We start from the raw sequence: 54,720 nt of genomic DNA on the forward strand, positions 1-54,720 counted from the left end.
CGGCACCAGCACCCTCGGCGTCTACAACGCCAACCCGAACGGCGAGCTGCACTTCGTCTCGACGTCGATCGACTTCTGCGTGCAGGCCGTGAAGGTCGACGCGGGTCGGGTGATCCTGCACCAGCCGCATATCGAGATCAACGAGAGCGGCGCGAACTCCACGCTCTCGCAGTTCGTCACCGGGTCGAGTACAGCTGCGCAGATCTCGATCTCAGGCGGACACCTCTTCTTCCATCAGGTCCCGGTGGCCAACTACCTCTTCGAGACCACTGCAGGAGGGTGGGGCGGCGGAATCCAGGTCCATCAACTGTCGATGTTCAATACGCAGATGAAATCGGGATATCTCGCCGGTGGCACTGCGAAGGTCCGCATCAGCCAGCACGTCACCTCGGACGGGAACGGCAGCGGTTCGGGGCAGGGGTCGATTCTGCATTCGAAGGCGGCGAACAAGCTCGTCGACGGGAACTTCTCTCTCGCAGCGCCCGTCGACGCGTTCCTCAACGGCGCCGACGCGACGAGCCGCACCACCAGCCCGTCCATGACGCTGACCACCAGCGGCAACCAGCTGCTGATGACCCGAGTGGCCGGCGGTCCCGGTCCGGCGGTCTCCATCGACGTCCCCGTCACAGCGGGGCTGCTGTACGGCGTCGACTTCACCATCGCGGGATCCACGTCGACGGGCACGATGTACGTGTCCGAATCCTTCGTCGCCGTGACCGGCGTGTCCTCGTCGGGGATCCCGATCGTCGCTCGGAGCAGCGCTCGCCCGGTGTCGAATCTCGACCTCGCCGGCGCGAACGCGCAGGCTCCCTTCCGCAAGACCTATCAGCAGACGACCTGGAACCGGGTCGCTCCTGCGTGGGCGACGCACTTCCGGCTGCGGTTCACCTTCGGATCGGTGACAGCAGGAGTGACTCGCTTCTCGGAGATCGTCATCACCGAACTCTGACGGGGGCGGCGGGTGACGGACCTCGAGAAACCCGACTGGTAGCGTCAGACCATCCCTCGCCGGCCGAGGTCGTCCGCTCCGTCGCCGAAGCGGGCGTGTCGCGGTCCGATCACAGGCCGTGGTGCCCTCTCCCAGGTCGTCTCGTGGTGCCCGGGGCGGTCCGCCGAAGAGACGAACGAAGGAGAAGCACGCGAATGATCCGGGCGCTCTTCTCCGTGAAGGACTTCTCCGGCTCGAGCAACCCCTACATCGGGCTGCTCGTCGGTTCGTTCCCGGCGTCGGTGGAACCGGTCGCGTTCACCTGGCGACGTGCCCTTCTCGGGCGCTACGACGTCTTCCACGTGCACTGGCCGGAGTACCTCTTCCGTGCCCCGCGCGGCCCGCGCCGCTGGCTGAAGTCCGCCCTCGCCTTCGGGCTCATCGCCCGGCTGCTCGCGTCGGGGACGCCGGTCGTCGTGACGATGCACAACCTCCGACCGCACGAATCGGGCAGTGCCGTCGAGACTCTCCTCGCGCGCTGGCTGGACCGGCTCACGGACGTCCGCATCTATCTGAACGAGTCCGACGAGAACGACCTGGACCGGGGAGTCGTCGTCCTGCACGGCGCCTATCCGGAGGCGGCCTCTGTCCCGGGCCCCCGTGAAGCGGGTCGGCGCATCCTGTTCTTCGGGCAGATCCGGCCCTACAAGGGACTCGAGGAGCTGATCGCGGCCTTCAGCGCACTCACCGACGGCGAACTCGTCATCGCCGGCGCGGCCGCTGTCCCCGAGTACGCCGACGAGGTGCGCAGAGCGGTCGGAGCCGACGGTCGCGTCCACCTGCGGCTCGGCCACATCGACGACGCCGAGCTGGACGAGCTCCTGGCAGGCGCGGACCTCGTCACCCTGCCGTACAAGTACCTCTACAACTCCGGAGCCGCGCTGCTCGCCCTCGGCGCGCGGAAGACGATCCTGGTCCCGGCGACCGGATCGACGCGGGCCCTCGCCGCGGAGGTCGGGAGCGGCTGGGTGGAGCTGTTCGACGGCCTCGTGTCGCCGGCGGCGTTGGAGGCGGGCCTCGAGCGAGCGCGCCGGCACGGAGAGAGGGAGCGACCCGACCTGTCCAAGCGCGAGCGTTCCCTCGTGGGAGCGCTGCACGGCGCCGTGTACGAGGCGCTCGTCGCTGCAGGCCGAGGTCGAGGACGAGGCGGGAAGGGGAGGAGAGCGGCGACGCTCGCTCGCCTCCGCGCAGACCCCCGCTTCCTCCGGCATTCCGAGCTGAATCGATGAACGAGCCGCAGGGAGTCGAATGAGGCGTTCAGCGCCGAGCCGCGGTTCACGTACCAGGACTACTTCGAGGGGACAGGACGGACCGGGTCGGAGTACACCCTCTTCGATGATCTCGACTCCGCCGTGGCTCACGCGACGCGGATCCGGCTGCACTCCTAGACGCCCGCTGGCTGCGTGGGATCCGGCGCCCCTGCTGGACGCCTTCCCGATCGACCGCTGGCGGCGCTGAGGACGGGCCGTCAGCGCCGCACTCGGCGCGGTGCCGCCAGCACCGCGTCGAGCAGCTGTGCGAGGTCGGCGGCGCGACGGTGCCAGCCGTACTGCTCCGCGTAGACCGAGCCCTCCCGGTTGGGTCCCGACGCCGCAGCCTCCAGCGCGGACCGCAGCCCGTTCTCTGCGCCCGCAGGGTCGTCGTAGAGCCAGACGCCGGGGGCGGAGCGGGCTCGCAGTGCAGGGGAGGCGGACGAGACGATCCTGAGGCCGGCGGCGAGGTACTCGAAGTACTTCATCGGGCTGCGACCCGCGTTGCCCGGGTCGTCCGAGAGCGGGAGCAGCCCGACGCGGGCGCTCTTCAGCAGCGCGGGCGCCCGGGAGTAGGGCACGGCGCCGAGCAGCTCCACGTTCGCGGGCAGCGTCTCCACGTTCTTCGGGAGCGGACCGGCGAGTCGGAAGGGGACGTCAGGGAACGCCGAGGCGAGCATCCGGACTCCTCCCCAGTCGAAGCGGCGGTCGAGCGCCCCGAGGTAGACGACTCCCGCACGCTCGGCACCGAGACCGTGGAACCGCTCGTACTCGACTCCGTTCTCGAGGACCAGCGTGCGCTCCGGCGCGGCCACTCCCTCGGAGACCGCGCGCAGCACCGGCTCCGACGTGGCGACGAGAGCGTCCGCCCGCTCGAGGAGCTCGATCTCCGCCGCCCGCATCCCCGGTTCGAAATGAGCGTCCGTGGGCCGGTAGACGACACGCTTCGGCTGCAGGAGCTCGAGGAGCGGCACGCCCATCAGGGGCTGGTCGACGATGAGGACATCAGGACGCATCGCCCCACTGGGCGCCCGCCAGGGCCGCAGCGGCACCCGCAGAGACTGCGTCCGCATCCGCGCCGGGAGCGATCCCAGTGGGGCGACGGTGAGCGGTTCGGCGTGCACGACGCCCGCCGCGTCCGTGCGTGGACCTCGCAGCGCAAGACCGAAGCGGGCCCGCACGGTGGCGTCCCGCAGGCGCCCCGCGTGCAGGAGCGAGGACGGCGTCGAGACGTGCGTCACCGTGTTCCCGAGGCGCGAGAGCTCGCGAGCCAGGTGGTGGCTCCCCACTCGGAAGACCCCGACCTCGGCGGTGTGGCTCGCGAAGACGATCTTCACGGGCGCCCGACCGGTCCGGAGGCGTCGACGAGGAGGTCGACGAGTCGTCCTCGCTGCATCCGCAGCGCCGACACGGAGTCTCCGACGCGCCTCCAGTAGTCGGACGGGTCCTCCCGCAGCTCAGCGATCTGGTCGCGGATGAGCGAGAGATCGGCGTCGAAGGCGTTGTGCACGAACCGGTCGATCCCGAGGTCGTCGTAGGCACCCCAGCCCTTCCGCTCGTAGCTCAGATGGACACTCGGAACGCCGCTGCGGATGGTCTGGATGCTGCCGTGCAGCCGGACCGAGACCACGACCGCCGGCCGATCCGCGACTCCGCTGCCGACCGCGTCGCGGAGCAGGCGGAATGGCCCTTCGTGGCCGAGCCGCTCGTAGAACTGCGGATCGTTGTTGCCGCGAGCGGTGGCTTGAGCGAGCAGCTCCGACTCCGGATCGCGCGCGAGGGCGTCGATCCGCGACTCGTAGGCGGCACGTCGCGACCGGCTCGAGGACAGCGCGCGGGCGACGATCCCGACGGGCCCGGGAGCTCCGGCCCGCACGACGGTCCTCGGATCGAACTCGTCGGGGAGGCCCAGAAGGGCCATGTCGGGAGCGCGGTGCACGTTCGCGAGGCCGGACAGCTCCTCGACGGAGCGGTCGTCCCGGGCGAAGACCCCGACGGCGCGGGCCAGTCGCGCCGCGATCACACGGCGGGTCCCGAGATTGAGCGGCCCGATGCTCTGCGGAAGGTAGACGAACGGAACGCGGTCGCCGCGCCGGGGCATCTGGACGAAGTTGGTGCACATCATCTTGACGACTTCGACGGGATTCTTGGTGCGGAGGTAGCCGCCCCCGACGCCGACGACGAGGTCGGACCCGGCGATCGCCCGCGCGTAGCCGGCGCTCCGGCGGCCGGAGAGCAGCGCGACCCCGCCGCGTCGCAGCGTCTCGAGGCTGCCGATGCTGCCGGCACGGCCGGTGAGGGGGTGCAGGACACGCTCGTAGAGCTCGTCGTCGAAGCTCGCGGGGTCGAGGGCGACGAGCGTGATCTCCGCCGTCGGCAGGGCCGACAGGACCAGCTCCCGCGCCTCCTCGACCAGCAGGCCGTCGCCGGAGTTGGTGGTGCTGTACGCGTGGACGATCGTGACCCTCATCGTGCGGCCTCCTCGAAGACGCGAGCATGCGCTGCGATGGAGTCCGACCACTGGAATCGTCGAGCGTTGATCAGACCCCGGCTCCGCAGGTCGTTGCGGAGGGACGGATCGGCGACGATCTCGCGCATGTGATCGGCGATCGCCGTCGCGCCGATGTCGGTGAGCGTCAGCGCCGCGCCGCCCGCCACCTCGGCGAGCGACCCGCGATCGCTGCAGATGACGGGAACGCCGCACGCCATGGCCTCGACGACCGGGAAGCCGAAGCCCTCGTAGGTGGAGGGGAAGCAGAAGGCGAGCGCTCCCCGGAGCAGCGGGACGAGCGCCTCATCCGGTACGCGGCCGAGGTAGCGCACGCCGCGGGTTCCGCGGACCGCCTCGAGGATCGCGTCGCTCTCCCACGCCGGAGCGCCGGACACCAGGAGCGGCACCCCCGTCTCGTCGAAGACCTTCGAGGCGGCTCGGCACAGCTCGATGATGTTCTTGCGGGGGTCGAGGTTGCCCGCGTAGAGGAAGTACGGGCCGTCGATCCCCAGCTCGTCGAGCGCGACGGAGTCCTGGTCGGTGGAGCGGGTGTTGAACGTGTCGTGGTCGATCCCGTGCGGGATGGTGACGATCTTCCCGGCGGCGTCGGGTGCGACAGTCGCGATGTCCCGGGCGGAGGAATCGGAGACCGTGATGATCGTGGTCGAGAGTGCTGCGAGACGCGCGACGCGCAGGCGCCACAACCGGTCGGAGCTCCGGCTGCGCACATCGTCCACGTGGAGTGTCGCCAGCCCGTGGATCGTGCCGACGATCGGGAGGCGGCTCGGAACCAGCGGCCCCGTGTCCGCGGGGAAGTGGAGGACGTCGATCCCGGAGGGGCGGAGCCTCGGCAGCACGAGTCCCTCATAGGCGCCGTAGACGGCGCTGCGGGCTCGGCCCCCCTCGATCGGAGGTCGGGACAGCACGTGCTGCACGCCGTGTCCGGCGAGCCCGCTGTAGACGGTGCGGGCGTATCGGGTGTTGCCGCCGACCTGTCTGTCGAGGACACGGGCGGAGACGAGCACTGTCGTCATGGCTTCCTCCTCCGAGGGGCGGTCGGCAGCAGGCCGAGGTAGAGCCGCTCGAGCATCTGCGACTGGTGCTGCACGGTGTTCAGGGCGAGGGCGTGCTCGGCGGCGGCGACGAGACGGGAACGGGCCGCCGGGTCCTCCAGATCGCCCCAGTACGACGCCACATCGTGGGGGGAGTGCGCGACCAGGGGCAGGCCGAGGCGATCGAAGGCGGGGATGTCCCGCACGACGAGGGCCAGCCCCATGCCGTGCGCCTCCAGAACGGCCATCGGCATCCCCTCCCACTGCGCGCTGTGCAGGTACACGTCGGCATCGCCCAGTCGGCGGAGCGCCTCGTCGCGGCTGAGCCAGCCGGTGACGTGGACGCCGGCCTGGTCGAGGGCGGTGCGGTGACGCCCCTCGCCTCCGCCGATCCACGTCGCGTCGACGGAATGGCCGGCGGCGCGCACGGCCTCCACGGCCTCGGCGAAGAATCGGGGATCCTTGTGCGTCGAGAGCCGACCGGCGCCGACGAGGCGGAGAGGCCTCGGCCCGCCGGGGCGAGTGGCGGGCGGGAGCGAGGCGGGCACCGAGTTGGGGACGTGCACGACCTCCGCCCGGCTGAACGGCCACCGGCTCAGACGGGCCTCGCGAGCTGAGCAGGCGGCGAACACGGTGGTGTTGAAGGCGAGGACGCCCTCGAAGACCCGGAACGCCGCCCGGGCGGGCAGCGGGAGGTCTCGGCGCTCGAAGCCGTAGCAGTGCGGCGTGTAGACGATCGGACGTCGCCGGCCCGCCCGGACCGCGAGGCGCGCGTACGCTCCGCCGAAGCTGGAGTGCGCGTGCACGACAGCGCCCGGCATTCCGGCCAGAACCGTTCGCAGAGCGCGGACTCGGGCGACGTGCCCTGTCGGCAGCGCCGTCACGCCTGCGAACGACGCGAAGGCGCTCTCCGGTACCGGAGAGTCCTCCCGCGGTGAATACACGAGCCTGTGCTGGAAGGCGGGCGTGGCCGCTACGTAGTCGCTGATCGCCGACGCGGTACCTGCGCCGAAGCTCTCCGTCACGTGCACGATCGTGCGCTCGCCTTCGCGCCAGTCCTCAGCGAGTGTGGATCCGCTTGTCAACCGTTCGCGCCCTTCCGGCTTGGCCGAGCCGTGGAAGGCTCCGGTCCCTGTCGATGTCCATCGGACAGGATCCCTCACCGACCACGCGGTCCGTCGGCATGACTCCGTGAGCGATCCTATGTGCTCCCGGCCGACGGTATGAGGTCGAAAGGGGACCACCTCCGGGGGACCGGGACCGTGGTTAGTCTGTAGTCCTACAGAGCTGAACGGAGCTGCTGCAGGAGACGATCGATGATCGATCACGTCGGAGATGAGGCGCGCGATGGCTCGAGGGGGCGCTGCGACCGCGACGACGCGAGAGGGCGCGGCGCGTCTGGATGTCGTCCAGCGGCTTCTGTTCCTCGCCATCGTCTTCATGCCGTTCCAGCAGGCGCTCACCATTCAGGTCGGCTCTCCGCTGAAGATCACCGAGATCGCCGTCATCCTGGCCATCGGCTTCTCCGTGATCACCGTCCAGAAGGACCGGTACACGCCGGTGGGACGGGAGATCGTGCTGGGGCTCGGTGCGCTGGTCGTTCTGGCGACGATCTGGGCATTCCTGTTCAAGCAACCCGAGGTTCCAGCCGCCTACGGCTATGACCTGGGCTTCACCAACGACATGATCCTCTACTGCGGATACGCTCTGCTGGCCCTCGTGGTCTGGTGGTACGTCGGCCACCGACTGGGATTCCAGGACATGGAGCGGGCTCTCTCGATCGCCGTCCGCCTCGCTTTCGTCTTCTGCGCGATCCAGCTGGCCCTCCACCTCGCCGGGGTCCCGCTGCCCGCTCTCCTCAACTCGACGATTCAGATGGGGGCGACCTTCGGCGTCAGCCTGCCGAGGAACGGCCCGTTCCTCGAGGGGAACTACCTCGGTTTCTTCGCCGGGATCGCGCTGTTCGCCTGCCTGCGCCGTCGCGACCGCATCGGAATCGCCGCCGCCGTCGCCTGCCTCGTCTACTCGCAGTCGACGTCGGCACTGATCGCGACCGTCTCTGCGGCGGTCCTCACGGCGACGCTCCGCCCCCAGCGGGGAGTGGGAGTGCAGATCTTCAGCGTCGGCGCGCTGGGCGCGGTGATCGTCCTGCTCGTTCCCGCCCTGCAGCGCTTCGTCCTCGCGCAGCTCTCGAAGCTCGGACTGGGCACAGGCGCCGTCGACGTCGGCACCCGCTCGCTGAACGTCCGATCCCAGTCGTCGAGCACGGGCTTCACCATGGCCGCGGACAATCCGCTGTTCGGAGTCGGACCCGGCCGGTTCGGCGTGTGGAGGACCGACTACTCCCAGGCGGTGGCGGGGCTCACCTCGAACGGCGCCTCTCGCGGTCTCGCGAACAACGTCTACGCCCAGCTCGCTGCCGAGACCGGAGTGATCGCCCTGGCCCTCTTCGCCGTCCTCCTCGTGATGCTGATCGTGCGGGGATATCGGCGCAACGGGACGGCACTGGGTCTGGGGGTCTTCCTCGCCGTCGCTCTGGCCTCCGCCCCCGCGTGGACCGCCTTGACCGTGTGGATCGCGCTGGCGTACGCCGCATCGCTCGCCTCCGAGCCGCTGCCGGCGACGACCTCGATCGCCCGGTCCGGCCTCGACTCGGAGCGACGGGCAGCGGCGGTGTCGCGATCCATGGCGGTGCGTCCGGCGCCGTCCACCGGTCGGCACCGGCAGTTGTCGGATCGACGGTGAGCTCCGCACCCGCGACGACCGAGCTCTCCCTCGATGATGCGGTACACCTCGCACACGCCCTCACCGCGCACCTCTCCTCCACGCACGGGCTCCGCACCCTGTTCATCAAGGGGCCCACCGCCCATGCACAGGGCATCCGCACGAGACGCGTGTCCAGCGATGTCGACGTGCTCGTCCACCCGGCGGACGTCCAGCGCCTCGTCGACCTGCTGGCCGAGCGCGGATGGATCCCCCGGCCCGACCGCCCGGCCCCGCGCGCGTACCCGGTGCACTCCGTGACCCTGTTCCATCCGCAGTGGACCTGCGACATCGACGTGCACGACCGCTACCCCGGATTCTTCGCAGAGCCGGAGGAGGTCCTCGACGTGCTGTGGACGTCGCACCGGACCGTGACGATCGCGCACAGGAGGGTCGCTGTGCCCTCCCCGGTCGCGGGCGCGGTCGTCGTCGCGCTCCACGCGCTGAAGGATCCCCTCCTTGCCCGGAGCACGTCCGAGCTCGAGTCGGTCATCGGGTTCCTCAGGGGCGCGAGCGAATCGGACCGGGAGGCGCTGCTCCTGCTCGTCGAGAGCACCCGCAGCGCCTACCCCCTCCGCCCGGTGCTCCACGCCCTCGGGCTGGACATGCCGGACGACCTGGCCGTGCACGAGCGCCGGTTGTGGGATCTGCGGGTGGCCGGAACGGGGCGGTCCAGCTATCACTGGGCGCTCGCCTTCGTCGAGGCCACAGGGAAGCGGCGCATCGTGCTGATCGTGTCCGCGCTGACGACCGTGATCGGTCTCACACGCCGGGCGCGCCGGAGGGCTGCGGAGACGGGGATGGTCCGCTTCGATCGGCCGTCGTTGTCAGATCTGCGGGCGTTCCTCGGGCTCGTGCGCTCGCTCGCCGCCGATCGTCGACGCCGTCGCCGAGAGAATGCGACCCACTCGTGACCACCGTCGATCCGGGAGCTCTGGATCACGCCGTGTGGGCGCGATCCGATCAGCTGGCCTTCGTCGAGGACGACGCGCAGGCGGTGCTGCTGAACCTGTTGTCGCCGTTTCCCGTGCCCCTCGTGCTGAAGGGCACGGCGCACGCGATCTGGAGAAGGCTCGAGCATCCGTCCACGACCGTCGAGATCCTCGCGGGGCTCGCCGACGAGTTCGGCGTCCCCCGAGAGGTCCTCGAGGAGGACGTGCTCAGTTTCCTCCTGGAGCTGAGCACAGCAGACGTGGTCCACCGGCTGCCCTCGCGCTGAAGGTGAGACATCGTGCAGCAGTGTGCGCCGTGCGGGGGGTGTGAACGGCGGTCGTGACGGCGGCCTTTCCTCCGTACTGTTCGGGAATGGGAGCATCATCGCGGGATCGAGGACGACGGGCGCTTCTGAGCCTGACGGCGGCAGCGGGCGCGGGCGCCGTGACGGCGGTGGCGACGGCCCCCCCGGCGACAGCGGCCAACGCCTTCCCGGACGCACGGCTGGACGGCTTCCGGGACTCGACCGAGTTCCCGGGAGCGACTGCTGAGCAGCGGCTCCGGGCCGCTCTCGACGCGGCTCACGCCCTCGCGACCGAGTCCTTCCTGGTCGTCTCCGAGCCCGTCGTGCTGACAGCACCCTTGACGATCGACCTCTCGCGTGTGTCGATGGAGTTCGCCGGAGGCGATGTCGATGCGACGGCGGTGTCGGGATCGGCGCTCGTCCTCACCGCCTCCGAGGCCTCCGATGATGCGCCGCACACGCGCGTGAGCCTGCGCGGACTGCGCCTCACGGGTCCCGGCCGAGCGGCTCCTGGATCCGTCGGCCTCGAGCTGTCCTCGGCGACAGGCGTCCGAGGCGCAGGACTGTACGGAGTGGAGATCATCGGATTCGAGACGGGTGTCCGGTTCGGTCCCGGCGCCGAGCATCTGCGCCTCTTCCACGTGGCCGTGGAGGAGTGCGGCACGGGCGTCCTGGTCGCCGGCACTGCCCCTGGGTCGAATCTCGCGATGGTCGGCGGTTCTGTGCGCTCGTGCACGACGGGACTGTCCTCCGCGTCGACCAGTGGCGAGCTGCACACGACGTCGCTGGCCATCAGCGGATGCGATCGCGCGGTCGAGGCTTCAGGGGGTGCCGTCACGCTGCACGCTGCGACCGTCCGCCTGACCCCGGCGAGCACGGTCAGCGCGTTCTCCACCGCTGCGACGACGACGGCCAGGATCAGCATCAACGGCGGCACGGTCTCCGCCGCCGCCCCGCTGGCGGCGGCCACAGTCTTCGAGACGGCTCACAGGAGCTGGGGAGGCGGGATCGTCGTGACGAGCACCTCCTTCCGCAACGTCGCTCCGGCATCGGGCTACCTCGTCGGAGGGACCGGACTCGTCCGGTTGGCGGACGTCTCGATCCTGGACGAGCCCTCCGTCGTGCCGACCTCGGTTCTCGTCCACCGCGCCGCGAACCGGCTCGTCGATGGAGCCTTCGATGTGGGCACGGTCGCGGACGCGTACCTGGACACTCCGGACGCCACCTCTCGGAGTGCGAGCCCGTCGGCCACGCTCGCCGTCGCGTCAGGGCGGCTCCTGGTCCGGAAGACAGGCACCGGACAGACGAGTCTCTCGTTCGATGTGCTCAGCAGACCCGGGCGGGTCTACGCCGCCGACCTCGTCATCGGACAGGCCGCTGCGAACGGGTCGATGATCGTCTCGGAGTCCTTCGTCACCGTCTCCGGTCGTGACGCCCGCGGCATCCCTGTCACCGTCCGCTCGGAGCCCGTCTCCTCGACGACGCAGTCGATGGCGGCGATGGCCGCGGCACTCCCGTTCCGGGTAAGACCCGCGACCGGCGTGGATCGCCAGGCGCCGTCCTGGGCGTCGCATTTCCGCGTGACCGTCGGCCTGAACGACCCCGCCGCGGGAACGGTCGGCATCGACGACGCGGTCGTCACCGAGATGTGAGGACCGGCCGCTCGCGCGGTGGCCCGATGCGTCAGTGGGCGCCGCCTCCGGGGGCGACGACGGCCTGCACGGTTCTCGCGAGCAGCGCGAGGTCCCCGGTGAACGACCAGTTCTCCACGTAGTAGAGATCCAGTCGGATGGCGTCCTCCCAGGAGAGCGTCGACCGCCCGCTGACCTGCCAGAGCCCGGTCATGCCCGGCTTGACGTTGAGGCGCCGGCGCGCGGCCTCGTCGTAGAGCTCGACTTCTCCCGCCACCTGCGGCCGCGGCCCGACGAGCGACATGTCGCCTCTCAGCACGTTGAAGAGCTGAGGGACCTCGTCGATCGAGTACTTGCGCATGAAGCGTCCGATCGGTGTGATGCGAGGGTCGTCGGTGATCTTGAACAGTGGTGTTCCGGACGTTCCCTGAGCGGCGAGCAGCTCGGCGAGCTGATCATGAGCGTTCACCACCATCGAGCGGAACTTGATCATGCCGAAGGGCTTGCCGTTGATGCCGATCCGCGTCTGGCGATAGAACAGGGGCCCCGAGCTCGTCAGCTTGACGGCCAGTGCGACCGAGGCGATGAGAGGCATCAGCACGGCGATGAGGCTCAGCGATCCGACGATGTCGAGGGCACGCTTGCGGGCCTGCTTGCTGCCCTCGAATCGAGGTGTCTCGATGTGCACGAGAGGAAGGCCCGCCACCGGGCGCATGTGGATCCTCGGTCCGCTGATGTCGGTGAGGCTCGGCGCCATGACCAGGTGCTGGCGCCTCGGCTCGAGACTCCAGCTCAACTGTCGGATCTGCTCGGGCGGCAGGTGGTCGCTGCTCGTGATGATGACGGTATCGGCGCCGGTCCGGTTCAGGATGCCCGGCACCGCATCCACCGTGATGTTCTCGAAGACAGGCACCCCCCACCCGCTCACCCGATCGCTGGCCAGATCCTCGGGGATGCACACGCCGACAACGAGATACCCGGCCCCGGTGGCGCGGACGAGCTCGCGGTAGATGTGCTCGACGCTCCGTGACGAGCCGACGAGGATGACGGAGGAGGAGTACCGGCCCGCGCTCCGCTGCTGCCGCAGCCACACCCTCCAGGCTCCGCGTCCGAGCCAGAGCAGGACGAGGCCGAGCGGGAGCGCGGTGATGATGTACCCGCGGGCGAAGCCGATCTGGCCGAGGTAGGCGACGCACGTGATCACGGCGAACAGCAGGAGCGTCGCATCGAGGATGCGCTTGTACTCCGTCACCTCTCCGCCGAGGACACGGTCTTCGCGTGTGGCGTAGAACTTCAACAGGGCGGCCCACAGCACCACGATCACCGAGGAGACGATCCAGTAGTTCGCGAGCAGGCCCGCGATCTCCGGCTGATGGCCGGCCACGAACAATTCTCGGCTCTCCACTCCGAACCAGAAGAACTGACTGCTGAAGACCGAGAACACGATGACGAGGACATCGGTGATGACGAGTTTTCTGGCCACTGCTCGGGACCAGGAGCTCCGGCCCTTCTCGGAGGAAGAGCTCTTCGTGGAAGTGGGTGTTTGCAGTTTCACCGTGTGAGCCCTGTCTGCGACTGACCGCTGTTCTCTCGCATAAGCGACCTGCCCTCAGCGTAGTGGTCGGGCGTCGTGCTCCTCCGTCCTGAGCGAAGCTCCGCGCAAAGGCCCCTCCTAGGGGATGCTCTCGGCTATTCCGACTATTCCCCGACGATGAGGACGCGCTCGGACCTCCGTTGTGCGCCGTCGACGATCGCTCGGACGTCGGCGGCGGAGACGTCCCGAGCACGGGGAGTCGAGGTTGTTCGGCGGGTCGGATCCGTCGGGCGGCTCAGGTCGCTCGGCTCGCGCGGTCGGCGCTCGTGCGTCCGGTGCTGATGCGGTGTCGCGGCGTCCCGCCGCTGTCGATGGGGCGTGACGCGCAACGGCAGGAGAAGACTCGGGAGAGGCGCCGCGAGAGCTCGCGAGGGGAGACCGGCGGACGATCGTCGGGCACCGACGGAGGGCACGTCGTCGCCGGCAGGGACGAGCAGGACGCTTCCGCTGCCGGAAACGACGACGGCACACTCGTGCTCATCGAGACGGACAGGTGCTGCGCCGGAGTTCTCCTGGGCGTGGAGCCGAGATCGGCGCATGCGTCTGCGGTCATCGGCTCCGGCCACGGCCGCGGCCAGGCGCCCGTGGTCGGGCGCTCCGGGGGCGAGCGCCTCGCGGGCGGACGATCCTGCCTCGACGGGGAGCTGCTCGGAGCCGATGACGAGCCGTGTCGCGGCTTCCCGGGGCGCTTCCGCTCTCCGTTCGGGACGTCGCGGATCGCTCGGGTCGTGTCGGGTCCGGGCCGGTGAGCGCGACCGGGGATCGAGGCCCTGTCCCCGTCCGCCCGAGCCGGTCGTCCTGTGAGCGAGGCATCCGCTCGCACGAGCGGGTCCGGTGACGTCCTCCCTCGGTGATCGAGGGGAGGACGTCACCGGACCCGCGAGTCCTGCTCGGGGGGCGCGCCGTCGTCAGGGCGCCCCCTGGTGATCAGCTCAGCCGCAGAGTGCCGCGCCTGCCACGTAGAACGCGCGGATGCCGATGTTCGGCGTCGAGGCCGACGCCACGCTGGTGACGTTCGTGATCGTGACGACGGGGCTGCCGGTGCTGTTGCTGTCCCACGTCCCGGGGTTGCTCAACGGGGTGCGGTAGTACTGATTGTTGTCACCGATCACGTTGATCCAGTTGCCGCCGATCTCGACTCCGAGGTCCTTCGCCGTGCGTCCGGCCGGAAGTGCGGTGAGCTGGGTCCCGTCCTGGTCGAACACGGCGGCCGTCGTCGCGAAGATGCGACGCGTCGCGCCGAAGACCTGGGTGTCGGCGGCGACCTGACGCAGCCCGGTGACTGTGGCGAGGACCTGCGTCCACGGCGACCAAGACGCTCCGGCCTCGATGGTCTTCGTCGCCTCCCATGCCGTCCCGTCGGTCGCGACGAGCGACACCCGCCACAGGCTGTCGTCGCTGAACGACACGGCGATGTCGAGGACAGTGCGGCCTCCGGGCGCGGCCGCGAGCGCGACGCCGTCCCAGTCGTACACCGTGCTGCCGCTGGCCGAGAACAGGCGGGCTCCGCGGTCGCCCCCGGCGATGATCAGACCGTCATCCGCCGCGATGCTGGTCATGCCGATGCGGATGGGGGTCGTCGTGTCCCACTCGTAGAAGCCGCCGGAGGGCGCGGTGTGCGAGTAGACGTCGCCGTTCTGGGAGACGACGTAGCTCAGGTAGGTCGCAGACACAGCCGTGTCACCGACGCCGGTCCACGCGACTGCGAAATCGACCACAGTGGTGACCGCTTCCGGCATCTCGGACTCGACATTGTTGCGACGTCCGCGGAAGGTCGAGGTGCGGGTGCCGCTGGTGCCGTTCACGATCGCTGCGGTGGTCGCATCGGCCACGGGAACGGTCGGCTGGGCCGGATTCACCACGCCTGCTGTCGTGGCCGTGATGGTGCCCGTCTGGCTGACTCCGGCGGTGGCGAAACGCAGACCGTTGAAGCCCTCCAGGAGGAGGCTTCCGCCGGCACCCGTGAACAGCGTGCGAGGTGCGGCCGTGCCGTCGTACCAGCGCAGCGCGGTCGGCAGAGTCACCGTCACCGCGATGCCTGCGGCGGCCGGAACTCCGGAATCGCTCACCTGGAGGTAGGCGTTGAACGGGTTGCAGCTGCTCGTCGTGTAGGAAGTAGTGGCATCGCCACCCTCCTGGTCGACGAAAGCGACCGTGCGCACGGTCACCGGGGCCGATGCGGCGGCGAGCGGCGCACCGATCGCCGCGACGACGACGGGAGTGGTCCATGCGGCCGCCTGCAGGACGGTCCGGCGGCCGGGAACCGCATTGCGAGCCGGAACGGGCGAATCAGAAGGGGACGTGTTCGACATAATATGCCTCTCTGGTTGGACGAATGGCCTGCGGATCTTCAACGAACGACCTGAGCCGTAGACGGCAGACGTTCCCTCGGAAGATCCACTGCTCATGTCGCAGCGTCCCGAGAGTTTTTCCGCGACGATTGATTTCGCGAGAGGGCTGTCCTTCCCGCGGCAGGCCTGAGACTACTGCACACCAAGTAATTCCACGCAACGGGGTTCGACGATCTCGAGACAGATGAGAGAGGCTCCGAAACGGCGGCGGAACGACTATCCGCCTCACTCCGAGGTCGCCCTGTTCTGCCGCGAGAGAGATGATCGATCGACAGGTGAGGCGCAGAGCCGTCTCCCGCTTGTGTTCCTTCTCTCTCCTGGCGGATCGATCGGGCCGTGAGTCCGGCCGGATGAGGCGCTCCGGTGTCGGCTGCCCGGATGCGTCTCCCCGCCCGAGGAACCCCTACAAGGCCGATCGGAGGACGGCCTCTGCGGCCTTCGTGATTCCGTCACCAGGCGCGCACGGGCAGGACCGCCTCCCGAGGGCGTCCTCCTCGTTCAGGTGCAGCGTCTCCGTCGGCTGCACGGCCTCGTCGTGATCCGACTGATCGGCCTCACCTCGGCCGGGCGCGGGCTCGTTCGCGGATCCCCGGCGGCGAGAGGAGGATCGCCGGCGCATCCGCAGTCGCTCATCGACCCATCAGGACGTCCGCTCCGTTCCGGCTCCTCCGACGCTGCCGTCGCGTCGTCCGACCTCGGCGCCGGAGCGGCGGCGACGGGCGCCGCTCCGATGGGACTCGGGTCGGGTCCGGTGAGCGGGCGCGTTCCGCCTCCGGCGCAGTCGGGTGCGGGAGGATGATCGGATGGACGACACGGCGGTACGGCGGCTCCTCGAGGGGCTCGCGGGGGCGGAGGCGAGCTTCCCGTTCGGCCCGGGCACGCGGGTGTGGAAGGTCGCCGGGAAGGTCTTCGCGCTCGAGTCGGAGCGCTTCGAGCGCCCCGTCGTCAGCGTCAAGGCGCTGCCCGAGAACGTGGTGCACCTCGTCGCGGGGGTCGAGGGCATCGAGCCCGGGTACCACCTGAACAAGAAGCACTGGGTGACCGTCGATGCGGGCGGGGCGGTGGAGTCCGGGCTGGTGCTGGAGCTGATCGAGGAGTCCCACGCGATCGTCGTCGCCGGACTGCCCAAGCGGCTCCGGCTCGCCCTCGGCGGCACCGCCGCCGGCTCGCTGAACGAGGACCGCTGAACGACGCCCGCCCGGCGCCGCCCTGCCGCAGCGCCCCCGCCGCGGCAGAGGCTCGCGGGGCGCGGCCTACAGGCCGTAAGAGCGGAGGTACGCGGCGGTGTCGTGCCAGCCCTCGACGGCGAAGCACTCGACGCCCATCGCCTTGACGGGGTAGTCGTTGCCGTCCGGGTCGAGGCGGTCGCCGACGAAGATCATGTCATCGAGGGGGATGCCCGTGAGCTCGGTGAGCTTGTTCATCCCGTACGCCTTGTCGATGCCCTTCCGGGTGATGTCGACCGACGTCGAGCCGCCGGAGCGGACCTCGAGGTCGGGGAGCACGGCCTGCACGGCCTCACGGAGGGTGTTCTTCTTCTCGCCGTCCGGGTCCCAGGCCTGCTTGACCTCGACGGGCGCGGACTGGCCGAGGGCCGAGAAGGTGATCTGCGAGTCGCGGTCCTCGAGGATCGGGCCCCAGGTCTCGGACTCCCAGTAGCCGAGCTCCTTCGCCTTCTCCTCGACGGCGGCGAGCGCGCGCGACTTCTCGTCCTCGGTGAGGTTCTCGGCGTAGATCTGCGCCCAGTCGCCGTTCTCGTACCGGTAGTACTGCGTGCCGCAGGTGGGCATGAGGTGCAGCTTCGCGAGCACCTCGGGGTCGGCGCCCTCGAGGCGGTCGAGCACCTGCATCCGGAACTGGCCGATCTGGCCGCCCGAGATGATGCACACCTCGGTGGCCTGGAGCAGCTTCACGAAGAGGTCGGCCATCGCCGGGTCGACGGGGGACTTCGAGGCGGCGAGGGTGTCGTCGAGGTCGAAGGCCATCAGGCGGGGCAGGGTGCTCATGGAACTCGTTTCACGGTCGGCGGACGGGGCGGTAACGAGGATACGGGGCGCCGCCGGAACGCGCGCGCGGTCGGCGCGAGCGGGCTCCGAGCGCAGACTGGGGGGCATGACCGCCGCCACAGCGCCCGACGGAGGACGCCGCTCCGTTCCGCGCACTCTCGCCCGCATCCTCCTGGGCCTGCTGCTCGTCACGGCCGGCACGGCGCACCTGACGGTCGCGCGTCAGGCCTTCCAGGCGCAGGTCCCGCCGTGGCTGCCGGCCGACCCGGACCTGGTGGTCGTCGCGTCGGGCGTCGTCGAGATCGCGCTCGGGCTCGCGCTCGTCGTGCTCGTGCGGTGGCGCGTGATCGTGGGAGTCGTGGTGGCCGCGTTCTTCGTCGCGGTCTTCCCGGGGAACATCTCGCAGCTGCTGACGCGGACGCCGGCGTTCGGCCTCGAGACGGACGCGACGCGCGCGGTGCGGCTCGTCTTCCAGCCCCTGCTGGTGGTCTGGGCGCTCTGGTCGACCGGGGCGTTCTCGGCCTGGCGGGCCCGCCGGTCGCGACGCCGCGGGGACTGAGCCGCCGGTCCGCGGCCCGATCGTCCCGCGATCCTCCGGAACGACGAACGGCGGCCGGCGGGAGACCCCGCCGACCGCCGCCCGTGCCCCGCTCGGCTAGGCCGCGAGGCGGCGTCGCGCGACGACCAGCGCGAGACCCGACAGCAGCAGCACGAGGGCTCCGCCGATCAGGCCGGCCGCGTCGGCGCCGGTGTTCGCGAGCGAGCCCGGGCCGGAGCCTCCCGCGACGGGGGCCGCCGTAGTGGTGGGGTGCGGCGACGGAGCGGTGGTGGGCTGCTCCGTCGGGGTGCCGGGCTCGGTCGGCGCCGGGGTGACCGGGACCTCGGCGGCGGGCTCCGTCGTCAGCGACCAGTTGGGGTCGTAGAAGTCGGCCTGGTCGATCACGCCGCGGGCGGTCGACCAGTCGATGAGGAGCTGGCGGATCTCGAGGCGCTCGTCGTAGACGAGCGGTGCCTGCGCGACGGCCGGGTAGGCGCCTCCGCCGCTCTGGCGGTAGTTGTTGACCGCCATCACGAAGCGCTCGTCGTCGGCGACCGGGGTGCCGTCGGCGTGGGCGAGACCGCGGATCCGCGAGCCGGCGGGCTGGGAGACGTCGATCACGTAGTCCAGGCCCGAGATCGCGTCGTAGTTGTAGTCCGGGATGCCGTCGGGGCGGTCCTCGGTCGTCGCGTTGGTGCCGGTCTCGGGGTCGAACACGGCGCCCTCGGCGGTCTGCACGAAGTAGCGGGCCGAGAACTCGAGGTAGTCGCGCACCTCGGCTCCGGTCAGCTCCACTCCGCGGAGGGTGTTCTCGTAGATGTACAGGCCCGCGATGTCGCGGATGCTGACCTGCCCCTTCGGGAAGACGGCGGTGCGCGAGAACGGCGACGCCTGGGAGATCACCGGCAGGTCCGCCCACTCGGTGCCCTCGAGCGCCGTCTCGACGGTCTCGGCCTGGACGGTGTTGATGAAGTCGATGATCGGGGTGTCCTCGTAGCGCGAGGTCGCGGCCGAGAGCTCCTCGACCGAGACGGCGACGGGGGTGTTCACGTACTCGATCGTGGCGGCGTGCTGCTCGGTGAGGGCGTCGACCAGTGCGGGCGACTCCTCGGCGATGTCCTTCGCGTAGACGGGCTGCGTGACGGGCGCGTTCCCGGCCGACCAGTCGACCTCGAGGCCGCCCGCGGCGTCCGGCACCAGGTTCAGCGTGACCTCGGTGAGGCCCTGCGCCCAGAACTCGGGCTGGGTGACCACCACCTGCTCGCCGGCGACGTTGGTGAACAGCGTCTGCGGCAGGTCCTTGTGGCTGTGGCCGGCGACGACCACGTCGATGCCGGGGACCTGCGTCGCGATGTTGTTGACGACGTCCTCGTTGAGGTCGGCGGCGTCGTACTCGGCGTCCGGCACCGTGCCCTGGCCGGTGTGCGCGAGGACGACGACCACGTCGGCCTGCTCCTGCACGATCGGGACCCACTGCTTCGCGGCGGCGACCATGTCCTGGAACTCGAGGACGCCGTCGACGTACTGCTTGTCCCAGACGCGGACGCCGGGCGTGACGAGGCCGAGGACGCCGACGGTGACCGTCTTCCCGTCGATCTCGCGCTCGATCAGCGTGTAGGGGTCGTGGTACGGCTTGCCGGTGGCGACGTCGACGACGTTCGCGCCCAGCAGCGGGGCGTTCAGGTCGCCCTCGTACGCGCTGAGCATGTCGAGCCCGTAGTTGTACTCGTGGTTGCCGACGACCTGCGCGTCGTAGCCGATGGTGTTGAACGCGGTGGCCATCGGGTGCGTCGTCTCGCCGGAGAGGACGCCTGCGGCACCGTCGCCGAGGCCGTAGTAGTAGGTGAGCGGCGTGCCCTGGATCGCGTCGCCGTTGTCCATGACGAGCACGGACTCCTCGCCCTTCTCGGCGCGGAGGCGGTCGACCTCGGTCGCGACGCGGGTGAGGCCGAGCGCACCGTCGGCCGGGTACGGCGCGTTCGCGAAGTAGTCCCAGTCGTAGACGTGCCCGTGCGTGTCGGTCGTCGACACCAGGGTGAGCTCGACGCCGTCGTCGAGAGGGGCGGCCGAGGCGATCGGAGCTGCGGTGGCGGCTCCGAGTGCGACGACGGCGAGGAGGCTTGCGGCGCGGAGTCTGCGCATCGTGGTCCTGTTCGCGTGATGAGTGGAGTGTGAACGTCCTCGAATCTATGCGCCGCGTGTGAACTGCGCATGACGGGATCGAGAGCATTGCTCGGCGATGGATCCGCGGTGCCGGCCCGGAGCCGAGGGAGTCCGCGGTGCCGCCCCCGCGCGCTGGAGCCGTCCTCCGGCCCCTCCGCTAGAATCGAGCGGCTGGTCGCGCGGAGGCGGCACGACTGCCGCGCCGCACCCGCCCACCCCCGCCCCTCCCGTCGAGAAGGACACGCCATGCCAGCAATCGTCATCACCGGCGCCCAGTGGGGCGACGAGGGCAAGGGACGCGCCACCGACCTCCTCGGCAGCCGCGTCGACTACGTCGTGAAGTTCAACGGGGGCAACAACGCCGGGCACACCGTCGTCGTGGGCGACGAGAAGTACGCCCTGCACCTGCTCCCCTCCGGCATCCTCACCCCGGGCGTCGTCCCGGTCATCGCGAACGGCGTCGTCGTCGACATCGAGGTGCTGTTCCACGAGCTCGAGGCGCTGAGCGCCCGCGGCGTCGACGTGTCGAAGCTGCTCGTCAGCGCCAACGCGCACGTCATCACCAGCTACCACCGCACCCTCGACAAGGTGACGGAGCGCTTCCTCGGCAAGCGCCAGATCGGCACCACCGGCCGCGGCATCGGCCCGGCGTACGCCGACAAGATCAACCGCGTCGGCATCCGCATCCAGGACCTCTTCGACGAGAACATCCTCCGTCAGAAGGTCGAGGGCGCCCTCGACCAGAAGAACCACCTGCTGGTGAAGGTCTACAACCGCCGCGCGATCCTGGTCGAGCAGGTGCTGGAGGACCTGCTGCAGTACACCGAGCGCCTCCGCCCGATGGTCGCCGACACGTCGCTGATCCTCTCGCAGGCGCTCGACGCGGGCAGGACGGTGCTGTTCGAGGCCGGCCAGGCCACGATGCTCGACGTCGACCACGGCACCTACCCGTTCGTCACCTCCTCCAACGCGACCTCGGGAGGAGCGGCCACCGGCTCCGGAGTCGCACCGAACCGCATCGACCGCGTCATCGCGGTCATCAAGGCGTACACGACCCGCGTCGGCGCCGGCCCGTTCCCGACCGAGCTCTTCGACGAGTGGGGCGAGTACCTCCGCCGGCAGGGCTTCGAGTTCGGCACCACGACCGGCCGCCCGCGCCGCTGCGGCTGGTACGACGCCCCGATCGCCCGCTACTCGGCGCGGATCAACGGGGTCACCGACTTCGTCCTCACCAAGCTCGACGTGCTCTCGGGCCTCGAGACCATCCCCGTCTGCGTCGCCTACGACGTCGACGGCGTGCGCCACGACGAGGTCCCGGTCTCGCAGAGCGACTTCCACCACGCGAAGCCGATCTACGAGGAGTTCCCCGGCTGGCAGGAGGACATCTCCGGCTGCCGCGAGTTCTCGGACCTGCCGCAGACCGCGCAGGACTACGTGCGCGCGCTCGAGGCGATGAGCGGCGCCCGGTTCTCGGCGATCGGCGTCGGCCCGGAGCGCGAGCAGGTCGTCGTGCTGCACGACCTGCTCGACTAGAGGCGGCGAGGAGCCGGGCCGGGCAGCCCTCTCGGAGGCGGCCGACGTGGTCACAACGGAGGAAGAACCTCGGTGACCTCGCGGAGTGACGCGGATCCCCGGCCCTCTCGACGAATCCTTCCTGCGGTGTGGACACGACCGCCGCCGAGCGCGCCGGATAATCGGCGCATGCAGATCTACGCCGACCTCCCGGCCGTCCGCGCGCGGCAGATCCTGGCCGACGCCCTCGCTCTCGGCGTGGCCGTCGTGGCGATCGCCGCGGGGATCGCGGTCGGCTCGCTGATCGCCGGCCTGGCCGAGATCGGCCGGCGGCTCGAGAGCGCCGGCAGCGGCTTCGGCTCGACCATGAGCGACGCCGGGACCACCCTCGGCGGCATCCCCCTGCTCGGCGACGCCGTGCGCGCGCCGTTCGACGAGGCGAGCGGGGCCGGCTCCGTGCTCGCCGCCGCCGGACGCGACCAGCAGCAGCTCGCGAGCGCCCTGGCCGTGGTCGCCGGGCTCGCCGTCGGGGGCCTCCCGCTCCTGCTCCTGGCCGTGCTCTGGCTCCGGCCCCGGCTCCGCTTCGCCCGCCGGACCGCCGAGCTGCGCGCCCTCGGCTCGACCGGCGGCGGAACCGAGCTGCTGGCCCTGCGCGCGCTCACCCAGGCGTCCCCCCGCGACATCCTCGCCGCGCACCCGGAGGCCGCCGCAGGCTGGCGGACCGGCGACCCCGCCGTCACCGCCGCGCTGGCGGCCCTCGCCCTCCGCGGGGCGGGGCTCCGGCCCCGCTGACCCCGGAGGACCACCGCGGGTCCGCCGGAGGGATGATGCCGCGAGCCACTGCGGACGACGCCGGCGACAGGGGTGCCTCCGTAGCGTCGAGGACATGCAGAACCAGACCTCCTCCGTCGTGGCGCGCGTCGAGGGCGTGCGCAAGCTCTACGGCAGCACGCCGCCCGTCGTCGCCCTCGACGACGTCACGCTCTCGATCGAGCGGGGCGAGTTCACCGCGGTGATGGGCCCCAGCGGATCCGGCAAGTCGACGCTCATGCACGTCCTCGCCGGCCTCGACACCGCCTCCTCCGGCCGCGTGTTCCTCGGGGACGCCGAGATCACCTCGATGAGCGACGCCGAGCTGACCGTGCTCCGCCGCCGCAGCGTCGGCTTCGTCTTCCAGGCCTTCAACCTCGTCCCCACGCTCGACGTGCGCGGCAACATCCGCCTCCCGTTCGAGCTCGACGGCCGCTCCGTGACCGGCGACGAGGAGCAGTGGATCGCCCGGCTGATCGAGTCCCTCGGGCTCCGCGAGCGCCTCACGCACCGGCCCCACGAGCTCTCGGGCGGGCAGCAGCAGCGCGTGGCGATCGCCCGCGCCCTCGCCACCCGGCCGCAGCTGATCTTCGCCGACGAGCCCACCGGCAACCTGGACTCGCGCACCGGCCGCGAGGTCCTCAGCCTGCTCCGGGCCTCCACCCGCGAGTACGGCCAGTCGATCGCCATGGTCACCCACGACCCGATCGCGGCGGCCTACGCCGACCGCATCGTCTTCCTCCGCGACGGGGCCGTCGTCGACGACCGCCGCGGGATGAGCGCCGAGGAGATCTCGCGCGCGATGCTCACGATGGAGGGCGCGGCGTGAGCGGCGTGCGCACGGGCTCGAGCCAGGGCGGGGGCGCCATCGTCACCGTCGCCGCACTCGCCGCGGCGTTCGGCGCCGTGCTGGTGCAGGTCATCGCCGACATGGTCGCGGCCTTCGCGGCGGCGGGGATCGACGGCATCGGCCAGGTCGCCCTCATGCTCGGGATGGTCGGCGCCGTCTTCTTCGGCATCGCGGTGTTCGTGGGCGGGATCGTCACGGCCAACGCGGTCTCGACCGTCATCGCCGGGCGCACCCGCGAGATCGCCCTGCTGCGCCTGCTCGGCGCCTCCGGCCGGTCGCTGCGCAGCGGGATCGTCCGCACGGGCCTCCTGCAGGGGCTCCTCGGAGCGGCGATCGGCCTGGTCGCCGGCGTCGCTCTCGTGGCGCTCGCCGCGGAGCTCGCCATCCGGAGCGGCACCCTGCCCCGCTTCGACTACCCGCTCGTCTCGCCCGGCCTCGTGCTGCCGCTGATCGCCGTGGTCGCCTCGACAGTCATCGCCTCGTGGTCCGGATCGCGCCGCGTGCTCGCGGTCGCGCCGTCGCAGGCCGCCGGATCCTCCGCCGAGCCCCGCTACGAGGAGCTGCGCGGCCGCACCGCCCGCAACGTCACGGCGATCGTCTTCGTCGTGGTCGGCGCGCTGCTGCTCGCCGCCGGTGTCGTCCTCGGGCTCGCCAACCCCGGCGGCGTCCTCCTCGGGCTGGTCGGAGGCATGGCGTCCTTCACCGGCGTGATCCTCGGGGCGCCCGTCCTGCTCCCTCCGCTCACGGCCCTCGTGGGCCGCGCCTTCGGCCGGGGCCCCGTCGCCCGACTGGCGTCCGCCAACGCCGTCCGCAATCCGGCGCGCAGCGCCCGCGCCGTCATCGGACTGGTCATCGGAGTGTCGCTGGTCACGATGTTCGCGGTCGCCGCCGCCACGTTCGGCACGATCATGGAGCGCTCGGGCGAGACGAACCCCGAGGTGATCGCGGCGTTCGAGCAGTTCATCCAGGTGAGCACCGCGGTGATGAGCGTCCTGCTCGGCTTCTCGGTCGTCCTGGCCGCCGTCGGCATGGTCAACACGCTGTCGCTCAGCGTGCTGCAGCGCCGGCGCGAGCTGGGCCTGCTCCGCGCGCTCGGCTTCACCGGCTCGCAGGTGCGGTCGATGGTGGTGCTGGAGGCGGCGCAGATGATCATCGCTGCCGCGGTGCTCGGCATCGTGCTCGGCGTGGTCTACGGCTGGTGCGGCGCGATCTCGGTGTTCGGCTCGCTGCCGGGCATCGGACTGATCCCGCCGACCGTCCCGGTGCCGATCCTGGTGGCGGTGCTCGTGGTCGGTGTCGTGATCACGGTCGTCGCGGCCGTGCTGCCCGCCCGCCGCGCCACGAAGGTGTCGCCGGTCGCCGCTCTCGCCGTGGCCTGAGAGCCGGCACCACGTAGAACCCGCGGCCCGAGGATCGGCGCCCTCACCACGGAGGACCCGGTGCCCCGAGGGCCGGCGCCGCGCAGAACCCGCAGCCGGAGGGCCGGCGCCCTCACACCACCGAGAACCCCGCGGCGAGGGGCTCCCGCCCGCTCAGCGCGAGCAGGAGCTCCTCGCCGCGTCCGGATCGAGCGGCCAGCCCGCCGGTCAGCGCGCAGCACGCCTCGACGGCCTCGCCGGGCAGCGCGTGCGGGATCCCGGTGGCCCGCGAGAGGTCGAGCGTGTGCACGACCAGCTCGAGCAGCCGGGTCCGGAGGTACTCGTCCAGCTCGATCGCGTGGCCGCCCACGGCGACGAGGCGGCCGGGACGCTGGGCGGCGACCAGCTCGACCGCGCGGCCCGCCGCCTCCGCCAGCGCCTGAGCCGGCCTGTCGCCGAGCAGCAGCCCAGCCTCGACCCCGCGCCGCGCCACCGCCGCGGGGTCGGCGACGTTCCCGGCCAGCGCGGCGTAGTAGTCGAGCGCGTCCTCGATGGTCGGCTCGGGCGGCTCCGGAGCGAGGAGGTACGCCTCGACCGTCAGCACCGCCCGCGACGCGTGTCCCGCGAGGCCGCGGACGTCCCAGGCACCGAGCCCCGGCTGCTCCCACTGGTCCTCCCGCACCTGCGCGAGCAGGCCGACGAGGGCGGCGGCGGCGGACTCGAACAGCGCGGCGGTGCTCATGGAGCCATGCTGGCACGGTGCCCCACACTGATCGCATGAGCAGTCCCCGCCGCCCCGGTCCCGTCACGCTCGTCGGCCGCTCGATCGTCCTCGAGCCGCTCGCCGCCGAGCACGTCGAGCCGCTCGGGCGGGCGATCGGGCGTCCGGAGGTGTTCGCCGGCGGCTACGGAGGAGGACCCGCCGGCCTCCCCGGCACCCCGGAGGAGTTCCGCGCCTTCGTCGACCGCTACTACCCCTGGGGCACGGGCCTGCCGTTCGCTGTGCTGCAGGAGGGGCGCGTCGTCGGCACGACCTCGCTGGCCGACTTCGACGAGACGCGCGAGGCGGCCCACCTCGGCTGGACGGCCTACGCGCCCGAGACGTGGGGCACCGTCGTGAACCCGGAGGCGAAGCGGCTGGTGCTCGGACTCGCCTTCGACAGCGGCTACGAGCGGGTGAAGCTCCAGGCGGATGCGGTGAACGCGCGCTCGCGGGCCGCGATCCTCCGCCTCGGCGCCGTGTTCGAGGGGGTGCTCCGCCACGACCAGCGGCGGGCCGACGGCTCGTGGCGCGACACGGCCGTCCACTCGATCCTCGCGGCCGAGTGGCCGGCCGTCCGCGACGCGCTCGACCGCCGGATCGACGCGGCGCTAGCGCTCCCTCCCTCGACCGCGCAACCGCTGACCGGGCGGCCGCCCGAGGAGTAGGAAGGAGGCATGGAACGCATCCACTACGCCGGCAGCTCCGTGCTGACGGGTACCGCCATCGCGCGGTCGCTGCTGGCCTACGCGGAGGCGCTGGCGCTCACCAAGGGGTCGATCACGGTCGACATCCCGATCCGCCAGGAGTCCGGCCGGCCCGGACGGGCGGCGCTGCTGATCGGACCGGCGAGCCAGCTGTTCTCGGAGTCCGAGGACGACGGAGCCGAGGAACTGCTCGACGAGGAGCTCGTCGAGCGCTTCACCCGCGAGACGGCCCGTCTGGGCGTCTCGCACCCCGTGGCCGAGGAGGACGGCGGCGCCGGGCCGCTCTCCGCTGTCGACACCGAGATCCCGCAGTTCCACGGCGAGGACGACTCCTGGTGAGCATCCGGGGCGCCGGTAGGATCGACACTCACGACTCCGCCCGACCCTTCGCGGACGGGCGACTTCCCGAACGGAGAACCGCCTGATGGGGCGACTGATCTACGACTCGACCCTCGAGGCCGACTTCGACGACCGTCTGCTGGCGCACCTGCAGATCGTGATCGGCTCGAAGCTCGCGCGCAACGAGTCCTTCTACTTCTCGTGGAAGGACTCGCAGGCGGTCGGCGACGGACGCACCTCGATCTGGCTGCACCCCGCCATCCCGCTGCGCTTCAAGTACCACGGCGGCCGTGCCCCGAACATCAACCCGGACTGGATCCGCCAGCTGCTCGCCGATTCGCACACGGCGCACGGGCTGCGGATCAGCGAGGAGCCCCACGGGACCGCCCGTCAGAGCGAGGAGAGCATGCTGTGAAGCGCGTCGAGATCATCTACGGCGGAGCGCCGTTCAGCCTGAGCGAGACGTCGGCCGCGGAGGTGCGCGAGAGCATCGACCGCGCCCTGGACGGCTCCGCGTCGCGCTGGATCACGGTGAACCAGGGCGAGGGCGAGCCCCGCGAGACCTCGATCCTGATCACGCCGGGAGTGGCGTTCTCGGTCGCCGACGTCGCGCACTGAGGTCGACGCCGCGGTCACGGTGATCGCCGCCGCTCACGCCGCCGGCTCGGTCCGGGGCGCTCGCACCGCCGGCCCGCCTCGGAACGACTGCCGTCCTCAGTGCACCCGCGCCGCTCAGCCCGCCAGCACGCGCGGGAACTCCCCCGGGATCTCGCTCGCGAGGTACCCGGCCGGGCCGATCCGCGCGGAGAGGCGCGTGTCCGCCTCCGTGTGCAGGAACGCGCCCCACGCGGCCGCGCCCATCGGATCGACGCCGCGCCCGCGCAGGCCCGCCGTCGCTCCGGCGAGCACGTCGCCGCTGCCCGCGGTGGCCAGCCCGGGGTGCTCGCCCTCGATCCGCACCGCGTCGCCGTCGGGCGAGGCGATCGTGTTGAACAGGCTCACCACCGCGCAGTAGCGCTCGGCGACCGCGAGGGCGGCCCGCTCGACGTCGTCGACCTCCTCGCCGAGGAGCCGGGACGCCTCCTCCGAGTTCGGGGTCAGCAGGAGCCGGCCCGCGAGCCTCCGTGCGAGACGGCGCTGCCCGGGCAGGACTCCGAGCGGGAAGGCGTCGAGGTGCACAGCCGGCACGTCGTCGAGGAGCGGAGCGAGGGCCCGCAGGGTCGCGGCGGTCGCGCGCGGGTCGTCCAGGCCGGGTCCGATCAGGGCGACGTCGGCGGAGGAGAGCTCGCCGGCCAGGACGTCGAGCCCGCGGCCCGAGACGGAGCCGGTCCGGGTCTCCGCGAGCGGGACCACTCCGCACTCCGGCAGCGCGACCGCGGTGGCCGACGCGACCGACTCGGCGACGCAGAGCGTGATGCGCCCCGCGCCGGTCCGCAGCGCGGCGATCCCCGCGAGGATCGCGGCGCCGGGCGTCTTGCGGGCGCCGCCGACGACGACCACGTCGCCGCGGGAGTGCTTCGAGCCTCCGGGCTCCGGGAGGGGCCAGCGCTGCTCGAGCAGGGCGCGGGAGACGAGGTCACTCATGAGGGTCTCCTTCTCCGTCCGCGCGGTCGTCGTGCCGGGTGACGGGGGTGCCGGAGCGCTCGAGGTGGGACGTGCGGTTGAAGAGGTCGAGGCGCCACGCGCCGCCGTCGCGGACGAGACGGGTGACGGAGCCGTTGGCGACGGGCGTCGAGGCGCCGATGTCGAGCAGCTCGTGCTCGGAGAGGCCCTCGAGGACGTAGCGGAGGACGAGGACGACCGCGTCGTGGCAGAAGAGGATCGCCGGCCCGGGAGGCGCGGCGACGGCGAGGTGGTCGACGAAGGCGCGGACGCGGAGCGCGAGGTCCGTCCAGGCCTCGCCTCCCGGCGGCCGGTAGTAGAACTTGCCGAGCCACTCGCGCCGCGCCGCCTCCTCGGGCATCCGGGCCCGCACGCCGGCGGAGGTGAGGCGGTCGGTGACGCCGAGGTCGCGGTCGCGCAGGCGCTCGTCGGGGCGCAGCCGCAGGTCGATGCCGGCCTCGCCGAGGGCGAGACGCGCGGTCGCGGAGGCGCGGCGGTAGGGCGACGTCCAGGCGGAGGCGGGCCGCGCCTCCTCGGCCAGCCAGCGGCCGAGCGCGCGCGCCTGCTCCTCGCCGGCGGGGGAGAGCTCGACGTCGGGGTCGCGGCGGTCGACGGCGATCTCGTGAGCCCCCGAGGCCTCGGCGGCGCTCGCCGCGATGTTGGCGAGGCTCTCGCCGTGACGGACGAGGAGGAGCTCGGTCGGGCCGGTGGAGGAGGCGGGCATGGCTCCACGCTCCGCCTCGCGGGCCGGAGGCGCCAGGGGGTTCCGCCGCGGCGACGCGGGTTGCTACGGAGTCGTCAGGGGTTCCGCCGTCGTCAGGGCGCCTCTCCGTCGGCGCGCTCCTCAGCCGAGACCGCCGTGACGACCGCGGTGAGCGTCTCGGGGTCGCTCAGGATGCGGAAGTGCCCGCCGGTCTCGATCCGGACGTTGACCGCGCCCTCGAGCATGCTGCCCTCGGGGATGTGCGGATCGAAGAGGCCGAACACGGAGGTGATCCGCGCGTTCGCTCCGGAGCGGCTCGACAGCAGCAGGGTCGTGGCGTCGCGCGGCGAGAAGGCGCGCAGGCTCCGGAGGACCAGGTAGGGCGCGTAGCGGGAGCCGCCGAACGGGGTCGCCACGGCGACCATCCGGTCGACCCGGCCGTCCGGGTCGAGCTCGGTCATCACGTACTTGCCGATCAGCCCGCCCTTGCTGTGGGCGACGATCACCACGTTGCGGAGCCCGTGCTCGGCGAGGTAGGCGGCCACGTCCTCGGCCGTCCGGGCGACCGGGCGGCCGTTGCGGCCGAGGCTCGTCAGCACGTGGAGAGGGTGCCCGCGCTCGTGCAGCGGATCGATGATCGGGCGGAGGAAGGACCAGGTCTCCCAGATCCCCGGCAGGACCACGACGGGCCGCCGGTCGCCGTCGAGGTAGTCGTCCGGGGCACGGCGCGAGAGGACGCCGCGCACCTGCCAGGCGACGGCGTAGGCGTAGTCGCGGATCCACCAGACGGCGTCGCGGACCAGGCGCCGGAGCCGGCTCATGCGGCCGGCTCCGACCGGAGGGGGAGCGGGGCGGCGGGCCTCTCGCCGAGCGCGGCGGCGAAGCGGAGGATCTCGCGGGCGAGCGCTCCGGGCTCGGTGCGGGGGACGACGTGGCGCGAGCCGGCGAACTCGACGAGCCGCCCCTCGCGCGCGTGGGCCGTGAGCCGCTCGCACCAGTCACGGGTGGCGATCGGATCGTCGCGGCCGCGGGCGACGAGGACCGGCACCTCCAGCCGGGCGACGCGCTCCTGGACCGGATGCCGCAGCATCTCGGGCAGCTGGCGCAGGTACCAGCGCAGGCCGCCGCGCAGGTAGTCGGCCAGCAGGATCGCGTCGACGCCCACCGGCTCGCCGAGGCAGTCCCGCAGCAGCGCGAGCCCCTGGCGGACCGCTCCGGGCCGCTGCGGATCCACCACCGGCCCGATGAGCACCGCGCCGTCGACGAGGCCGGGCGCGCGCAGCCCCAGCTCGACCGCCACCTGCGACCCCATCGAGTGCCCGACGACGACCGCGCGCGAGACGCCCAGTCCGCGGAGGACCTGCTCGACCTGCCGCGCGTGGTCCTCGAGGCCGACCCTCCGCCGCGGTCGCCCGTTCGCGCCGAAGCCGGCGAGGTCGACGCCGATCACCCGGCCGTGCCGCTTCAGGCGGGCGGCGAGCGGCGAGAAGGTGTGGTGCGACATCCCGATCCCGTGGATCAGGACGAACACCGCGCCCGCCCCGGCCGGACCGGTGTCGACCGTCCGCAGCGTGACGCCCTCGACCTCGTGTCGCACGGGGAGGACGCGGCGGGGCGGTGTCGGCAGCATCGTCCCAGGCTAGGGATCGTCGGCCGGCCGCGCGGGGGGATGCGCCCGCTCCCGCCGTGGTCTAGGCCGCGTCCGCCCTGGGGAGGAGCGTTCACCCCGCCGGCGGCCGGCGGTCCCCGCCGAGCGTCCCGTCGTGCCCGCTGTCAAGCGGCTCCTCCGCGGCGGCGCCCCTGCCTAGCCTCGGAGGAGGGGGTCGGCGTGCGCTGCTCCCGGAGGGATGACGCCATGCGGATCGCGATCGTCGGGGCGACCGGCAACCTGGGGACGGCGCTGCTGCGGCGCCTGCACGGCGAGGCCGGGGTGGAGGAGATCGTGGGCATCGCCCGCCGGGCCCCTCGGCTCCGCTCGGAGGAGTACCGCGACGTGCGCTGGGTCGAGATCGACCTCGCGTCGAGCGTCGCCCCGCGGCGGCTCCGCGAGGCCTTCGCCGGCGTCGACGCCGTCGTGCACCTCGCCTGGGCGCTGCAGCCCAGCCACGACGAGCCGTTCCAGCGGCTGGTCGACGTCGGAGGCACCGCGGCCGTGCTCGAGGCGGTCGCCGCCGCGGGAGTCGGCCAGGTCGCCGTCGCCTCGTCCGTGGGCGCCTACAGCGCGGCGCCGAAGTCGATCCGGGTCACCGAGGACTGGCCCACGGGCGGCCTGCACACCTCGACCTACAGCCGCCACAAGGCCGCGAACGAGCGGCAGCTCGACGCCTTCGAGGAGCGGCACCCCGAGATCGTCGTCACGCGCCTGCGCCCGGGGCTCGTCTTCCAGCGCGGAGCGGCGACGGAGATCGCCGGGCTCTTCGCCGGTCCCCACTACCCGACGCGGTGGCTGAAGGCGGTCCGGATCCCGGTCCTGCCGCTGCCGCGGAGCATCGTCTTCCAGGGCGTGCACGCCGACGACGTGGCCGACGCCTTCTGGCGCGCGCTCGACCGGCGCGCCGGCGGGGCCTTCAACATCGCGGCCGAGCCGGTCCTCACTCCGGAGCGGCTGGCGCACGCCTTCGGCGCCCGCCTGGTCACAGTGCCGTTCGGGCTGCTCCGCTCCGTCGTCACGGCGACCTGGCACCTGCGCCTGCAGCGCACCGACGCGGGCTGGCTCGACATCGCGGGCAACGTCCCGGTCATGTCGACCGAGCGCGCCCGCGCCGAGCTCGGCTGGGCGCCGACCCGCACGGCGGAGGAGGCGCTCGCCGAGCTCGTGGCCGGCCTGGCCGACCGCTCGACCGTCCCGGGCTCGCCCCCGCTCCGGGGCTGATCCGGCCGGGAGTCGATCAGAGGCGAGCCCTCGCGGTCAGTCGGCGACGCGGATGAGCACCTTTCCCGTCGCGCCCTGCTCGACCGCGTCGTGGGCGGCCGCGGTCTCCTCGAGCGGGAACCAAGTCAGCGGGAGGCCCGCCTCCTCGCCCACCGGGAGCGCGCCGTCGACGAGCGCCGCGGTGATGTCCTCGGCCGCGGCCTGCAGTGCCTCCTCGCCCACGGTGTAGAGCAGCAGGCCCTGCCAGCGGGCGTTCTTCGCGAAGCTCGCGACGATCGGCACGGTGAACTCGTCGCCGTTGTTGTTCGCGTAGTACCCGATGCTGCCGTGGTTGGCGAGCACCTCGACGTCGAGCGCGGCGTTCTGAGCCGGGGCGACCTCGACCACGTGCTGGACGCCCTCGGGGGCGAGCCCGCGGATCCGGTCGGCGAGCGCGTCGTCCGGGTACTGCAGCACGTGCTGCGCACCGGCCGCACGGGCGAGCCGCTCCTTGGGGTCGCTGCTCACCGTCGCGATGACGGTCGCCCCGGCCCAGACCGCGAGCTGGATCGCGGCGTGCCCGACGGCTCCGGCGCCGCCCTGGACCAGGACGGTGCGGCCGGCGAGGGTGCCGGGCGCGAGACGGGAGGGGCCGTGCTCGTGCACGGTGAGGGCGCGGTGGGCGGTCATCGCGGGGACGCCGAGGCTCGCGGCGACGTCGGCGCCGACGCCCTCGGGCAGGCGCACGACGTGCTCGGCGGCGAGCACCGCCGACTCCTGCGCGGTGCCGGTGGGGCGGCGGTGCGCGGAGAGGTACATCCAGACCCGGTCGCCGACGGCCAGGCCCTCGACGCCCTCGCCGACCGCCTCGACGACACCGGCGCCGTCCTGGTTCGGGACGACCTCGTCGAACGCGAGGTCGCCGTCGGCGCGTGCCTTCCAGTCGGTCGGATTCACGCCCGACGCCAGGACGCGGACGCGGACCTCGCCGGCGCCCGGCGCCCGCTCCTCCCGGTCGACGAGGGAGAGGACGGAGGAGTCACCGGTGCGGGAGTAGACGATCGATCGCATACGGAGGGCAAGGAGTGCGGGCGGCGGTGTATTCCCGGCGGCACGACGAAGGGCGGCGGGCCCGGAGGCCCACCGCCCTGTCAGCGCCGACGGATCAGTGCTGCACGTCCTCCTGGACGGCGTGCTTGGCCTCGCGGGCCGAGTCCTTCACGTCGTCGGTGGCGGAGGTGCCCGCCTCCTTGACGTTCTGCGCGGCGTCGGTCGCGGTCTCCTTGACGGAGGCGAAGGCCTGCTGCGCGGGCTCGCGGAGCTCGCTCGCCGCCTCCTTGGCCGCGTCGGTCACCTTGTCGACGACCGGCTGGGCCTGCTCCTTGACGCGGCTCGCCGCCTCCTTCTCCTTGCTGGAGGCGGGGATGAGCGAGGCGACGAGGAGTCCGGCGCCGAGGGCGATGAGCCCCACGGCGAACGGGTTGCCCTCGGCCTTGGCCTTCGCCGAGCCCGCACCGCTCGAGAGCGAGTCGGAGGCGTCGTGCGCCGAGCCCATCACGCGGTCGCGGACGGAGCCCACGGCCGACTTGACCTTGTCGGTCTGACGCTGCGCGATGGCGGACGGGCTGACCTTCTCGGCCAGCGCGTCGACGTCCCCGCCCAGCTCGAGGCGCGTGCGCTCGATGTCCGCCCGGATCTCCTCGGGTGTCTTGTTCTGTCCTGCGTCGTACGTCATCGTCCTGCCCCGTTCGGCTTGAGGGTGTCGGGAATCTTCTTGAGGGAGTCGACCGTCTCGGGAGCGCCGTCGACCTGCTTCAGGCTCTTGCGGCCCACCGCGTAGAGGATCGCGGCCACGATCGCCCAGATGACGGCCACTACCACTCCGGACCAGCCGTTGCCGATCAGAGTGCCCAGGCCCCACCAGAGGGCGATCGAGAGGAAGAGCACGGCCATCAGCGCGGCGTAGCCCGCCCCGCCGAGGAGGCCCGCTCCCTTGCCCGCCTTGCCGGCGGACTCCTTGAGCTCGGCCTTCGCGAGGGCCATCTCCTGGCGGATCAGCGTGGAGAGGTCGCGCGAGACCTCGCCGAGCAGATCGCCCAGCGACGTCGACCCGGCCCGCTGGTCGGGCGTCTCCGTCGAGCGGTGGACGCCCGTCGGGTCGGTCACAGCCGGCCGCCGTTCGGGAAGCCGCCGTCGAGCGGGTCGGCGACGGGCTCGGTCGGCGCGTAGTCGCGCTCGAGGGAGCTCGAGCCGACGGTGCCGTAGGCGGACGCGACGGGCGCGTCGTACGCGGAGGCGTCGGAGTACGCGGTGGTCGAGGCGGGGGCGTCGAACTCGGGCCCGTCGGTGCGGGTGCTCGTCGCCTCCTTCTCGTCCTTCGCCTCGGCGGTCAGGGCGCGGATGAGGCGCCCGCCGACGAGTCCCGTCGCCGCGGCGATGAGGATGAAGGCACCCGGGCGGCGGCGGGCGAACGCGCGGACGTCGTCGAGGAGCTCGGACGGGTCGCGGTTCTCGAGCCACGAGGCCACACCCTGCACGCGGGTGGCCGCCTGGGAGACGAGCTTCGCGGCGGCGTTGTCGCTGCCGCCCTCGCCGTTGGCCAGCGCGGTCAGGTCGTCGCTGAAGGCGCGGGCGCCCTTGGCGGCGTTCTCCTTCTGGGCGTGGGCCTGCTCGGTGAGCTGGGTGCGGCTCTGGTCGTAGAGGTCCTTGACCTGGACCTTGGCCTCCTGGACCACGTTGGCGGCCTCGTCCTTGCCGGTCGAGAGCACTTCGCTCGCGGCCTGCTTGGCGTCGCCGGCGACGGCGCCGGCCTGGTCCTTGGCGGTGCCCGCGGCGGCGCTCGCCTTCTCCTTCGCGGAGTCGGCTGCACCGCCCGTGGAGGAGCCGGAGGACGTGTCCGTGGGGGCGACGTGCGCCCCGCTGTCGGTGGGGGTCTCGGTCGCGCCGAAGTTCGCGGCGCCGTCTCCGAACGGAGGTGAAGCGGGATCGATGTTCGACATCGTCTGTCCCTTCCAGGATCGAGTGGGGGATGAATGCGTGCCGGCGTCGCCAGTCTGTTCGGGCCCTCGAGTACCGGGAAGGGCATAGCGGCTGACCCCCTGTTGGGGCTACCATCCCGCGCCCACGAGGGCGGGTCCCGAGGGCCCGTGGATCGACTGCTCAGCCACCGCGTCAAGCCCCTTCTGACCCGCGAACAGGGCTCCCTACCGTCGAGAGGACAGACATCGGACGTCCGCACCCGGATCCGCCCGGCTACCCCGGAAAGGCAACCAGTCATGTTCTTCCACCGTCAGGAACTCCAGTTCACGTCCACGCCCTCGAAGCCCGACGCGGTCTTCGCCCGCCGCTTCCAGGAGGTGCTCGGCGGCCAGTACGGCGAGATCACCGTGGCGATGCAGTACGGCTTCCAGGCCTGGAACGCCCACGACCCGGGCAAGTACCGGGATCTGCTCTTCGGCATCGGCGCCGAGGAGTTCGGCCACGTCGAGATGATCGCCGTGATGATCGCCCAGCTGCTCGAGAAGGCCCCGGTCGAGCAGTCCGAGGACGCGATGAAGAAGGACCCCGTGCTCGCGGCGGTCATCGGCGGCTCCGACGTGCAGCACGCCATCGTGGCCGGCGCCGGCGCGCGCCCCGTCGACAGCATGGGCAACCCGTGGCAGGGCTCCTACATCACCGCCAGCGGCAACCTGCTGGCCGACTTCACCGCCAACGCGAACGCGGAGATGCAGGGTCGGCTCCAGGTCGCCCGGCTCTACCACATGACCGACGACCACGGCGTGCGCGACCTCCTGTCGTTCCTCCTGGCCCGCGACACCATGCACCAGAACCAGTGGATCGCGGCGGCCGCCGAGCTGCGCGCGGAGGGCCGGGAGGACCTGCCCGTGCCCTCGAACTTCCCGATCTCGAAGGAGGAGCGCTCCGTGTCGTACGAGTACATCAATTTCTCGGACGGAGCAGCGGCCTCCGAGGGCAGCTGGGCCTCGGGCCCGACCCCGGACGGCAAGGGAGAGTTCAGCTACCGCGTCGCGGAGCCCGGCGGCAACGTCCCGATGCCCCCGCCCACCCAGCCGGACGAGCGCCTCTACGGCACCGACCCGAAGCCGAACATCGTCGAGAAGGCAGTGGGGGCCGTCAAGGACGCGGTGACGGGCAAGTGAGCGCCGCACGGGTCCTCGGGGCGCTCGGCGCCTCCGCTCTGACGATCGGCCTGCTGGCCGGCTGCACCGGCGGCGCCCAGACGCCGTACCAGTCGGGGAGCGCGGTGCCCACCAGCGCCGACGACGGATCGTCGCAGACTCCCACGAACGCGCCCTCGCAGTCCGCTCCGTCCGAGTCCGCCACCCCGGCGACCTGATCCCGCGCCCTCGGCCGGCCGGCCCCGGTCGAGGGCGCGAATCATCGCAGTCCAGCGGGCGCCCGGGCAAGCCCCTTCCCGCTCCCAGGAAGCGGGCAGTTCCCGGTCCTACGGTCGTGCCAACGATCAGCGAAGGAGGCACCACCATGGGGCTCGATGACAAGATCAAGAACGCCGCTCAGGACATCGCCGGCAAGGCGAAGGAAGCCCTGGGCGACCACAAGAACGACGACAGCCTGAAGGCCGAAGGCCAGAAGGACCAGGCCGCGGCCTCGGCCAAGAAGGCCGGCGAGGACGTCAAGGACGTCTTCAAGTAGGTCTCGGCAGTACCGCGAAGGCGGCGCTCCCCTCGGGGGGCGCCGCCTTCGCTGTTCCCCGGCTAGGGGTGCAGGACGACCTTGATGCAGCCGTCCTCCTTCTTCTGGAAGGTCTCGTAGAGGGCCGGAGCGTCCTCGAGCGGCGCCCGGTGGGTCACGAGGTCCATCACGCCGAGCGGATCGGAGGAGTCCTCCACCAGCGGCAGCAGGTCGTCGATCCAGCGCTTCACGTTGCACTGGCCCATCCGCACCGTCACCTGCTTGTCGAACATCGACTTCAGCGGCATCGGGTCGGCCTCTCCGCCGTAGACCCCGCTCAGCGACACGGTGCCGCCGCGGCGCACCAGGTCGAGGGAGGCGTGCACTGCGGCGAGGCGGTCGACGCCGACCGTGTCCATCGCCTTGCGGGCGATCGGGTCGGGCAGGAGCCCCGCCATCGACTGCGCGAACGAGCCGACCGGCGAGCCGTGCGCCTCCATGCCGACCGCGTCGACGACGGAGTCGGGGCCGCGCCCGTCCGTGAGGTCGCGCAGCTGCGCGGCGATGTCGTCGGACAGGTCGAACGTCTCCACGCCGTACCGCTCGGCCATCGCGCGCCGCTCGGCGACGGGCTCCACGGCGAGGACGCGGTAGCCGCGGTGGGCGCCGATCCGCGCCGCGAACTGGCCGACCGGGCCGAGTCCGAAGACGACCAGGGTCCCGCCGTCGGGCACCTGCGCGTACTCCACGCCCTGCCAGGCGGTGGGCACGATGTCGCTGAGGAAGAGGTAGCGCTCGTCCGGCAGGTCCGTGCCGACGACGATCGTGTTGTAGTCGGCCAGCGGCACGCGGAGCAGCTCGGCCTGCCCGCCGGGGACCTGGCCGTACATCTTCGTGTAGCCGAAGAGCGCCGCTCCCGAGCCGTACTCGGTGACCTGCGTCGTCTCGCACTGCGACTGCAGCCCTCGGCGGCACATGAAGCACTCGCCGCAGGCGATGGTGAAGGGCACGACGACCCGGTCGCCGGGCTTCAGGGTGGTGACTCCGGAGCCCACCTCCTCGACGACGCCCATGGGCTCGTGGCCGAGCACGTCCCCGCGGTCGATGTAGGGCCCGAGGAGGCGGTAGAGGTGCAGGTCGGAGCCGCAGATCGCGGTCGAGGTGATCCGGACGATCGCGTCGGTCGGCTGCTGGATGCGGGGGTCGGGGACGGTCTCGACCGAGACCTTCTCGATGCCCTGCCAGGTGAGTGCTCGCATGCTCGTGTCCGTTCTCCGGCTCGCGCCGGTCGGGGTCGGTGTCCCTCCACCGCACACCCGGAGGGCGCCGAGGGGGAGGGGCTTGACGCTCCCCGGAGCGTTCCCGAGGGGGATTCCCGGGAGAACGCACGGACGTGCATCCCGCGTTCACCCGACTCACGGCGGCCGAGTGGTGGGATGGGGGGATGGATGCTCTCTACACCGCCATCGCCCACGCCTCCGGTGGAGGACGCGACGGCCACGTCCGCACCGAGGACGACCGTCTCGACCTCGACACCCGCGCCCCGCAGGAGCTCGGCGGCTCCGGCGAGGGGACCAACCCCGAGCAGCTGTTCGCGGCCGGCTACTCCGCCTGCTTCCTCAGCGCCCTGCACGGAGCCGGTCGCCAGCTGAAGATCGACACGACCGACGCGGCCGTCTCGGCCAGCGTCTCGATCGGGAAGAACGACTCCGACGGCTTCGGCCTCTCGGTCGAGCTCGACGTCTACGTGCCGAAGGCGAGCTCCGAGGACGCGCAGAAGGTGGCCGATGCGGCGCACCAGCTCTGCCCGTACTCCAACGCCACCCGCGGCAACATCCCCGTGCAGATCAACCTGGTCGACTGACCGGGCCCTCTCGACGGCCCCTCCCGGACTCCGGGCAGGGGCCGTCGTCGTGTCCGGGGGCGGTCCGTTAGGGTCGGGGCATGACCGAGGAGCTGTCGCACGAGGAGCCGTCGCACGAGGAGTCCCTGGCGCGGGCCGAGCTCGTGCAGATCCGTCAGAGCATCGACAACATCGACGCGGCGCTGATCCACCTGCTCGCCGAGCGCTTCAAGTTCACGCAGAAGGTCGGCCGGCTGAAGGCCGCGCACGGGCTGCCCGCCGCGGACCTCGAGCGCGAGGCGCGCCAGATCGCGCGGCTGCGGGCGCTCGCCGAGGAGTCGCACCTCGACCCGGCGTTCGCCGAGAAGTTCCTCGGGTTCATCGTCGCCGAGGTCATCCACCACCACCAGCGCATCGCCGACGGCGCCGAGGACTGAGCCTCAGCCCTCGATCCGCAGCAGCCCCGCCGTGCGCTCGCGCAGCACGCCGAGCAGCAGCGGGTAGTCGGGGAAGAGCTGGTCGCGCCGCAGCGTCGGCACCCGCAGCCCGAGGGGGACCTCCGTGATGCGGCCGTTCGTCTCGGTGAGGGTCAGGCGGAGGCTCCGGCTCCCCGTCGGGCTCGAGGCGACGACCGAGCGCAGAGCCTCGAGCGGGAAGATCAGCCCGTCGATCTGGATGGCCGACTCCGACACCACGATCGAGCCCGGCAGCCCGGGCCGCAGCGCCAGCCGCGCGGCGACCAGCCCGAGCGGGAGGGAGAGCGCCACGACGACCGCCCCCAGCGCGATCTGCGCGCGGTCGCCCGACGGGGATCCCGCGAGGGCGACGGCCAGGACGCCGGCGGCGAACGCCTCCGTGGCGACGACGACCAGGGCGACCGCCCGGCGCTGGAGCGGAGCGCGGTGCGGCCGGAAGCGGACGGCCGAGGCGGGCCCGGCCAGAGCGGGCGGCAGGGCGTCGCGGACGCGGGCGGCGGCGCCGAGGTCGGCGAGCAGGGCGGCGAGGTCCTCCGGGCGGAAGTGGCCGCAGCGGACCTCGACTCCGTCTCCGCGGCACCAGGCGACGAAGCCGTCGCCGTCGGCGGACTCGAGGAAGCGGACCGACCGGCGGGGCCACTGCTCGCGGCGGCGGCGGCCGCGCATCAGCACGACCTGCGTCTCGGTCGTCATCACGCGGGTGGGGGAGACGACGAAGAGCGAGACCGCCGAGGCCAGTCCGATGACGACGGTGAGGGCGAGGAGCCCGAGCGCGAGCACCGACTCGTCGAGGACGCCGCGGCGGTCCGCGAGGACGGCGAACGGGATGAGCACGGCCGCGAGGCCGGCGCCGAGGAGCCGCAGGAGGAGGGCGCGGAGGCGTCGCAGGACCGACGGGCCGTACACCCGTCGCGTCCGGATCGCCATCGGTTCCGACTCCATCGCGTCAGGCTAGCCCCGGCCGGGACCGGTCGCCCGGAGAGGCGCGTCGGTGGCGCGATCCTCGCGCCACCCGTCCCCGGTTCGGGGGAGGAGTGGCGCGAGGCGCGGCCTACGCCTCCGCGGTGCGGTGCAGGGCGCGGACCGAGACGACCCGGCGACGGGCGATCGCGGCGACGGTGAGCAGCAGCCCGAACAGCAGCCAGATCACCAGGCCGACGACGGCGCCGGCCGTGCCGTCGGTGCCCTCGACCACTCCGGACAGCGCGTTCTGCGCCGCCGAGAGCGGCAGGAACCCGAGCACGTCGTCGAACAGCCCGGGGACCGTCGAGATGATGCCCGCGCCGAGCGCGATCACCGCCGCGACCATCGCGAGGAAGCGGCCGATCCCTCCGAGCAGGGCGACCAGCCCCTGGTTCACCGCGGCGAACGAGGCGCCGGTGAGCATCGCCAGGAGGGCGAAGCCGACCCAGCGGCCCGGCTCCAGGCCCGCGACGCCGCTCATCACGATCGCGACCGCGAGTCCCTGCACCACGCCGATCACGAGCGCCGGCACGTAGGAGGAGAGGGCGAGCGCCGCGGAGGAGCGGGTCGAGGAGAGTGCACGGTGCGAGAACGCCGCGAGCACCAGGAACGTCGCGAGGGCGCCGAGCCAGAGGGCGATCGTCGCGAAGAACGGGACGCTGGAGGCTCCGAACAGGTCGGTCGCGCTGCTCGCGTTCTCGACCGGGTCCGAGACGACGTCGGCGAGGTTCGTCGACTCCGACTCGGTGTAGGTCGGGAGCTGCGCGACCGCGGCGTCGAGGCCGGTCGCGAGCGTGCGGGTGCCGTCGGCGAGCTGCACGGCGCCGTCCGAGACCCCGCTCGCGCCGTCGGCGAGCTGGTCGGCTCCGTCGGCGGCGGAGGAGGCTCCCGCGGCGAGGTCGGCGGCACCGCCCGCGGCGGTGGTCGCGCCGGTCGCGAGGTCGCGGGCGCCGGCCGCGGCGGTGGTGGCGCCGGTCGCGAGCTGCGCGGACCCGGCCGCCGTGGTGTCGAGGCCGTCGGCGAGCTGGGACGCTCCGTCCGCGGCGTCGTCCGCGCCGTCCGCGAGCTGCGTCAGGCCGCCGGACAGCTGTCCGATGCCCCCCGAGAGAGTGCGCGCGCCGGTGGCGGACTGCCCGACCGCGTCGATCAGCGAGGGCTGCCCGTCGCCGCCGAGGCGGATGCCCGCGTCGATCCCGGCGACGGCTCCCGCGGTCGTCGTGGCGAGGGTGGTCGCGCCGGTGGGTCCGCCCGCCGAGGCGATGACGGCGCGCGCGGCGAGGCACTGCGTCGTCTCGCAGCCCTCGAGCGCGGCGCTGAGCGCCTCGAAGGTCCCCGCAGTGGCGGCGGCGGCGCCGGCGCTGAGGGCGGCGACCTGCTGGGTCCCGTCGCCGGTCCTCACCACTCCCTCCCTCAGCTGGTCGAGCCCGTCGGCCAGGTCGGAGGCGCCGCCCTGCAGCGCGGTCGTCTTGGTCGCCGAGTCGCGGGCGCCCGTCGCGAGCTGTCCCACTCCGCCGGAGAGGCCGCGCGCACCGGTGGCCAGCTGCGCGACTCCGCCGGAGAGGTCGGAGGCTCCGGTGCCCAGCTGCCCCACGCCGTCGGCGAGGGACGAGGCTCCGGTGCCGATCTGCCCGACGCCGTCCGAGAGCGAGGAGGCGCCGGTGGCGAGCTCGTCGATCCCGTCGGCGAGGCTGCTGGTGCCGTCGGCGAGGGTGGAGGCGCCGGTGCCGAGCTGGTCGGCGCCGTCGGCGAGCGTGCCCGCGCCCTCGGCCGCCTGGCCGATCTGCTCGTTGAGGGTGTTGAAGCCGACGTAGACGTTCTCGAGGTAGGCCGTGGTCAGCTGCGTGTTGAGCAGCGACGTGGCGGTGCTGGTCACGGTGGCCGAGATGGCGTCGTCGACGAGCTTGGCCTTCTCGCTGGTGGCGATGTCGATGGTCGCCTTCGTCGCCTCCGCGGCGTCGCCGGAGTACGAGGTGGCGGCGGCGGAGAAGGACGAGGGGATCGTCACGACGGTCGCGTAGCTGCCGTCGGCGAGGCCCTTGGCGGCGTCGTCCTTGTCCGTGAGGACCCAGGTGAAGTTGCCCGTCGAGTCCGAGCCGGAGACGTTGGGCACCGGGGTCGTGCTCGCGGACGGCGTCGCGCTCGCCGAGGGGGTGGAGGAGGGGGCGTCCGAGCTCGCGGAGTCGGTGCCGCCCGTCACCAGGCCGGCCGCGAGCTGGCGCCCGAGCGGCACGGTCTGCCCGTTGATCTCGACCGGGGTGTCCTCGTTGACCACGGCGGCCGTGATCGTGTCGAGGCGCTCGGTCGGGTTCCACAGCGCCCACACCAGGAGGCCGCCGATGACGAGGGGGACCAGGACGATCCCGAGAAGGGTCAGCCAGGACACCTTCTTGACGCCGCGGGGGCGTTCGAGGGAGAGGAGAGCCATCTGTCAGAGGACCTTTGCGATCGCGCGGCGCTCGGCCGCGGGCGAGACCGCGAGCACGCCGCGGTCGGAGGGGAGGAGGTCGTCGAGCGCCTCGGCGTCGACGGAGGAGGCGACCACGGTGAACGCGTCGTCGGCGGCGCGGGCGGCGTCGAGCTCGGCCCGGATCGCGCCGCGCAGCTGCGGGTCGGTGACCGTGTCGAGGTCGTCGAGCACCAGGATCGGCGGAGCCGACTCCAGGGCCGACCGGACGTCGGCGACGGGGTCGGCGGCTCCGGCGAGGCGCACCAGCCCGACCCGGCCGCGCACGGCGGCGGAGCGGATCGGCACGACCAGGCCCGCGACCTTCAGGCGCCCGGAGTCGGGGGCGAGCCGACCGGCGATGCTCAGCAGCAGCGCGGTGCGGCCGGAGCGGTGCGGCCCGTGGACCACGAGGGAGGAGCCGGGAGCGACCCGCAGCGAGACGCCGCTGTAGACGGGACCGTCGGGTCCGTCGAGGCGGAGGTCCTCGGCCGCTATCACGTCCGTGGATCCGGGCTCCGGCCAGTCGGCCAGCGCGAGCTCCTTCGTGAGGCCCTCGCCCTCGACGTCGAAGGACGGGAGGATGCGGTCGAGCCAGCGCGGCATGTGCCAGGCGCGGTCGCCGAGCAGGTGCAGCACGGCGGGCACCAGCGTCATCCGCACGATGAACGCGTCGACGAAGACGCCCACGGCGAGCCCGAGCGCGATCGGCTTGATGTTGGTGTCCCCCTCCGGCACGAAGGCGGCGAAGACCGAGAACATGATGACCGCGGCGGCCGTGACCACCTTGGCCGAGCCGACGAAGCCCGACTCGACGGCGGCGCGCGCCGGCCTCCCGTGCACGTAGTCCTCGCGCATCCGCGAGACCAGGAACACCTCGTAGTCCATCGCGAGGCCGAAGAGCACGCCCATCAGGATGATCGGCATGAAGCTGATGATCGGGCCCGTCTTGTCGACGTGCAGAGCGTCCGAGAACCATCCCCATTCGAACACCGCCGCCACGGCGCCGAAGGACGCGCCGACCGACAGCAGGTAGCCCAGCGTCGCCTTGATCGGCACCCAGAGCGAGCGGAACACCATCGTCAGCAGCACCAGCGACAGGCCCACGACGAGCAGGCCGAACGGCAGCAGGGCCTTGGCGAGAGTGTCCGAGATGTCGATCCCGACCGCGGTCTGGCCGGTCACCGCGAGGTCGACGCCGTACTCCTGCTGGAAGTAGTCGTGCTTGTCGCGGATCTCGGCGACCAGCGCCTTGGTGGCCTCGGAGTCGGGGCCGCCCTCGGGGATCACCTGGATGATCCCGGTGTCGGCGGTCTCGTTGGGCGTCGCGAGCGGCACCGAGGCGACTCCGTCGAGCTTCTCGATCTCGCCCTTGAGGTCGTCCATCAGGCCGAGCGGATCGGTCGAGCCGATGATCGTGCCGGTGACGATGAGCGGGCCGTTGTAGCCGGCGCCGAAGTTCTCGGCGAGCAGGTCGTAGGTGGTGCGCGCGGGAGTGCCCTCGGCCTGGTAGCCGGCGTCCGGCAGGGCGAGGCGGAGGCTGAGCGCCGGGATGCTCGCGACGCCGAGCACGCCGATCACCGCGATGATCGTCACGATCGGGAAGCGCGTGACGACCCGGACCCAGCCGCGGAAGAACCCGCGTGGGACCTCGGCGTGCACGTGGCCGCCGGGGGAGGCGGTCGCCGCCTCCTCGTGCGCCTCGGTGTCGACGTGGGTGCCCGCGGCGGCGGCGGCCTTCGCGGCCTTCTTCTTCGCGCGGCGCTCCTTCGGGCGCAGCCGCGCGCCGGCGAAGCCGAGGAGGGCGGGGGTCAGGGTGAGCGCGATGACCACGGCGATCGCGACTCCGCCCGCCGCTGCGACGCCCATCGTGGTGAGGAACGGGATGCCCGCGACCGAGAGGCCGACGAGCGCGATGATCACGGTCAGGCCCGCGAAGACGACGGCGGAGCCCGCGGTCGCAGTCGCCCGCGCGGTCGACTCCTCCGGGTCCATGCCCTGCTTCAGCTGGTCCTGGTGGCGGCTGATGATGAAGAGGGCGTAGTCGATCCCGACCGCCAGGCCCAGCATCAGCGCCAGGAGCGGGGTGGTCGAGGAGATCGAGGCGAAGCGGGTGGCGATGAAGATGGCCGACATCGAGAGGGCGACGCCGAGCAGTGCGGTGACCAGCGGCATGCCGGCGGCCAGGAACGAGCCGAAGGTGAGCACGAGGACGACGAGGGCGACCACGAGGCCGATCGCCTCCGTGATGGTCACGCCGGGGAGGTTCTGGGCGAAGAGGTCGCCGCCGAGCGAGACCACGGAGCCGGCGGGCAGCGCGTCCTGGAGGGTCGTCGCCTCGGCCTTCAGCGCGTCGCGGCTCTCGGGGCTCGTGGTGGTGGCGGAGCCGTCCATCTGCGCGGTGATGACGAGGGCGTTCCCGGCGTCGGAGATCGTGCCGGACACGCTGTCGGAGTAGGGGTCCGTGACGGCCGCGACTTCGTCGACGTCGCCGAGCGCGGCGACCGCGTCGCTGACGGGGCCCTTCACGTCGGCGTCCTGGACGCTGCCTCCGTCGGGCGCGACGACCACGTACCGCGCGGACGTGCCGCTGACCTGGGGGAAGGTGCGCTCGAGCTGGTCGAGGGCGGTCTGCGACTGCGTGCCCGGGATGGAGAAGGTGTTGTCGGTGCCCTGGTTGAGCAGCAGCGCTCCTCCTCCGCCCGCCACCACGATCAGCAGCCACAGGACGGCGACGAGGCGGTGGGCGCGGTACACGCGACGACCGAGACGGTAGAGCAGCGACGACACGCGGTCTCCTGACGATGGGTGGGGAGGATGGCGATACGTCTCTGTACCAGGGCGGAGCCGGGCTCCGATACACGAGCGTATCCGATACAGGACCGTATTCGATACGTGAATGTATCGGATAGGGTGAACGGCGTCGAAGGTGTTGACAGGGCAGGCAGGAGGCTGGTGATGACGGCGATCGACTCCACCCCTCCCGAGACCTCCCGCCGAGGCCGCACCCGCGAGCGCCTGCTCGACGCGGCCTACGACGTCTTCGCCGAGACCGGCGTGCACAGCGCGTCCGTCGAGCAGATCTGCGAGCGCGCCGGGTTCTCGCGCGGCGCCTTCTACTCCAACTTCTCCACCAAGGAGGAGCTGTTCTTCGCGCTCATGGAGCGGGAGAACGGCGCCCGGGTGACCGCCCTCGTCGAGCAGATGGACCGTACGATCCCGCGCGTCGTCTCGGCCGACGAGCCGCTGACGGCCGAGACGCTGGCCGTGGTGATCCTCGACTTCCTCCAGGGTCCTGCCACCGACAACCGCCGCTGGTGCGTGGTCGAGTCGGAGTTCGAGCTGCTCGCGCTGCGCGACCCGCGGATCGCTCCGCAGTACCGCGACTTCCGCGCCGGCTTCGACGCCTCGCTCGTGCAGATCGTGCACGGGGCGCTGCGCCAGGTGCGCCGCGAGTTCTCCCTCGAGCCGACGACCGCCGTGCGCCTGCTGGTGGCGGGCTACGACGACGCGGTGAAGCAGTCGATCCTCGAGGACGAGTCGGAGCCCGAGTCGCTCGAGCGCCTCCGGGCGACGCTGACGGCGATCGTCCTCGCGATCTCGTCCGCCGACGCCTGAGCCGGGCCGGCTCTCGCGACGGCGGCCGCCGTACCCGACGGCCGAGTCCGCACCCGGCGGCCGAGCGGCCGCTGGGGAGTGCCGGGTCCGGTCCCTTCTCCTCCGCCCGCGCGACGAGGATGGACCCATGGAACTGCGTCAGCTCGAACACTTCCTCGCCGTCGCGAAGGAGCAGCACTTCACCCGCGCCGCGAGCGCCCTGCAGATCTCGCAGTCGGGCCTCTCGGCGTCGATCCGCGCGCTCGAGAGCGAGCTGGGCAGCCCCCTCTTCACCCGCAGCACGCGCCGGGTCGAGCTGACGCCGGCCGGCCGGGCGATGCTCGCGGAGTCGGAGCGCTCGGTCACCAGCGCGCTCGCCGCCCGCGACGCGGTTCTCGCCGTGCAGGGGGTGCTCCGCGGGAGCCTCGCGGTCGGCACGGAGGAGTGCCTCGGCGGCGTGCACCTGCCGCGCGAGCTCGCGACCTTCCGCGAGCAGCACCCGGGAGTCGCGCTCCGGCTGATCCACGAGGGGTCCGGCACGCTGCTCGACTCCGTCGCCGCCGGCCGCCTCGACCTGGCGCTGGTCGCCGACATCGGAGCCGTGCCGGGCGGCGTGCGGACGATGCCGCTGGCGAGCGAGGGCTTCGCGGTGCTCGTGCGCCCGGGTCACCCGCTCGCGAGCCGCGTCGGCTGCCGCATCCCGGACCTGGCGGGCGAGACGATCGTGGGGCTGCAGGAGCACTGGGCGGCGAGTCACCTCGCGGCGCGGGCGTTCGCGGCGCACGGCCTCGCGTTCGAGGTCGAGCTCGAGGTGAACGACGTGCACACGCTGCTCGACCTGGTCGAGTACGGCATGGGGATCGCGGTCGTGCCGGCGCACTTCGCCGAGAAGCGCCCGGCCGGGCTGCGGGCGGTGGCGCTCGCCGATCCGCTCCTGGTGTGGCGGACGATGGTGGCGGTGCCGGAACGTCCGAGCGCCGCGGCCCGCGCGTTCGTCTCGGCCCTCCCGCAGCCGCTGCAGGACGCGGTCTGAGCCGGATCGTGCTCGCAACGGAGGAGGGACCAGCGCCGAGATCCCGCGATGAGCGTCGGACCGGTGCCTCGACCGGATCCCTCCTCCGTCATGAACGGGCTCAGTCGAGCGAGGCCAACTCCTCGGGCGTGAGCTCCAGGTCGGCCGCCGTGGCGGAGTCGCGGATGCTCTCGGGGCGGGAGGCGCCCGGGATCGGCAGCACGACCGGGGCCTTCGCCAGCTCCCAGGCGAGGCAGACGACCTGCGGCGTCACGCCGCGGGCCTCGGCGACCGCCGCGAACGCGGAGTAGCGCGAGCCGAGCTCGCCCGCCGAGGAGATGCCGCCGAGCGGGCTCCACGGCAGGAACGCCAGTTTCAGCTCGGCGCAGAGCTCGAGCTCCGGCTCGCTGGAGCGGAACGACGGCGAGAACTGGTTCTGCACCGAGACCAGGCGCTCGCCGAGGATGCCGTGCGCCTCGCGGATCTGGTCCGGGTCGGCGTTCGAGATGCCCGCGCGGAGGACGACGCCCTCGTCGAGCAGCTCGGCCAGCGCTCCGATCGAGTCGGCGTAGGGGACCGCCGGGTCGGGCCGGTGGTACTGGTAGAGGCCGATCGCGTCGACGCCGAGGCGCTTCGCGGACGCGCGGGCCGCCTCCTTGAGGTACTCGGGGCGGCCGTCCTGGTCCCAGGGGCCGGGCTCGCGCCGCAGGTGGCCGCCCTTGGTGGCGACGAGCACGGCGGAGGTGTCGCCGCCGTAGCTGCGCAGCGCCTCCGCGATCAGCAGCTCGTTGTGGCCGAGGTCGTCCTGGGTGGCGAGGTGGTAGGCGTCGGCCGTGTCGATCAGGGTCACGCCGGCGTCGAGGGCGGCGTGGATCGTGGCGATCGAGCGCTCGCGGTCCGGGCGGCCCTCGATCGACATCGGCATGCCGCCGAGTCCGATCGCGCCGACCTGGAGGTCGCCGAGAGTGCGCTGCTTCATGAATGCTCCTTCGCAGTGGGGTGGGTGGTCACCAGGCGTAGTCCTCGGGGGCTGTCCGGTGGCCGGGGAAGATCTCGTCGAGGCGCGCGAGGGCCTCGGCGTCGAGGGTGATGTCGACGGCGGCGACGGCGCTCTCGAGCTGTTCGAGCGTCCGCGGCCCGGTGATCGGACCGGTGACGGCGGGCTGGTGGAGGAGCCACGCCAGCGCCAGCTCGCCGGGCGCCTCGCCGCGCTCGCGGGCGAACGCCTCCCACTGCTCCAGCGCGGGACGGTGCTCCTCGATCGCGGCGAGGGTGCGCTCGGAGGAGCGGCGCCCGCCCTCCGCGGTCTTCTCGAGCACGCCGCCCAGCAGTCCGCCCTGCAGCGGCGACCAGGGGATGACGCCGAGCCCGTAGTGCAGCGCGGCGGGCAGGACCTCGCGCTCGACGTCGCGGACGAGCAGGTTGTAGATCGACTGCTCGGAGGCGAGGCCGGTGAAGTGGCGGGCGCGCGCCGCCTCCTGCGCCTGGGCGAGGTGCCAGCCGGCGAAGTTGCTGGAGCCGACGTAGAGGACCTTGCCCTGCTGGACGGCGACCTCCATCGCCTGCCAGATCTCGTCCCAGGGAGTCGTCCGGTCGACGTGGTGGAACTGGTAGAGGTCGATGTAATCCGTCTGCAGGCGGCGGAGGCTCTCGTCGAGCGCGCGGCGCAGGGTGAGCGCCGAGAGGCGGCCGCCGTTGGGCCAGGAGTCGCGGCCGCGCTCGGCTCCGGGAGCGGCGAACTCGCCCATGTCGCCGAAGACCTTGGTCGCGAGGACGGTGCGCTCGCGGCGCTCGCCGCCCTGCGCGAACCAGCGGCCCACGATCTCCTCGGTGGCGCCGCGGCCGGCCTCGCCTCCGTACACGTTGGCGGTGTCGAAGAAGTTGACGCCGAGCTCGTGCGCGCGGTCCATGATCGCGAACGAGTCGTTCTCCTCGGTCTGCATGCCGAAGTTCATGGTGCCGAGGACGGTGCGGGAGACGGACAGGCCGGTGCGGCCGAGGTGCGTGTACTGCATGGTCCCAGTCGACTCCGATTCGGGCCGCGTGTCCAACAGGTGCTCGGCATGGGTGCGATCGACGGGGGAGGTCAATCGGGGGCGCGCCGTCCAGGGGCCGCCCCGCGCCCCGCCTCGGGTCTGCGCGTCGGCCGGGTCCAGCGGCCTCGACCGGATCGCCCGCGGCCCGCTGGGCGCGGTGGCGCGCGGCCGCCCGGGTGCCGGGTTAGAGTCGCGGAATGGTCCGGACGACGCAGCGCCTCGTGATCGCCCTCTCCGCCGTGGTCCTGCTCGCCGGCTGCACGGCGGAGGCGACGAGCCCCGCCGCCGCACCAGCCAAGCCGACAGCCTCCACCGCGCCGCCCGCCGCCGGGGCCGAGTCCACGCCGCGGCCGGTGCCGAGCGTCTCGGCCACTCCCGCACCCGTCGAGGACGTCTCGGGCGAGTGCGTCGTCCAGGCGCTCGACGAGGGGACGCTCGACGGCGTCGACCTCGAGCGCGTGCGCGACCGCGGCGCCCGCGTCGGCGCGACCGGGACGGCGAGCACCGCCTCCGACGGCGCCCCGGCCTCCTACCTGGTGGCAGCGGGCGACATCAGCGAGCGGATCGCGGACCGGTTCTGCATCAGCTCCGACTACCTCTCCGCGCTGAACTCGGTGCGCCGCGACGGCGTCGACATCGACAGCCTCTACGGCGGCGACACCCTCAACCTCCGCCCGACGACCGTCCTGAGCGTCGGCGACCAGAACGGCCGCGTCCTCGACAACGCCGAGCCCGACGACCTCCCCGCGCAGACCGGCTGACGCCGCTCCCGCCCGCGCCCGCTGCCACTCCTCCCGCCTCGCAGCAGCACGCGACCACCGCGGAAGGCGCGGATCCGACGGCGCGTGCGCGGCGCTCAGCCCAGGACGCCGATCAGGACCGCCGACACGGCGACGGTCGCCGCGAGCCCGGTCGTCCGCGAGCGGCGGCGCGCCGGGTCCTCGAACCACGGCAGCCCGTCCCAGCGCAGCACGGCGCCGGCCGCCCCGGCCGCGGTGAGAGCCACCAGCACGGCCCAGGGGAGCAGCGTCAGCGCCGACCAGTCGACGAGCGCCCGCCCGAGCAGCAGCACGGCGACGGCCTCGACGCCGCGGGCGAGCGTCCGGACGCGGTCGCGGTCGAGGAACCCGGCCGCCCGGCGCCGGGGGATGCTCCCCAGGGCGAAGCGGCCGACGGTGAACGCGACGACGAGCAGGACGAGGATCGAGGCGATCATCACGACTCCTCCCCGGCGCGCTGCAGCAGGCGCAGACCGAGCTCGTCGACCGAGCTCGCCGTGTCCCCGTTGACGAACACGGCTAGGCCGCGCTCCCGGTCCATCGCGAGCATCGTCGAGTAGCCGGAGGTCCCTCCGTTGTGCCAGGTCACGGATCCTCCGTCCTCCGACTCCGAGGTGAACCAGCCGAGGCCGATCCGCGCCCCGTCGGCGTCGAACCGGGGATCCAGGACGCTCGCCGCGGGCACCCCCAGCGCGGGGTCGTCGGTGAGGAGGGCCTGCGCGTAGCGGGCCATGTCCGCCGCCGTGGAGCGGACGCCGCCCGCCGGCGCGTAGCCCGCCATCGTCCACGCGTCGACGGACCGCCCGCTCGCCGAGAAACCGGTCGGCGCGTCGGCGGGGAGGGCGTCCGCGGTCTCCGGGACGGAGGTCGCGGACATCCCGAGCGGAGCGAGGACGCGCTCGCGGAGGAGGTCGGCGTAGTCGCGGCCCTCGGCGCGGGCGAGCGTCTGGCCCAACACCGCCGCACCGAGGTTCGAGTAGGCGTGCACGTGCTCGCCCTGGTCCGCCTCGGCGGCCTGCCGGAGGACGTCGTCGGCCGACCAGCCCGCGTAGGGGTCCGTGCCGCGCAGCTGGGCGAACCGCGTCGAGGCGAGGTCGCCGACACCGGTGGGGAGGCGCGGCAGGCCGGAGCGGTGGGTCGCCAGCTCCTCGAGCGTCCCGGTGAAGCCGCCGACGTCGGCGTGCTCCGCGGCGGGGTCCTCGAGCCCGACCGTCCCGTCGGCGGCGCTCCGGGCGAGGAGGAGCGCGGTCATCGTCTTCGTGACCGATCCGATCTCGACCTCGGTCCGCTCGTCGGCTCCGAGTCCGCCGTAGCGCACGCCGTCGGGCGTGATCACGGCGGCGACGAGGTGGTTCCGCGCCCCGTCCCCGACGTCGGTCCGGAGCCACCCGGCGATCTCGGCGTCGCCCGTCGCCTCGGTCGAGAGGGTGGGAGCGGAGGGACGGAGCAGCACTCCGCCGAGCAGGACGACGGCCGCGGCGGAGGCGGCGGCGAGGGCGAGGCGGCGGCGGGTCATCGGGGTCCTCCGGAGGCGAGCAGGATCACGAGCAGGGGGACGAGCCGCTCCGGCGGAACGCCGTAGCGGCCGCGGCCGCGCGCCTCCAGCCAGCCGGCGGCGACCAGCTGGTTGACGTGGTGGTAGATCTGCCCGGTGGTGCCTGCGCCCTCGCTCTCGGCGAGCTGCGCGACGGTCTCGACTCCGCCGGCCACCGCCTGCAGGAACCGCAGGCGCACGGGGCTGCCCAGCGCGGCGAGCGCGGTCGGCCCGGGGCTCGCTCCCCAGTCGCGCTCGAAGAACGCGTCGGTGCTGAGGCCGTACTGCCACTCGACGGGGCCGGCCGGAGTGGCGACCGAGCCGGCGAAGACGACTCCGCCGGGAGAGGGCAGGCGCTCGCGGAGAGCGGTCAGGGCCCAGAGCGGATCGTCGGCGGCGGGCGCGGCGGGAGTGTCGGCGCGCTCGAGGCGGTCCAGCCGCGCTCGGAGCTCGTCGACCTCGCCGGCGAGGTCTCGGGAGGAGGTCATGCTCCACTATTGCAAACATTCCGTAATCACGGAACTCCGGAGCGGAGCCGGTGCCGCAGGAGTCGCGGTGGTCCAGCTCGACCACCGCGACTCCTGCGGACTCGGATCGCCCGGACGCTCAGCCGAAGTGGCGCGGCAGCACGGCGCCGTTCACCGAGCGGAGCTCGTCCAGCGGCAGCGTGAAGAGGCCCTGCACCTCGACCGCGGGGGTCGCCGCGTCGGTCACGCCGATGCGCAGCACCGGGTAGCCCCGGCCCTCGCAGAGCCCGCGGAACTTCACGTCGTCCTCGCGCGGCACCGACACGAGTACGCGGCCGGTCGACTCCGAGAACAGCGCGGCCGTCGCGTCGACGCCGTCGCGCTCCATCAGCTCGTCGAGCCAGATGCGCGCCCCGACGCCGAAGCGCAGCGCCGACTCGGCCAGCGCCACCACGAGCCCGCCGTCGGCGAGGTCGTGAGCGGAGGCGATGAGCGACTCCTTCGCGCCCGCCGAGATCAGCTCGGCCAGCGCGCGCTCGGCGCCCAGGTCGAGCTGCGGGGGCAGCCCGCCGAGGTGGTCGTGGATCGTGCCGGCCCACGCCGAGCCGTCGAGCTCGTCGCGGGTGGTGCCGAGGAGGTAGAGGTTGTCGCCCTCGTCCTGCCAGCCGGAGGGGATGCGGCGCGCGACGTCGTCGATCACGCCGAGGACGCCGACGACCGGGGTCGGGAAGATCGGCACGTCGCCGGTCTGGTTGTAGAACGAGACGTTGCCGCCGGTGACGGGGATCTCGAGCTCGAGGCAGGCGTCGGCGAGCGCGCCCACGGCCTCGCGGAACTGCCACATCACCTCGGGGTTCTCAGGGCTGCCGAAGTTGAGGCAGTCCGAGACGGCGACCGGGGTCGCTCCGGTGACGGCGACGTTGCGGAACGCCTCCGCCAGCGCCAGGCGGGCGCCCTGCGCCGGGTCGAGCTGGCACCAGCGCCCGTTCGCGTCGGTCGCGACCGCGAAGCCGAGGCCCGACTCCTCGTCGACGCGGACCATGCCGCCGTCGTCGGGGTAGCTGAGCGCGGTGTTGCCGAGCACGTAGCGGTCGTACTGCGAGGTGATCCAGCTCTTGTCGGCGAGGTTCGCCGAGCCCAGGAGCGCCAGGGTCTCGGCGCGCAGCGCGTCGCCGCCGGTCGAGCGGGGCAGGCGGGAGGAGGAGTCGGCCTGCAGCGCGTCGAGCCAGGAGGGGTACTCGATCGGGCGCTCGTAGACCGGGCCGTCGACCGCGACGGTGCGCGGGTCGACGTTGACGATCTCCTCGCCGTGCCAGTTGATGATGAGGCGGCCGGAGTCGGTGACCTCGCCGAGCACGCTGGTCTCGACGTCCCACTTGCCGACGACCTCGAGGAACGCGTCGAGCTTCTCGGGCGTGACGACGGCCATCATCCGCTCCTGCGACTCCGACATGAGGATCTCCTCCGCCGTGAGCGAGGGGTCGCGCAGCAGCACCGAGTCGAGCTCGATGAACATGCCGCCGTCGCCGTTGGAGGCCAGCTCCGAGGTGGCGCACGAGATGCCCGCGGCGCCCAGGTCCTGGATGCCCTCGACGAGGTCCTTGCGGAACAGCTCGAGGCAGCACTCGATGAGCACCTTCTCGGCGAACGGGTCGCCGACCTGCACCGCGGGGCGCTTGGTCGGTCCGCCGTCGGCGAAGGTGTCGGAGGCGAGGATCGACGCGCCGCCGATGCCGTCGCCTCCGGTGCGCGCCCCGAAGAGCACGACCTTGTTGCCGACGCCGCGGGCGTTCGCGAGGTGCAGGTCCTCGTGGCGGAGGACGCCGACGGCCAGCGCGTTGACGAGCGGGTTGCCCTGGTAGACGGAGTCGAAGTAGGTCTCGCCGCCGATGTTCGGCAGGCCGAGGCAGTTGCCGTAGAAGGAGATGCCGGCCACGACGCCGTGCACCACGCGCGCGGTGTCGGGGTCGTCGATCGCCCCGAAGCGCAGCGCGTCCATGACCGCGACCGGCCGGGCGCCCATCGAGATGATGTCGCGGACGATGCCGCCGACCCCTGTCGCCGCACCCTGGAAGGGCTCGATGTAGCTCGGGTGGTTGTGGCTCTCGATCTTGAAGGTGACGGCCCAGCCCTCGCCGACGTCGACCACTCCGGCGTTCTCGCCCATGCCGACCATGAGGTTCTTCTTCATGGCGGGGGAGACCTTCTGCCCGAACTGGCGGAGGTACATCTTCGACGACTTGTAGGAGCAGTGCTCGCTCCACATCACCGAGTACATCGCGAGCTCGCCGCTCGTGGGGCGGCGGCCGAGGATCTCGCGGATGCTCGCGTACTCGTCGGGCTTGAGTCCGAGGGCCGCGTAGGGCTGCTCCCGCTCGGGCGTCGCCTCCGCGTTCGCAGTGGTGTCGGGAACGGCGGTGCGGCTGTCTGCCATGTGCTGGAGGCTCCAGGGGAGGGGGACGGGATGCGCGTCGATCCTACCCGCCGCGGTCGCCGGGGTCCGGGCCCTCCGGTGGAGCGGTGCGGGCACCGGCGCCTAGGATCGGGCGGGTGAAGCGGGCGGCTCTGATCGGGACCGTGCTGTGGGGGCTCTACCAGTGCTTCGGGAACCTCGGAGCGGCGAACATCTCGTCGGACGAGCCCGTGTACCTCGCCGCGGGGTGGGACTACCTGCACGGCGACGTGAGCGCGAACCTCGAGCATCCGCCGACGGCGAAGTACCTGATCGGGCTCGCGCAGGTGCTACTCGGCGAGGGGCTGCTCGCGGGCAGGATCGCCGCCGGCGCGGCCGCGTTCCTCACCGGGGTGGTGCTCTGGCTCTGGTTCCGGCGCGAGCTCGGCCCGACGCTCGCGCTCGTCCCGGCCGGCCTGTTCCTCCTCCTCCCGCGCACCGCCGTGGGCGCCGGCACCCGGATCGACCGCCTCGCGCTCCTGGAGCCGTTCATGGTGCTCTTCGCCGTCGCGGCGATGGCGGCGGCGTGGACCTGGTCGCACGCCTCCCCGGGCAGGCGGAGCGGCTGGCTGATCGCGCTGGCCGGTGCGCTGCTGGCGCTGTCGGTCACCTCGAAGCTGACCACCGCGGTCCTCGCGCCCGTGCTCCTGCTGCCGCTGCTGTGGTCGGGGAGCAGGGCCCGGGCTCTGCGGGGCGGCCTCGCCCTCTCCGTCGCGTTCGTCGTCACCGGGGTGCTCGCCTACCTGCCGGTGCACCCGGTCGAGGCGATCCGGTACCTGCTCGAGTTCCAGTCCGAGCACAACGCCGACGGCCACCTGATCGAGGTCGCCGGGACCGCGTACGTCTTCCCTCCGTGGTGGGCGAACCTGTGGTTCATGGTCGTCGGCATCGGGCCGGCGGCGCTCGCCG

Annotated in this window: 53 protein-coding genes (2 of these 53 running past the window's edge); 26 read left to right on the forward strand and 27 right to left on the reverse strand. The window is 72.4% G+C overall.

Annotation, left to right across the window (positions count from 1 at the left end; genetic code table 11):
- Positions 1-949 carry the 3' portion of a twin-arginine translocation signal domain-containing protein gene (locus C5B98_RS08950; protein ID WP_104327656.1) on the forward strand. It extends 674 nt beyond the left edge of the window, so only the last 949 of its 1,623 coding nucleotides appear in the window; its start codon lies beyond the left edge, outside the window; it ends in the stop codon at positions 947-949.
- Between the two features lie 194 nt (positions 950-1,143).
- Positions 1,144-2,217, forward strand: coding sequence for a glycosyltransferase (locus C5B98_RS08955; RefSeq protein WP_104327657.1), 1,074 nt, complete (start codon positions 1,144-1,146; stop codon positions 2,215-2,217).
- A gap of 239 nt (positions 2,218-2,456) precedes the next feature.
- Here the strand turns inward: C5B98_RS08955 and C5B98_RS08960 are convergent, their stop codons facing one another.
- From C5B98_RS08960 to C5B98_RS08975, 4 genes are read right to left on the reverse strand one after another with little or no spacing between them, the layout of a single operon-like run.
- Complete coding sequence (locus tag C5B98_RS08960; protein WP_104327658.1) at positions 2,457-3,575, reverse strand: glycosyltransferase; 1,119 nt, start codon at positions 3,573-3,575, stop codon at positions 2,457-2,459.
- Positions 3,572-4,708, reverse strand: a complete 1,137-nt coding sequence (locus C5B98_RS08965; protein WP_104327659.1) for a polysaccharide pyruvyl transferase family protein — start codon at positions 4,706-4,708, stop codon at positions 3,572-3,574. Before C5B98_RS08965 ends, C5B98_RS08960 begins: the two co-directional genes overlap by 4 nt.
- On the reverse strand, positions 4,705-5,763 hold the full coding sequence (locus C5B98_RS08970) for a glycosyltransferase family 1 protein (RefSeq protein WP_104222794.1): 1,059 nt from the start codon (positions 5,761-5,763) through the stop codon (positions 4,705-4,707). The genes C5B98_RS08965 and C5B98_RS08970 overlap by 4 nt, the downstream gene beginning before the upstream one ends.
- On the reverse strand, positions 5,760-7,247 hold the full coding sequence (locus tag C5B98_RS08975; RefSeq protein ID WP_104225881.1) for a glycosyltransferase family 4 protein: 1,488 nt from the start codon (positions 7,245-7,247) through the stop codon (positions 5,760-5,762). Before C5B98_RS08975 ends, C5B98_RS08970 begins: the two co-directional genes overlap by 4 nt.
- Between C5B98_RS08975 and C5B98_RS08980 the strand changes: the two genes are divergently transcribed.
- The 4 genes from C5B98_RS08980 (at position 7,129) to C5B98_RS08995 (ending at position 11,433) form a co-directional block, all read left to right on the forward strand.
- On the forward strand, positions 7,129-8,526 hold the full coding sequence (locus tag C5B98_RS08980) for an O-antigen ligase (RefSeq protein WP_181065509.1): 1,398 nt from the start codon (positions 7,129-7,131) through the stop codon (positions 8,524-8,526). The two genes, C5B98_RS08975 and C5B98_RS08980, sit on opposite strands and share 119 nt — an antisense overlap.
- Complete coding sequence (locus C5B98_RS16945) at positions 8,523-9,458, forward strand: nucleotidyltransferase family protein (RefSeq protein WP_181065510.1); 936 nt, start codon at positions 8,523-8,525, stop codon at positions 9,456-9,458. The genes C5B98_RS08980 and C5B98_RS16945 overlap by 4 nt, the downstream gene beginning before the upstream one ends.
- The gene (locus C5B98_RS16950; RefSeq protein ID WP_181027179.1) at positions 9,455-9,763 is read left to right on the forward strand and encodes a PqqD family protein; all 309 of its coding nucleotides are present in this window, start codon (positions 9,455-9,457) and stop codon (positions 9,761-9,763) included. The genes C5B98_RS16945 and C5B98_RS16950 overlap by 4 nt, the downstream gene beginning before the upstream one ends.
- A gap of 167 nt (positions 9,764-9,930) precedes the next feature.
- Entirely contained in the window at positions 9,931-11,433 is a 1,503-nt protein-coding gene (locus C5B98_RS08995; protein WP_146076940.1) for a hypothetical protein, read from the forward strand.
- A 31-nt stretch (positions 11,434-11,464) separates the two neighbouring features.
- On the opposite strand, the gene C5B98_RS09000 is transcribed toward C5B98_RS08995, so the two are convergent.
- Together C5B98_RS09000 and C5B98_RS09010 are read right to left on the reverse strand one after the other, a co-directional pair.
- Complete coding sequence (locus tag C5B98_RS09000) at positions 11,465-12,895, reverse strand: sugar transferase (RefSeq protein ID WP_258059895.1); 1,431 nt, start codon at positions 12,893-12,895, stop codon at positions 11,465-11,467.
- A gap of 1,043 nt (positions 12,896-13,938) precedes the next feature.
- Positions 13,939-15,318 (reverse strand): hypothetical protein, encoded by a 1,380-nt coding sequence (locus tag C5B98_RS09010; RefSeq protein ID WP_146076941.1) that lies wholly within the window; start codon positions 15,316-15,318, stop codon positions 13,939-13,941.
- A gap of 842 nt (positions 15,319-16,160) precedes the next feature.
- Between C5B98_RS09010 and C5B98_RS09015 the strand changes: the two genes are divergently transcribed.
- A complete protein-coding gene (locus tag C5B98_RS09015; protein WP_104222787.1) occupies positions 16,161-16,544 on the forward strand; it encodes an MmcQ/YjbR family DNA-binding protein in 384 nt (127 codons plus the stop codon).
- Between the two features lie 66 nt (positions 16,545-16,610).
- Here C5B98_RS09015 and C5B98_RS09020 read toward each other — a convergent pair whose 3' ends face one another.
- Positions 16,611-17,363: an HAD-IIB family hydrolase gene (locus C5B98_RS09020; protein WP_104222786.1), complete on the reverse strand. Its 753-nt coding sequence runs from the start codon at positions 17,361-17,363 to the stop codon at positions 16,611-16,613.
- A 106-nt stretch (positions 17,364-17,469) separates the two neighbouring features.
- Between C5B98_RS09020 and C5B98_RS09025 the strand changes: the two genes are divergently transcribed.
- A complete protein-coding gene (locus C5B98_RS09025) occupies positions 17,470-17,922 on the forward strand; it encodes a DoxX family membrane protein (protein ID WP_104308200.1) in 453 nt (150 codons plus the stop codon).
- 96 nt (positions 17,923-18,018) lie between these two features.
- Here C5B98_RS09025 and C5B98_RS09030 read toward each other — a convergent pair whose 3' ends face one another.
- A complete protein-coding gene (locus C5B98_RS09030; RefSeq protein WP_104327662.1) occupies positions 18,019-20,043 on the reverse strand; it encodes a bifunctional UDP-sugar hydrolase/5'-nucleotidase in 2,025 nt (674 codons plus the stop codon).
- A gap of 267 nt (positions 20,044-20,310) precedes the next feature.
- On the opposite strand from C5B98_RS09030, the gene C5B98_RS09035 reads away from it, so the two are divergent.
- From C5B98_RS09035 to C5B98_RS09050, 4 genes are all read left to right on the forward strand, one after another.
- On the forward strand, positions 20,311-21,597 hold the full coding sequence (locus tag C5B98_RS09035; protein WP_104234282.1) for an adenylosuccinate synthase: 1,287 nt from the start codon (positions 20,311-20,313) through the stop codon (positions 21,595-21,597).
- Positions 21,598-21,765: 168 nt separating this feature from the next.
- The gene (locus C5B98_RS09040; RefSeq protein WP_104327663.1) at positions 21,766-22,368 is read left to right on the forward strand and encodes a hypothetical protein; all 603 of its coding nucleotides are present in this window, start codon (positions 21,766-21,768) and stop codon (positions 22,366-22,368) included.
- A 94-nt stretch (positions 22,369-22,462) separates the two neighbouring features.
- Entirely contained in the window at positions 22,463-23,215 is a 753-nt protein-coding gene (locus tag C5B98_RS09045) for an ABC transporter ATP-binding protein (protein ID WP_104222781.1), read from the forward strand.
- Complete coding sequence (locus C5B98_RS09050; protein ID WP_258063476.1) at positions 23,212-24,615, forward strand: ABC transporter permease; 1,404 nt, start codon at positions 23,212-23,214, stop codon at positions 24,613-24,615. The genes C5B98_RS09045 and C5B98_RS09050 overlap by 4 nt, the downstream gene beginning before the upstream one ends.
- 112 nt (positions 24,616-24,727) lie before the next feature.
- Here the strand turns inward: C5B98_RS09050 and C5B98_RS09055 are convergent, their stop codons facing one another.
- The gene (locus C5B98_RS09055) at positions 24,728-25,336 is read right to left on the reverse strand and encodes a maleylpyruvate isomerase N-terminal domain-containing protein (RefSeq protein WP_104225706.1); all 609 of its coding nucleotides are present in this window, start codon (positions 25,334-25,336) and stop codon (positions 24,728-24,730) included.
- Between the two features lie 35 nt (positions 25,337-25,371).
- On the opposite strand from C5B98_RS09055, the gene C5B98_RS09060 reads away from it, so the two are divergent.
- The 4 genes from C5B98_RS09060 to C5B98_RS09075 all read left to right on the forward strand — a co-directional run bounded on the left by C5B98_RS09060 (position 25,372) and on the right by C5B98_RS09075 (position 27,018).
- Positions 25,372-26,022 carry a GNAT family N-acetyltransferase gene (locus tag C5B98_RS09060; protein ID WP_104258044.1) on the forward strand — a complete coding sequence of 217 codons (651 nt, stop codon included), beginning with the start codon at positions 25,372-25,374 and terminating at the stop codon, positions 26,020-26,022.
- Between the two features lie 9 nt (positions 26,023-26,031).
- Positions 26,032-26,400, forward strand: a complete 369-nt coding sequence (locus C5B98_RS09065) for a hypothetical protein (RefSeq protein ID WP_104225704.1) — start codon at positions 26,032-26,034, stop codon at positions 26,398-26,400.
- An 85-nt stretch (positions 26,401-26,485) separates the two neighbouring features.
- A complete protein-coding gene (locus tag C5B98_RS09070; RefSeq protein WP_104222776.1) occupies positions 26,486-26,815 on the forward strand; it encodes an ATP-dependent DNA ligase in 330 nt (109 codons plus the stop codon).
- Complete coding sequence (locus tag C5B98_RS09075; protein WP_104222775.1) at positions 26,812-27,018, forward strand: hypothetical protein; 207 nt, start codon at positions 26,812-26,814, stop codon at positions 27,016-27,018. The genes C5B98_RS09070 and C5B98_RS09075 overlap by 4 nt, the downstream gene beginning before the upstream one ends.
- A 114-nt stretch (positions 27,019-27,132) precedes the next feature.
- Here the strand turns inward: C5B98_RS09075 and C5B98_RS09080 are convergent, their stop codons facing one another.
- The 4 genes from C5B98_RS09080 to C5B98_RS09095 form a co-directional block, all read right to left on the reverse strand.
- The gene (locus C5B98_RS09080; protein ID WP_104222774.1) at positions 27,133-27,984 is read right to left on the reverse strand and encodes an NAD(P)H-hydrate dehydratase; all 852 of its coding nucleotides are present in this window, start codon (positions 27,982-27,984) and stop codon (positions 27,133-27,135) included.
- Complete coding sequence (locus C5B98_RS09085; protein WP_104222773.1) at positions 27,977-28,726, reverse strand: histidine phosphatase family protein; 750 nt, start codon at positions 28,724-28,726, stop codon at positions 27,977-27,979. The genes C5B98_RS09080 and C5B98_RS09085 overlap by 8 nt, the downstream gene beginning before the upstream one ends.
- Positions 28,727-28,818: 92 nt before the next feature.
- Complete coding sequence (locus tag C5B98_RS09090) at positions 28,819-29,526, reverse strand: triacylglycerol lipase (RefSeq protein ID WP_104222772.1); 708 nt, start codon at positions 29,524-29,526, stop codon at positions 28,819-28,821.
- Entirely contained in the window at positions 29,523-30,335 is an 813-nt protein-coding gene (locus C5B98_RS09095) for an alpha/beta fold hydrolase (RefSeq protein WP_104222771.1), read from the reverse strand. Before C5B98_RS09095 ends, C5B98_RS09090 begins: the two co-directional genes overlap by 4 nt.
- Before the next feature lie 225 nt (positions 30,336-30,560).
- On the opposite strand from C5B98_RS09095, the gene C5B98_RS09100 reads away from it, so the two are divergent.
- The gene (locus C5B98_RS09100) at positions 30,561-31,577 is read left to right on the forward strand and encodes an NAD-dependent epimerase/dehydratase family protein (RefSeq protein ID WP_104222770.1); all 1,017 of its coding nucleotides are present in this window, start codon (positions 30,561-30,563) and stop codon (positions 31,575-31,577) included.
- A gap of 36 nt (positions 31,578-31,613) precedes the next feature.
- Here C5B98_RS09100 and C5B98_RS09105 read toward each other — a convergent pair whose 3' ends face one another.
- The 4 genes from C5B98_RS09105 to C5B98_RS17275 all read right to left on the reverse strand — a co-directional run bounded on the left by C5B98_RS09105 (position 31,614) and on the right by C5B98_RS17275 (position 34,555).
- Positions 31,614-32,627, reverse strand: coding sequence for an NADPH:quinone reductase (locus C5B98_RS09105; RefSeq protein ID WP_104308197.1), 1,014 nt, complete (start codon positions 32,625-32,627; stop codon positions 31,614-31,616).
- 94 nt (positions 32,628-32,721) lie between these two features.
- Positions 32,722-33,291, reverse strand: a complete 570-nt coding sequence (locus C5B98_RS09110; RefSeq protein WP_104222768.1) for a DUF3618 domain-containing protein — start codon at positions 33,289-33,291, stop codon at positions 32,722-32,724.
- Entirely contained in the window at positions 33,288-33,722 is a 435-nt protein-coding gene (locus C5B98_RS17270; RefSeq protein ID WP_104222767.1) for a phage holin family protein, read from the reverse strand. Before C5B98_RS17270 ends, C5B98_RS09110 begins: the two co-directional genes overlap by 4 nt.
- Positions 33,719-34,555, reverse strand: coding sequence for a hypothetical protein (locus tag C5B98_RS17275; protein ID WP_104222766.1), 837 nt, complete (start codon positions 34,553-34,555; stop codon positions 33,719-33,721). The genes C5B98_RS17270 and C5B98_RS17275 overlap by 4 nt, the downstream gene beginning before the upstream one ends.
- A gap of 276 nt (positions 34,556-34,831) precedes the next feature.
- Here C5B98_RS17275 and C5B98_RS09125 point away from each other — a divergent pair, with 276 nt between their 5' ends.
- The 3 genes from C5B98_RS09125 (at position 34,832) to C5B98_RS09135 (ending at position 36,230) form a co-directional block, all read left to right on the forward strand.
- Complete coding sequence (locus tag C5B98_RS09125) at positions 34,832-35,716, forward strand: manganese catalase family protein (protein ID WP_104222765.1); 885 nt, start codon at positions 34,832-34,834, stop codon at positions 35,714-35,716.
- Positions 35,713-35,913, forward strand: a complete 201-nt coding sequence (locus tag C5B98_RS09130; RefSeq protein WP_104327664.1) for a hypothetical protein — start codon at positions 35,713-35,715, stop codon at positions 35,911-35,913. The genes C5B98_RS09125 and C5B98_RS09130 overlap by 4 nt, the downstream gene beginning before the upstream one ends.
- 146 nt (positions 35,914-36,059) lie before the next feature.
- The gene (locus C5B98_RS09135) at positions 36,060-36,230 is read left to right on the forward strand and encodes a CsbD family protein (protein WP_104222763.1); all 171 of its coding nucleotides are present in this window, start codon (positions 36,060-36,062) and stop codon (positions 36,228-36,230) included.
- A gap of 62 nt (positions 36,231-36,292) precedes the next feature.
- Here the strand turns inward: C5B98_RS09135 and C5B98_RS09140 are convergent, their stop codons facing one another.
- Positions 36,293-37,468 (reverse strand): zinc-dependent alcohol dehydrogenase, encoded by a 1,176-nt coding sequence (locus C5B98_RS09140; RefSeq protein WP_104222762.1) that lies wholly within the window; start codon positions 37,466-37,468, stop codon positions 36,293-36,295.
- A 185-nt stretch (positions 37,469-37,653) separates the two neighbouring features.
- Here C5B98_RS09140 and C5B98_RS09145 point away from each other — a divergent pair, with 185 nt between their 5' ends.
- The gene (locus tag C5B98_RS09145; RefSeq protein ID WP_104222761.1) at positions 37,654-38,073 is read left to right on the forward strand and encodes an organic hydroperoxide resistance protein; all 420 of its coding nucleotides are present in this window, start codon (positions 37,654-37,656) and stop codon (positions 38,071-38,073) included.
- Between the two features lie 80 nt (positions 38,074-38,153).
- The gene (locus C5B98_RS09150) at positions 38,154-38,489 is read left to right on the forward strand and encodes a chorismate mutase (RefSeq protein WP_104222760.1); all 336 of its coding nucleotides are present in this window, start codon (positions 38,154-38,156) and stop codon (positions 38,487-38,489) included.
- 3 nt (positions 38,490-38,492) lie between these two features.
- Here C5B98_RS09150 and C5B98_RS09155 read toward each other — a convergent pair whose 3' ends face one another.
- The 3 genes from C5B98_RS09155 to C5B98_RS09165 all read right to left on the reverse strand — a co-directional run bounded on the left by C5B98_RS09155 (position 38,493) and on the right by C5B98_RS09165 (position 44,724).
- Complete coding sequence (locus C5B98_RS09155) at positions 38,493-39,470, reverse strand: hypothetical protein (RefSeq protein WP_146076942.1); 978 nt, start codon at positions 39,468-39,470, stop codon at positions 38,493-38,495.
- A gap of 109 nt (positions 39,471-39,579) precedes the next feature.
- Positions 39,580-41,916 (reverse strand): YhgE/Pip domain-containing protein, encoded by a 2,337-nt coding sequence (locus C5B98_RS09160; RefSeq protein ID WP_104222758.1) that lies wholly within the window; start codon positions 41,914-41,916, stop codon positions 39,580-39,582.
- Positions 41,917-41,919: 3 nt separating this feature from the next.
- Positions 41,920-44,724: an MMPL family transporter gene (locus C5B98_RS09165; RefSeq protein ID WP_104250664.1), complete on the reverse strand. Its 2,805-nt coding sequence runs from the start codon at positions 44,722-44,724 to the stop codon at positions 41,920-41,922.
- 168 nt (positions 44,725-44,892) lie between these two features.
- On the opposite strand from C5B98_RS09165, the gene C5B98_RS09170 reads away from it, so the two are divergent.
- The gene (locus C5B98_RS09170; RefSeq protein ID WP_104225692.1) at positions 44,893-45,552 is read left to right on the forward strand and encodes a TetR/AcrR family transcriptional regulator; all 660 of its coding nucleotides are present in this window, start codon (positions 44,893-44,895) and stop codon (positions 45,550-45,552) included.
- A gap of 127 nt (positions 45,553-45,679) precedes the next feature.
- Entirely contained in the window at positions 45,680-46,564 is an 885-nt protein-coding gene (locus tag C5B98_RS09175; protein WP_104262633.1) for a LysR family transcriptional regulator, read from the forward strand.
- A gap of 100 nt (positions 46,565-46,664) precedes the next feature.
- On the opposite strand, the gene C5B98_RS09180 is transcribed toward C5B98_RS09175, so the two are convergent.
- Both C5B98_RS09180 and C5B98_RS09185 read right to left on the reverse strand, forming a co-directional pair.
- Entirely contained in the window at positions 46,665-47,522 is an 858-nt protein-coding gene (locus tag C5B98_RS09180; RefSeq protein ID WP_104247470.1) for an aldo/keto reductase, read from the reverse strand.
- Positions 47,523-47,550: 28 nt separating this feature from the next.
- Positions 47,551-48,558, reverse strand: a complete 1,008-nt coding sequence (locus C5B98_RS09185; RefSeq protein WP_104327665.1) for an aldo/keto reductase — start codon at positions 48,556-48,558, stop codon at positions 47,551-47,553.
- 218 nt (positions 48,559-48,776) lie between these two features.
- On the opposite strand from C5B98_RS09185, the gene C5B98_RS09195 reads away from it, so the two are divergent.
- Positions 48,777-49,340, forward strand: a complete 564-nt coding sequence (locus C5B98_RS09195) for a hypothetical protein (protein ID WP_104327667.1) — start codon at positions 48,777-48,779, stop codon at positions 49,338-49,340.
- Between the two features lie 95 nt (positions 49,341-49,435).
- Here the strand turns inward: C5B98_RS09195 and C5B98_RS09200 are convergent, their stop codons facing one another.
- The 4 genes from C5B98_RS09200 to purL all read right to left on the reverse strand — a co-directional run bounded on the left by C5B98_RS09200 (position 49,436) and on the right by purL (position 53,793).
- Entirely contained in the window at positions 49,436-49,795 is a 360-nt protein-coding gene (locus tag C5B98_RS09200; RefSeq protein ID WP_104234265.1) for a hypothetical protein, read from the reverse strand.
- Positions 49,795-50,874: a serine hydrolase gene (locus tag C5B98_RS09205; RefSeq protein WP_104327668.1), complete on the reverse strand. Its 1,080-nt coding sequence runs from the start codon at positions 50,872-50,874 to the stop codon at positions 49,795-49,797. The genes C5B98_RS09200 and C5B98_RS09205 overlap by 1 nt, the downstream gene beginning before the upstream one ends.
- Complete coding sequence (locus C5B98_RS09210) at positions 50,871-51,380, reverse strand: helix-turn-helix transcriptional regulator (protein ID WP_104222749.1); 510 nt, start codon at positions 51,378-51,380, stop codon at positions 50,871-50,873. Before C5B98_RS09210 ends, C5B98_RS09205 begins: the two co-directional genes overlap by 4 nt.
- A gap of 118 nt (positions 51,381-51,498) precedes the next feature.
- On the reverse strand, positions 51,499-53,793 hold the full coding sequence (gene purL / locus C5B98_RS09215) for a phosphoribosylformylglycinamidine synthase subunit PurL (RefSeq protein ID WP_104222748.1): 2,295 nt from the start codon (positions 53,791-53,793) through the stop codon (positions 51,499-51,501).
- A 116-nt stretch (positions 53,794-53,909) separates the two neighbouring features.
- On the opposite strand from purL, the gene C5B98_RS09220 reads away from it, so the two are divergent.
- Positions 53,910-54,720, forward strand: the 5' portion of a protein-coding gene (locus C5B98_RS09220; protein WP_181065511.1) for a glycosyltransferase family 39 protein. 581 nt of this gene lie beyond the right edge of the window; only the first 811 of its 1,392 coding nucleotides appear in the window; it begins with the start codon at positions 53,910-53,912; its stop codon lies beyond the right edge, outside the window.

This window comes from Rathayibacter sp. AY1A5 (genome assembly GCF_002930875.1).
Taxonomy (GTDB): domain Bacteria; phylum Actinomycetota; class Actinomycetes; order Actinomycetales; family Microbacteriaceae; genus Rathayibacter.

Excerpts from the sequence above, each read along its gene's own strand:
- C5B98_RS09180 (WP_104247470.1), bottom strand. The coding sequence starts at position 47,522 with ATGAAGCAGCGCACTCTCGGCGACCTCCAGGTCGGCGCGATCGGACTC.
- C5B98_RS09205 (WP_104327668.1), bottom strand. The coding sequence starts at position 50,874 with ATGACCCGCCGCCGCCTCGCCCTCGCCGCCGCCTCCGCCGCGGCCGTC.
- C5B98_RS09025 (WP_104308200.1), top strand. The coding sequence starts at position 17,470 with ATGACCGCCGCCACAGCGCCCGACGGAGGACGCCGCTCCGTTCCGCGC.
- C5B98_RS09095 (WP_104222771.1), bottom strand. The coding sequence starts at position 30,335 with ATGCTGCCGACACCGCCCCGCCGCGTCCTCCCCGTGCGACACGAGGTC.
- C5B98_RS09170 (WP_104225692.1), top strand. The coding sequence starts at position 44,893 with ATGACGGCGATCGACTCCACCCCTCCCGAGACCTCCCGCCGAGGCCGC.
- C5B98_RS09020 (WP_104222786.1), bottom strand. The coding sequence starts at position 17,363 with ATGAGCACCCTGCCCCGCCTGATGGCCTTCGACCTCGACGACACCCTC.
- C5B98_RS08975 (WP_104225881.1), bottom strand. The coding sequence starts at position 7,247 with ATGGTGAGCGCCTGCTGGAACGGCATGAAGACGATGGCGAGGAACAGA.
- C5B98_RS09210 (WP_104222749.1), bottom strand. The coding sequence starts at position 51,380 with ATGACCTCCTCCCGAGACCTCGCCGGCGAGGTCGACGAGCTCCGAGCG.
- C5B98_RS09055 (WP_104225706.1), bottom strand. The coding sequence starts at position 25,336 with ATGAGCACCGCCGCGCTGTTCGAGTCCGCCGCCGCCGCCCTCGTCGGC.
- C5B98_RS09015 (WP_104222787.1), top strand. The coding sequence starts at position 16,161 with ATGGACGACACGGCGGTACGGCGGCTCCTCGAGGGGCTCGCGGGGGCG.
- C5B98_RS17275 (WP_104222766.1), bottom strand. The coding sequence starts at position 34,555 with ATGTCGAACATCGATCCCGCTTCACCTCCGTTCGGAGACGGCGCCGCG.
- C5B98_RS09060 (WP_104258044.1), top strand. The coding sequence starts at position 25,372 with ATGAGCAGTCCCCGCCGCCCCGGTCCCGTCACGCTCGTCGGCCGCTCG.
- C5B98_RS08965 (WP_104327659.1), bottom strand. The coding sequence starts at position 4,708 with ATGAGGGTCACGATCGTCCACGCGTACAGCACCACCAACTCCGGCGAC.
- C5B98_RS09155 (WP_146076942.1), bottom strand. The coding sequence starts at position 39,470 with ATGGAGTCGGAACCGATGGCGATCCGGACGCGACGGGTGTACGGCCCG.
- C5B98_RS09145 (WP_104222761.1), top strand. The coding sequence starts at position 37,654 with ATGGATGCTCTCTACACCGCCATCGCCCACGCCTCCGGTGGAGGACGC.
- C5B98_RS09160 (WP_104222758.1), bottom strand. The coding sequence starts at position 41,916 with ATGGCTCTCCTCTCCCTCGAACGCCCCCGCGGCGTCAAGAAGGTGTCC.
- C5B98_RS09125 (WP_104222765.1), top strand. The coding sequence starts at position 34,832 with ATGTTCTTCCACCGTCAGGAACTCCAGTTCACGTCCACGCCCTCGAAG.
- C5B98_RS09065 (WP_104225704.1), top strand. The coding sequence starts at position 26,032 with ATGGAACGCATCCACTACGCCGGCAGCTCCGTGCTGACGGGTACCGCC.
- C5B98_RS08980 (WP_181065509.1), top strand. The coding sequence starts at position 7,129 with ATGGCTCGAGGGGGCGCTGCGACCGCGACGACGCGAGAGGGCGCGGCG.
- C5B98_RS09100 (WP_104222770.1), top strand. The coding sequence starts at position 30,561 with ATGCGGATCGCGATCGTCGGGGCGACCGGCAACCTGGGGACGGCGCTG.
- C5B98_RS09135 (WP_104222763.1), top strand. The coding sequence starts at position 36,060 with ATGGGGCTCGATGACAAGATCAAGAACGCCGCTCAGGACATCGCCGGC.
- C5B98_RS09090 (WP_104222772.1), bottom strand. The coding sequence starts at position 29,526 with ATGAGCCGGCTCCGGCGCCTGGTCCGCGACGCCGTCTGGTGGATCCGC.
- C5B98_RS09105 (WP_104308197.1), bottom strand. The coding sequence starts at position 32,627 with ATGCGATCGATCGTCTACTCCCGCACCGGTGACTCCTCCGTCCTCTCC.
- C5B98_RS09010 (WP_146076941.1), bottom strand. The coding sequence starts at position 15,318 with ATGTCGAACACGTCCCCTTCTGATTCGCCCGTTCCGGCTCGCAATGCG.
- C5B98_RS09045 (WP_104222781.1), top strand. The coding sequence starts at position 22,463 with ATGCAGAACCAGACCTCCTCCGTCGTGGCGCGCGTCGAGGGCGTGCGC.
- purL (WP_104222748.1), bottom strand. The coding sequence starts at position 53,793 with ATGGCAGACAGCCGCACCGCCGTTCCCGACACCACTGCGAACGCGGAG.
- C5B98_RS09185 (WP_104327665.1), bottom strand. The coding sequence starts at position 48,558 with ATGCAGTACACGCACCTCGGCCGCACCGGCCTGTCCGTCTCCCGCACC.
- C5B98_RS09085 (WP_104222773.1), bottom strand. The coding sequence starts at position 28,726 with ATGCCCGCCTCCTCCACCGGCCCGACCGAGCTCCTCCTCGTCCGTCAC.
- C5B98_RS09080 (WP_104222774.1), bottom strand. The coding sequence starts at position 27,984 with ATGAGTGACCTCGTCTCCCGCGCCCTGCTCGAGCAGCGCTGGCCCCTC.
- C5B98_RS09110 (WP_104222768.1), bottom strand. The coding sequence starts at position 33,291 with ATGACGTACGACGCAGGACAGAACAAGACACCCGAGGAGATCCGGGCG.
- C5B98_RS09140 (WP_104222762.1), bottom strand. The coding sequence starts at position 37,468 with ATGCGAGCACTCACCTGGCAGGGCATCGAGAAGGTCTCGGTCGAGACC.
- C5B98_RS09035 (WP_104234282.1), top strand. The coding sequence starts at position 20,311 with ATGCCAGCAATCGTCATCACCGGCGCCCAGTGGGGCGACGAGGGCAAG.
- C5B98_RS08955 (WP_104327657.1), top strand. The coding sequence starts at position 1,144 with ATGATCCGGGCGCTCTTCTCCGTGAAGGACTTCTCCGGCTCGAGCAAC.
- C5B98_RS09070 (WP_104222776.1), top strand. The coding sequence starts at position 26,486 with ATGGGGCGACTGATCTACGACTCGACCCTCGAGGCCGACTTCGACGAC.
- C5B98_RS08970 (WP_104222794.1), bottom strand. The coding sequence starts at position 5,763 with ATGACGACAGTGCTCGTCTCCGCCCGTGTCCTCGACAGACAGGTCGGC.
- C5B98_RS09150 (WP_104222760.1), top strand. The coding sequence starts at position 38,154 with ATGACCGAGGAGCTGTCGCACGAGGAGCCGTCGCACGAGGAGTCCCTG.
- C5B98_RS09030 (WP_104327662.1), bottom strand. The coding sequence starts at position 20,043 with ATGCGCAGACTCCGCGCCGCAAGCCTCCTCGCCGTCGTCGCACTCGGA.
- C5B98_RS09200 (WP_104234265.1), bottom strand. The coding sequence starts at position 49,795 with ATGATCGCCTCGATCCTCGTCCTGCTCGTCGTCGCGTTCACCGTCGGC.
- C5B98_RS09040 (WP_104327663.1), top strand. The coding sequence starts at position 21,766 with ATGCAGATCTACGCCGACCTCCCGGCCGTCCGCGCGCGGCAGATCCTG.
- C5B98_RS09195 (WP_104327667.1), top strand. The coding sequence starts at position 48,777 with ATGGTCCGGACGACGCAGCGCCTCGTGATCGCCCTCTCCGCCGTGGTC.
- C5B98_RS09175 (WP_104262633.1), top strand. The coding sequence starts at position 45,680 with ATGGAACTGCGTCAGCTCGAACACTTCCTCGCCGTCGCGAAGGAGCAG.